The organism is Gilliamella sp. Bif1-4, from assembly GCF_001690535.1.
GTDB lineage: Bacteria > Pseudomonadota > Gammaproteobacteria > Enterobacterales > Orbaceae > Gilliamella > Gilliamella bombi.
This window is the reverse complement of the sequence record NZ_LZHC01000065.1, coordinates 1-53128: the sequence shown is the minus strand read 5'-3', so window position 1 is coordinate 53128 and position 53128 is coordinate 1. Positions and strand designations below refer to the sequence as shown.

Genomic DNA, 53128 nt, shown 5'->3' with positions numbered 1-53128 from the left:
GTTGTTGGTTGTTGGTTGTTGGTTGTTGGTTGTTGGTTGTTGGTTGTTGGTTGTTGGTTGTTGGTTGTTGGTTGTTGGTTGTTGGTTGTTGGTTGTTGGTTGTTGGCAATCATTTTATCACTACCCATTCCATATTTCAATATATTTGCTAACAATTCAATTTGTTAGTTTTTTTTTGCTCGTTTTTCGAGTTTTTTACACTGCTTAATTTCTTTAAATTATCTAATTGAAGAATAATATAATATAAACAACTAATTGTCTATAGTCTGTTTGTAGGATTTACTAGCATTGTTTACAGTAATTTGAGAAACTACGGTAATGAATATACACAAAAAAACAAAACTAACGCCTTATCACAGACAAGATAGTTAGCCCAGTATCCTTATACCATTGAATGTGTTTATTCCGATAATGGACGTGAATATCAAGGCACAAGTGAACACCTATTTGTTAAAACGTGTAATAACCATCGTATTAATCAAAAATTCACCAAAACCGCATGCCAAGAAACAAATGGGAAAGCCGAAAAGGGTAATACGAACTTTGAATTGAGATGTGGCATAATCAGCAAATATTTAGCGATTCAAAAGAGAGAAAACAAAAACTTAAACGCTTTATTAATTTTTATAATACGGTTAAACCGCATAAAGCGATTTCAGGGAAAACGGCTTATGAGTTTTTAGAGGATTATTGTAGTCATGAAGTGTAAAAACTCGGCGTTTTCCTACACATAAGCTATAAACGCCCTTCTTCCTAAATTTTGTGTATTTTAAAATTAAAGGTAACGGATGCTCGGTAAATTCTTTATTTAATACGGTTTCAATTACCAGTTTATTTATAATAACCCGTTAATTTACATAAACATTTCTGCATTTTTATGCTTTTAGCCAGCCTGCTGCCATTTTTCTTAGTTTTTGTTCATCCATTTTATATTTACCTTGTTTTTACTCATTAGAGTAGTTCGAAAATAAGTAAATACACAAATTTATTTACAGGTTCTCTTGTAGAATCTAACATGTTTTTTAGTATCTAAATGGATTATTATAAATTTCTGTTAATGATGTTTTGAAAGGTGGTAATGGTCGGCGAGAGAGGATTCGAACCTCCGACCCACTGGTCCCAAACCAGTTGCGCTACCAAGCTGCGCTACTCGCCGTTGGAAGCGCATAATACTGCGCTTCCTAAAAAGTGTCAATACTTATGATGAAAATTTATATCTGCTATGTCCTTATTTCGATAAAGGTGCTGGTGTTTTACCAATTTGTTGATAAAATTCAATGACAAAATCTTCGTAACGTTTGTTCGCAACGGCTTCACGAATTTCAGCCATTAAACGTTGATAATAACGTAAATTGTGAATGGTATTTAAGCGTGCACCTAAAATCTCACCGCACTTATCTAAGTGATGAAGATATGATTTAGTATAATTTTTGCAAGTATAACAGTCACAATGAGGATCAAGTGGAGTAGTATCGTCTTTATATTTAGCATTACGAATTTTAATCACTCCATTTGTGACAAATAAGTGACCATTACGTGCATTACGGGTTGGCATCACACAGTCAAACATATCAATGCCTCGACGTACACCTTCAACTAAATCTTCAGGTTTACCCACTCCCATTAGGTAACGAGGTTTATCAGCTGGTAATTGTGGGCAAGTACCCTCCAAAATGCGATGCATATCAGCTTTGGGTTCTCCAACAGCTAATCCACCAACAGCGTAGCCATCAAAGCCAATTTCGGTCAATCCTTTAATTGAGATATCACGTAATTCTTGATGTATTCCGCCTTGCACAATACCAAAGAGTGCATTTTTGTTGCCTAATTCATCAAAACGCTTTCGGCTACGTTTGGCCCAACGTAAAGACATTTCCATTGATTTTTTGACATAATCCCAATCAGCAGGAAAGGGGGCGCATTCATCAAAAATCATCACAATATCAGAACCAAGATCATATTGAATTTCCATTGAAACTTCAGGTGATAAGAAAATCGAATCACCATTAATTGGATTACGGAAATAAACACCTTCCTCTTTGATTTTGCGGATATCACCTAAACTAAAGACTTGAAACCCTCCCGAATCGGTCAAAATTGGACCATGCCACTGCATAAAATCATGTAAATCACCATGTTTTCGCATGATTTCTTGTCCAGGCCTTAACCATAAATGGAATGTATTACCTAGTAATATTTGAGCTCCAGTTGCAATAACCTCTTCTGGGGTCATGCCTTTTACCGTGCCATAAGTACCAACAGGCATAAAAGCAGGTGTTTCAACAGTATATTCAACACCACGACGATCGAATTTCATACGTCCTCGACGAGCAAGCCCATCGGTATTATCTAGTTCAAATTTCATTTTTTTGTTAACCTCTTGCGACCAAATAAACAGTTTGGCGCGAATTATTGTTATAATACGTCACCGTATCATTAATTTTCAGTGTTAGTTTATCGTGCTAGGCGTCAATAAACAATATTTGAAAGGATTTAAGACATTTGAAGCATATTAATTTATTTTTAATGTTATGTTTTTCAATTAGTTTATTAGTTGGTTGTCAAAACTTCAATAATGAAGTTGCGCTAATTATTACATCAGACAAAATTAAACATTTATCTGAACAAGACATCAAGGCTATTGGAGCAAAAGCGTGTGCTGACTCAGATAAACGATCTGTTATTGCTAATGAAAATAGTTGGCTTACCCAAAAACTTGAAGGGCTGACTCAAACGTTGCCTAAAAAGATTAATAATATTGAAGTAAATTACAAAGTTTATTTAAATACTGATCCTAATGCATGGGCAACTGCTAATGGTTGTATTCGCATAAACAGTGGGTTAATAAAATTATTAAACGATAATGAATTACAGGCAGTTTTAGCTCATGAACAAGCTCACATTGCTCTTAAGCATGCTATAAAATCATTTAAGCTAGCCCCTTATGTTGGGATAACCAATAAAGAGGTAGTCGTTATTGTTAAAGAAGATATTGCTCAACAATATGAGTTTGAAGCCGATAATTATGCCTTGGAATTATTAATGAGCAATAATATTAACCCAATGGGGCTTGTAACTATGTTAAAAAAAATGCCGATTCATTCAAAAACAAAAACATCGCATCCATCAAATACAAAACGTATTGATCGTATTTTAGATAGATTAGGCAATAAATAAGTATTTATATAGATAAGCTTAATATAGCCAATAAAGTTTGAACTTAGCTCAATTCCATTGGCTATTTATTTGATATTTTTTTAATATTTATTACTCTGTGCTGTAATAAACATTGCATCACCATAACTAAAAAATCGATAGTTTTCTTTAACAGCATGTTGGTAAGCTTTCATAGTGTTTTCGTAACCAGCAAAGGCAGAAACAAGCATAATCAAAGTTGATTCAGGTAAATGAAAATTAGTTATGAGCGAATCAATGACCTTAAATTGATAACCCGGATAAATAAAAATTTGGGTATCGGCAAAAAAAGGGGCTATTTTCCCTGTTTTTTGTGCTGCACTTTCTAAAGCTCGAACAGAAGTGGTTCCCACGGCGATAACTTTTTTGTTTCGTGCTTTACATGCTAATACCGCCTCCACAACAGTTTCCGGCACTTCAGCATATTCAGAGTGCATAATATGGGTTTCAATGTTTTCAACCCTAACTGGTTGGAATGTTCCTGCTCCAACGTGTAGAGTGACAAATGCCATTTCGACGCCTTTATGTTTTAGTTTTTCTAATAAAGATTTATCGAAATGAAGACCAGCCGTGGGCGCAGCAACGGCTCCTGGCACTTTACTATACACTGTTTGATAAACTTCGCGATCTTGTTCATTATCTGGACGATCAATATATGGCGGTAATGGAATATGACCTATCTTATTTAAAATACTAAGTACATCGTCCGGAAATTGCAATTCAAATAAAGCATCGTGGCGTGTTAGCATGGTAACCTTAATAGGGTCATTTTCACCTAATATTAGTTCAGCACCTGCTTTGGGTGATTTTGATGCTCTAATATGCGCAAGGGCTCGGTTATTATCTAATATTCTTTCAATTAATATTTCAATTTTTCCACCTGAAGCTTTTTTTCCATATAAGCGAGCAGGAATAACTTTAGTATTGTTAAAAATAAGTAAATCACCCGGATTGATTTTATCGATAATATCAGTAAATACATTATCTTCAACTTTACCTGTATGGCTATCAAGAGATAAAAGTCGGCATGCACTTCTATTTTTTGAAGGATGTTTGGCAATTAGCTCTTTAGGAAGATAAAAATCAAAATCGGATAGTTGCATAATCGTGTTCCTCAAAAATTAGGCATTAGTCTAAAGCCCTGATAATGTCTAATCAAGCAATTATTTGTTGATTATTATTAAAGTTACGTTAAAATTTAAATTGTCTAAAGAAATTAGACATTTGACATTTATATTAATATAAGGAAAAGAGTATGAATAAACATCAAAAAACATTGTTAGTTGCACTGCCTTTAGTTGCTGCAATGTCTCTCGCTGGTTGTAAAAATATGAGCGCAGATGACTTAACAAGTCTTGGCATGAAAAGTTTGCAAGCTGCTACTCTAAGTGATAATGATGTTAAAGCATTAAGTCAACAATCATGTGCTGAAATGGATGCTCAATCAAGAATTGCTCCAGCAAAAAGCGCTTATACTAAACGATTAAATAAAATTGCAAAAACACTTGGTAATAATCTAAACGGTACACCAATCAACTATAAAGTATACATTACAAAAGATGTTAATGCATGGGCAATGGCTAATGGCTGTGTTCGTGTATATAGTGGTCTAATGGATATGATGACTGATAACGAAATTCAAGGCGTTTTAGGTCACGAATTAGGTCACGTTGCTTTAGGTCATAGTAAAAAAGCAATGCAAGTTGCTTATGCAACTGAAATAGCACATGATGCTGCAGCAGCATCTGGTAATGCAAAAATTGCCGCTCTATCTAAATCTAGTTTAGGCGCTTTAGCATCAGCAGTGATTAATTCTCAATTTTCACAAAAACAAGAACAAGATGCGGATAATTACTCTTTCGATTTCTTAGTTAAGAAAAAAATTAACCCAGCAGGTCTTGCAACTGCATTTGATAAATTAGGTGGTGGTGACGCTTCAATCTTAAGTAGCCATCCATCTTCAACAGAGCGTGCTAACAATATTCGTAAAAAAATCGCTGAGCTTAAAAAATAAGCACAGTAATTTTTAGTTAAAAGCGCTATTAATAGCGCTTTTTTTATTTGTTACCAAATCAAATGAAGAAATTAGACAAATTAAGTGTAACTATCCCATAAAATAGTCAAATGGTAGTAATGCTTTAAATAAAATTTGAAGACAATGCTAAGATCTAAAAATTTCAAGACAATTATTGATAATACATTGATTGTTAACCATTTCAAATGAAACCAAAATCCCTTCCAAATTAATACCTAGAGTAATCAAAATTTTATCGAAAACACAATAATAACGCATGTGATCTTCATAGATATGATCTTTAAATCTATAATTATGATTAAACTGATTGGTTAACTCAAACGGCTGACCAATTTTAAAGCCAAAACCAAGAAAATTTAAAATTTGATTTGCTTTATCACATAAGAAAGTGTTATCCATAACTTCATCAATTGATAATGCCTCAACATGATCCGAAAGAATTTGATAACCACAGACTTTTCCTGTTCCTAAAATATCAGCATAACCGAAGTTTTCGATAATACGATACTCATCTAAATTGAGAAAAATCGATATCAAGTGTGGTGAATCTTGTTCTCTGATACATACCGGCTAACTTACTATTAAATTTTTAGTTTCGAATGTTACTGAAAAAAGTTATTAACCCTTTACAAAGTTGCAAGTGACTTTCTTTTTAAAATAAGTCGAAGATCATCACCCACCATAGCAACCGATTCAAATCGAAATTGTGGCGCTAATGAAAGCTTTTGCAGATTTGGTAATATACACATATCTAACGCATTATGACCAAGTAATTTTGGTGCATAATAAATAATTAATTCATCCACTAAATCTTGTTCTATTAGAGCTCCAGCTAAATGAGCGCCAGCTTCAACCCAAATCGAATTTATTTGTTTTTCGGCTAATAATGCAAACAATTTAGATAAATCTATTTGTTTACAACTAGATGATTCTATAATTAATTTGGTATTTTGTTTTGCAATAAGGTTATCTTTTTTTCGTACTACCCATGTTTCACCTAGCTGATTGAAAATATTTTCAGTACCCGTTAGCTGATCTTGGCTGTCAATAATTACACGAATAGGTTGCCGGATTTTTTCTGGTAGGTAGATTTTTTTTATTTCATCAGGTAATTCATTATATCTAACTGTTAAACTTGCATTATCAGCCTGCACAGTCGCACGAGTACTTAAAATACAGCTTGCTTGAGCTCGGAACTGTTGCACATCTTTTCTTGCCTTATTTGATGTTATCCATTTGCTTTCACCTGATGCCATGGCAATTTTACCATCTAATGAGGCGGCTAGTTTAAGTTGAACATAAGGCATACCCGTTCTCATGAGTTTTAAAAAGCCTTTATTAATAGCTTCTGCTTGCTCAGTTAAAACGCCAATGGTGACATCTATTCCTGCTTCTTTTAAGCGTTTAATACCATTACCTGCAACATTAGGGTTAGGATCTTGCATCGCAATAACTACACGAATGATGCCAGCTTTAATAAGCGCATCAGCACAAGGTGGGGTTCGACCAAAATGACTACAAGGCTCTAATGTCACATAAGCAGTTGCGCCGATTGCTTCATCACCAGCCTTTTTTAGTGCATGAACTTCGGCATGAGGCTCACCAGCTTTTTGGTGATAACCTTTGCCAATTATTTGATCATCTTTAACAATGACACAGCCCACATTAGGATTTGGTGTTGTTGTAAAACGACCAAGTTTAGCCAAATCAATGGCTTGTTGCATGTAGAAGTGATCTTTATTGCAAATTGCAGTCATATTGTTAATTACTTTTGTTGTAACTTAGCAATTTCATTACTAAATTGTTCAATATCATCAAAACTAAAATAAACCGAAGCAAAACGAATATAAGCAATTTTATCTAGGTTTTTAAGTTCTTCAATCACATAGTCACCAATTAATTTTGCTGGGACTTCACGTTCACCTGTTGCTCTTAGTTTAGATTTTATACGTGTAATCGCATCTTCAATGGCATCAAAACTAACTGGACGTTTTTCAAGAGCCCTTTTCATACCATTACGTAATTTATCTTCATTGAATGGTTCACGAACTTTATTGCTTTTAATGACATTAGGCATAATTAATTCAGCAACTTCAAATGTAGTAAATCTTTCATTACATTCAACACATTGCCGCCTACGACGGACTTGAAATCCTTCACCAACAAGACGTGAGTCGATCACCTTTGTATCATCTGTATTACAAAAAGGACAGTGCATAAAAGTATCCTTACGGCAACAAAATAATCATTACAATATCTGAAAATTTTGATTTAAACAAGGGTTTAATTGTTGTAACGTTAATCACTATACTAGAAAAGGATGTATGGCTTATTCACCTTAAATGTTAGTTTCACCATCGATAGTATTAAAATATATGATGATGAAGATTCACCAAACATTCAAAAATTAGCCACCTATTTGGTGGCATAAAACACTTACCAATTTAATTTAATGAGAAAATCTCTTAATTTAGCAAAATCATCAGGCATACAATGAGAAAGCAATGTCATATCAGCTCGCTCTGCTAACTCTTTAGGCAATGGAACTGATTTACCTAAAATATCTTCAACGACCTCTTTAAATTTAGCTGGATGTGCCGTACCTAAAAATAGTCCATATTCACCCTCTTGTAACTGATCACGCAGTGCTCGATAAGCAATTGCACCATGAGGTTCAGATAAGTAACCTTTTTGATCAAGTTCACAAACAGTTTGCTTTGCAACTTCATCAGAAACAGTAGCATGACCGAGTGATTTAAGGGCCCATCCCTCACGCTTATAAATCTCTTCAATACGAGGCCAGTTATTTGGCTGGCTTACATCCATTGCATTCGATAATGTCGCAATGGTTGTGTGAGGTTCCCACTTACCGGTTTCTAAATAACGAGGTACTGTATCATTGGCATTCGTTGCAGCAATAAAGCGTTTAATAGGTAATCCCATTGTTTTCGCAAGTAAACCTGCTGTTAAGTCACCAAAATTTCCACTCGGCACAGAAATAACTAACTGTTCACGTTGGGTTGATGTGAGTTGTGCAAAAGCTTCAAAATAGTAACAGATTTGTGCTAATAATCGGCTAATATTAATTGAGTTAGCGGAGTTTAAACCTATTGTTTTTTTCAAATCATCATCATCAAATGCCTTTTTAACTAAGGCTTGACACGCATCAAAGTCACTTTGAATAGCAATTGTATGTATATTATCACCCAAAGTACAAAATAACTTTTCTTGTAATGGACTAATTTTACCTTCTGGATATAAAATCACGACGCGAATATTTGGTAAATGATAAAACGCATGAGCAACAGCCGCACCAGTATCGCCAGAAGTAGCAGTCAAAATAGTAATTTTTTTGTCAGCGGCAACTTGCACTAACGCTTGCGCCATAAAGCGTCCACCAAAATCTTTAAATGCCAATGTTGGTCCATGATATAGCTCTAATGAACCAATATCTGCTTCCACTGAAGTTACTGGAGCAGGAAATTGAAATGCATTTTTAACAAGTCTATGCATATCATCACGGCTAATCTCATCATCAATAAAAGCAGATAAGATCTTGGCACTTCGAGTAATAAAATCAAGTTTTAATAACGACTCAATTTCAGCTAATGAAAATTTAGGTAATTCTTGAGGAAAGAATAAACCTTGTCCTCTTCCTAATCCTTGTTGAACTGCTTGCGCAAAGCTAACTTGCTGGGAATGATCTTTTAAGTTATATAATTTCATAATATTTTCCGGGTATCTTTATGCTGTAATATTTCACTCTTTTTAATATCAACTTGTTCAATAATAATTGGCATTTTTGTTATATTTAACTCTACTTTTTATAGTAATCATTAAATAACTCTTGTTCCTTGAGTATCAATTTTACAAATATGAGTAAAACCTTCATCATTTTGTAAATAATATTTTTTAAGTAATAATTCAATTTGCTGAGCTGTTTCAAGTTTATCGGCAATCACAAACATTGTTGGTCCTGAACCTGAAATACCCGATGACAAAGCACCAAGCTGCTTAACCCTTTTTTGAGTTTCATCAAAATTAGGTAATAACTGTTTACGATAAGGTTCAGCAATATTATCAAAAAGCATTGTGGCAGCCAGCTTAGGTTGTTTGGTATAACAAGCATGCAAAAATCCCCCCACATAGCGACCATGTGCTACACAATCAGATCTTTGATACTGAGCAGGTAAAATTGCACGTGCCTCAGCCGTTGATACCTTGATACCTGGATATGCCATCACCCAATACCAATCATCAAAGTGCGGAATCAACTCACTAATTATACCCATCTCATTGAGAATAAGTTGCATCCCTCCTAAATAGCAGGGCGCAACATTATCATAATGCACACTGCCCGAAATACGGCCTTCAAGTTCTCCCATCATGGATAACATCTCAAATTCATTAAACGGTTTACCAAAAAACTCATTTAATGCAACCAATGCACCAACTACTGAGCACGCACTTGAACCTAAACCTGAGCCAATTGGCATATTTTTTTCAAGAGTCATACTAACAGGTAAAGTTTTACCCATTGCTTGACAAAATCGCTGCCAACATTGAAATACAATGTTACATTTTGGATCACGTGGTAGCTTCCTGACAAATTGACCTTTGCTAGTAAGGGAAAATTCTTTAGCAGATTTAACTGTAATACAGTCACCAAGCATAGTACCATCAATCGGGCTAATTGCAGCGCCTAATATATCAAAACCAACACTAATATTGGCCATTGATGCAGGCGCATAAACAGTTAAAGATTTATGAGTCATTTAACCTCCGATTTTACCTGATGTTGTACGTAAAATATCAGCAAAAACGCCTGCTGCAGTAACATCATTACCAGCACCATAACCACGTAATACAAGAGGAATAGGTTGATAATAACGAGTATAAAAAGCTAAGGCATTTTCGCCATTTTTGACTTTATAAAGAGGATCTTCGCTATCGACAGCTTCAATTCTAACACTGCATTGATGCTTTTCTATACTACCCACATAACGTAGAACTTTACCTTCTTTTGCTGCTTGTTCAGATTTTGCTTTAAACTGTGCATCTAACTGCGGTAATTTAGCCATGAAATCATCAATGCTACCTTGTGCATATTCAAGAGGTAATACGGACTCGACATTGATTTGATCCAATTCTAATTGTAAACCTGATTCTCTAGCTAAAATAAGTAACTTTCTAGCTACATCGGTTCCAGATAGATCGTCTCGAGGATCGGGTTCAGTAAAACCTTTATCTTTAGCCAATTTAGTTGCTTCAGACAGTGACATGCCTTCATCAAGTTTACCAAATATAAAAGAAAGTGATCCCGATAGAATTCCCGAAAACTTGATTAACTCATCACCTGCATTAAGTAGATTTTGAAGATTTTCAATTACCGGTAACCCAGCCCCTACATTGGTATCATATTGGAATTTACGCTTACTTTTTGCAGCTTCTTGGCGTAAGCGTAAATAGTAGGCCATTGAGCTAGTATTTGCTTTTTTATTTGGTGTAACGACGTGAAAGCCATTAGCTAAAAAATCAGCGTATTTGTCAGATACTTCGCTACTAGAAGTACAATCAACAAGAATCGGATTAAGTAATCGATTAGATTTGGCAAACTCAATAATACTATCTAATGAATATTTAGTATCACTCTGTTTGATTTGATCACGCCAATTACTAAGATCAATACCGTCTCTATTGGTTATGCTGTGTTTAGAATTAAACAAACCACATACTCGCAAATCAATCTGTTTGTTTTTAAGCCATTTCTGTTGACGTCCGATTTGGTCGACAAGCGCACCACCAACCCCACCAACACCAATAACAAAGACATCAAGCATTTTATCAGTACCAAATAACATCTGATGCGCAACACGAACGCCCATTACAGCAACATCATTATCAACTACAACTGAAATTGAGCGTTCAGATGAACCTTGTGCTATAGCAACAATATTAATATTAGCTCTGGCTAATGCTGTAAAGAAATTAGCTGATAAACCACGTAAGGTACGCATGCCATCACCTACTACAGAGATAATAGCAAGCCTTTCAATCACCTCGATCGGTTCAAGTAATCCATCTTTTAATTCTAAGAAAAATTCATCACTTAAAGCTTCTTCCGCACGATAAAGTTCTGTTTGTGGCACACAAAAACTAATGCTGTATTCAGATGATGATTGAGTAATAAGTACAACTGAAATGCCAGCATAAGACATCGCAGAAAAAACACGTGCCGACATACCAACCATACCTTTTAATCCAGGACCTGAAACATTGATCATTGCCATGTTATTTAAATTGGTAATACCTTTCACAGGTGTGGTTGAGTCAACAATATTAGCACCAATTAATGTGCCTGGCGCATCAGGGTTATTTGTATTTTTGATTAAACAAGGAATCTGAAATTGGGCAATAGGTAAAATAGTTCTTGGATGAAGCACTTTTGCTCCAAAATATGAAAGTTCCATCGCCTCTTGATAAGACATTGTTTTTAGTAATTTGGCATCTGGTACAATACGGGGATCACAAGTATAAACTCCATCAACATCGGTCCATATTTCACAGCTATTTGCTCTTAAACAAGCTGCTAATACGGCTGCAGAATAATCAGAACCATTTCGTCCAAGCACAACTAATTCACCTTTTTCATTACCGGCAGTAAAACCAGGCATTAGAATAAAATTGTCTTGTGGAATGTGCATTTCAGCAATTCGATGAGTTGACTGTGGTATATCAACAGTCGATTCTAAATAATCACCTTCTGCAATAAGCATAGCAACAGGATCTATTACCGTGATCGTATGTCCTCTTGCTTTGAGAAGTTCTTGCATAATAGCAATTGATAGCTTTTCTCCACGACAAATAATTGATGCATTAATACTATCAGGACATTGACCGAGTAAACGGATACCCTCAAGTAATTGCTTAACATGATTTAATTCATTAAGAGCAAAATGCTTCATCTCTTCATAAGCAAAATTAGGTTGAGCTTTTGCAAGACCTGCTAATAGATCTGCAAATATCTTTTCAGCATCATAAATGTTACTTTTGATATCTTGCCCAGCAACCGTTTTTTCAACCATGGCTACTAAATGGTTGGTAATTTTAGCAGGTGCCGATAAAACAGTAGCGATTTGCTCTTGTTTAGCATTATTTTCAATAATTTCTGCAACTCGCAAAAAGCGTTCTGCGTTAGCAACAGATGTTCCTCCAAATTTTAAAACTTTCATATCACACCTTACTTATTATCTTAGTTTATGCCCATTACTATCTATAATTATAGTTTTTAGAACTTATTTATAGGTATCGAAAATCTTGTAGTCTTATTCATGCTAATTCCATTTTTAATTTTTTTGCACAGGTTAACTACTTTATTTCCATGCAAAATAAAAACCCGCCTTTAGGGGGCGGGTTTTTTAATATTTATTGAAAAAATCAACCCGCCCTAGATCGCATAATAGTACCTAAGGTGCTAATAATTCCTGTCATATTAACTAAAATTATCATGATCTTTCCTAAGAAATATTTAATTAAACTAAAAACAAAACAGCCCGACATTTTTATGTCAGGCTGTAATTTTAAAAAACCTTTTTGCTATTTTCGTATTCATTAACAACTTTATTCAATGCTTGATATAGGCACTTTTCATCTTGTTTTTTTAATGCTTCATCTAAAATATTAAGATACGATAACATTAGCTTTTGATTATCTTCGGCAAATTGTGGTGATACTTCTTGATCTTCATATAACATAACATATGTACGAGCAAATCCAAAAATCAAAAAATAAACCGATGCATTTTTTGGATCATCTTGAATTAGTGCTCTCATTGCCTTTCTTAGCTTTACATAACTATCAGTGCCAGGCAAACTTGTCGCAAATGTTTTCGTTACTTCAGAAAATGTCATTGCCATAAACCTCAATCAAAATCATAAGGAGAAAGAATAACAACCCATTAGCATAAGTGCAAGTCTATTTTGTTTGCTAAACAAATTTTTTTAATTTTCACTAAAAATCAATAGAAAAAACTTAATAATAAAAGTTATATTATTTGATTTCTTTACAAACAGACAATCCTGCCGATGCTTGTGCAACAGGCATTATTTCAATTGAATTAACATTAAAATGATTCGGTGTATTAATTAACCAAGAGACAGTATTGGCTATATCTTCAGGAGTAATAAATTCAACACCTTGATAAACCTCTGCCGCCTTTTGGTTATCGCCATGAAAGCGAACATTTGAAAACTCTGTACCGCCGCATAATCCTGGTTCGATATTAGTAACTCTAACCTTTTTTCCTAATAAATCGGTACGCAAATTAGCACTAAATTGTTTAACAAAAGCTTTAGATGCACCATAAACATTTCCGCCTTTATAAGCATAAGTACCAGCCACAGATCCAAGATTAATAATATAACCAAAATTGCGCTCAACCATTTCGGGTAAAATTTGTCGAGTTAGATTTACTAGCCCAATAATATTAGTTTCAATCATTGTTTCCCAATCATTATAATCTGCTTCATAAGCAGGTTCTAGACCTAATGCTAAACCTGCATTATTTATTAAAATATCTATGGGTTTAAATTCATTTGGTAGTTGCAATAAAATAGTGTTTACTGCATCTTTTTTAGTTATATCTAATGGTAATGAAAAGAAATTAGCACCTAATTCATCTGCAAGGTTTTGTAGTTTATCTGCACGTCTAGCTAAGCCTACAACTTTATAACCATCTGCTATAAGTTTACGGCAAATAGCTTGCCCAAATCCAGAGGATGCACCAGTAACCAAAGCTATATTCATATTAAATCCCCTTATAAACTAAGTTAAAATTGGAGTATATTTCGATAAACGACTATATGCACAAACAAAAAGTAGTAAATAAAAATATACTGAAACACATAATTACCTGAAAGTTTTTTACAAAAATAACTATCTAATATCTATAAAAAACCCGCTAATTAAGCGGGTTGATATTTAATAATTTATTTAGCAGGTTCTTCCGCTGGTTCTTCATCTTTTAGTGGAACAATCAAGGTATCAATATGTGTATTATTGATAAGTTGGCGAGCAGAAGACATTAACTTACTCCAAAAGTCCTGATGGTGACCACACACGACAAGATCAGCGCCGTATTCATGAATTGCTTCGATTAATACTTGGTCAAATTCGCCATTCCCAGAAAGAGTATGAGCAATAGGGTATCCCGCATCATTGGCCAGTTTATTTAATGCAATATGTGCATCTTCAGTAATTCGGTCTTTCATATCATTCATATTAATATCAACTAAACCAGTATAAAGATCAGAATAATTAATACCAACATGAATCAAGGATATTTGAGCATTATATGGCCTAGCCATAGAAACTGCTTTTTCGACAAGAACTTCACTTTCAGGTGATAAATCCACTGCAACTAATATGTGTTTATAAGCCATAATACATTACTCCTTCCAATTTAACGGTCAGGTAAAACTACAAAATTGATACTCTCTTTTTACTACTAAATCAATTTTTGAGCAAGCCAAAAAAGTGCCCCAGATAACAAAATTGAAATTGGAAGTGTTAAAATCCAAGTTAACGCAATATTTTTAATGGTTTTACTTTGAACGCCACCACCATCAACAATCATTGTACCTGCCACAGATGAAGAAAGAACTTGAGTTGTTGATACTGGCATACCAGTATAACTTGCAATCCCAATTGATAAAGCCGTAGTGATTTGTGCAGACACACCCTGTGCGTAAGTCATTCCTTTTTTACCAATTTTTTCACCAATAGTAATAGCTACACGACGCCACCCTATCATTGTTCCAATTGCTAGCGCTGAAGCTACCGAAATAATGATCCAAATCGGCGCATATTCAACAGTTTTAAGTAAATCGTTATTCAAAGATTTCAGATATTGTTTTTCCTCTGCTGTCACGTTAGCTTGTTTAGCAACATGCGAAACAGTATCCGATAAACATAATAATATGCGTCTAGCTTGTGAACGTTGTTCAACAGTGAGTGATTCATAATTATTCATTTTATTAAATAAATTATGAGCAATACCCAGTGTGATAAATGAATGTGAATAATCACAATGATACTTATTCAAATCGCCTTCTGGAATACTTGTGTCTAATGCAGGTTGTTTACCTATTATCGTAGTTAGATCATCATTGTGAGTAACAAAATACTCCTGAATATTATCAATAGCATTACGAGTGTTAGTAATATCATAGGTAGACGCATTCATATTAACAATAAAGCCAGCAGGAGCGATACCCATTAATACTAACATTAATAAACCAATACCTTTTTGTCCATCATTAGCACCATGAGAAAAACTCACACCTGCAGCAGAAATAATAAGCATTATTCGGATCCAAAAAGGTGGCTTTTTCTTACCATAAAGTTTTTCTCGCTGCTCTGGAGTCATAAAGATACGTTCTCTTTTTTTACTGCTCTTTTTACTTTGTCCTTTACGTGTCCAATACTTACGCAGACAAAAGATCATTAATCCAGCAATAACAAGACCAACTATTGGTGAAACAATCAAGGATAAAAAGATTTGAATCATCTTAGGAATATTAAGTGCGTCAATAATTGATGTATCCATAACCAATGCATTTGCAAGTGCTACGCCAATAATAGAACCAATTAAAGTATGTGAACTTGATGCAGGAATACCAACAAACCAAGTACCTAAATTCCAAATGATTGCTGCAAATAAAATAGAAAATACCATAGCAAGCCCATGAGCAGAGCTTACATTAAGTAATAAATCAGTTGGTAACAAATGCACAATGGCATAAGCCACACTAAGCCCACCAAGTAGTACGCCAAAGAAATTAAATACTCCGGCCATAAAAACGGCAAGTTGTTCTTTCAATGCCCTTGTATAAATAACAGTGGCAACAGCATTAGCAGTATCATGAAATCCATTAATAGCCTCATAAAAGAGTACAAAAAGTAAAGCTAAGACTAATAATATAATGGTTGAAAATTCTAAATCAGCAAATAGATGAAACATAATATATCTTTCTGTTGTTAATTAGCGCCACTATTATCCTTGAGAATAAGCTAATGAGCAAAACAATTTTTATATTTTTCTTTTAGCATAACGAGCAGCTAAAAAAGCACAAATCATTAATTGGATTTGATGAAAGATCATTAAAGGTAGGATCAAAATACCCATCATCGACATGGGGAAGATAACACTTGCCATTGGAATGCCACTTGCTAGGCTCTTTTTTGAACCACAAAATACAATTGTGATTTCATCTTGTTTGCTAAAACCAAAAAATCTTGCACTATAAGTGGTAATAAATAAAACTATAACCAACAGAATAATTGAGAAAAATATAATATTCAACAACGATAAAAAACCAACTTGCGACCATATACCATTAACAACTGCATCACTAAACGCGACATAAACCACTAATAAAATCGACAAACGATCTGTTTTAGAAATAATATTTTTATATTTATCTATCCATTTACCAATAAAACGTCTAGATAAATGCCCGACAACAAAAGGCAACATCAGTTTCAGCATAATAGAGGTAATGGCATCAATTATGTTCATTGATGCCGAGGTTTGAGTATGTATTAACAATCCAACTAAAAGCGGGGTAATAAACACCCCCAATAACGTTGATGCTGAGGCACTGCAAATAGCTGCTGCCACATTACCTTTAGCTATTGAAGTAAATGCTATTGCTGACTGCACTGTTGCTGGTAAAACACAAAGATAAACAAAACCTAAATAAATATCGTGCGATAAAAAAGTGGGCACTAGTAACTGCATCATCATGCCTAAAACTGGGAATATTACAAATGTAGTTGTAAATATTAACAAATGTAATCGCCAATTTTTAATACCAGAGACAATTGCTTGAAAAGAAAGTTTTGCACCATGCATAAAAAATAGCAAGCCAATAGCAAAAGTTGTAAGGTATTCAAAAACTGTTTTAGCCTGCCCTTCACAAGGAAAAAAGCTAGCTGTAATCACAACACAAATTAGAATCAATAAGAATGAATCAATCTTAACACGTTGAAATATATTCATGATTTTTAGTATCTTTGATTAACAAAAATAAAAAAATCGCCACAAAAGTGGCGATATACAAGAAAGATAAAATTTATTCTAAGAAACTGCGAAGCACATCAGATCGACTTGGATGCCGTAATTTTCTCAGCGCCTTAGCCTCAATTTGACGAATACGTTCACGAGTTACATCAAATTGCTTACCAACTTCTTCTAGCGTATGATCTGTATTCATATCAATACCAAATCGCATACGTAACACTTTCGCCTCTCTAGGCGTTAATCCTGATAAAATATCGCGCGTTGCGCTACGTAAACTCTCAGAAGTCGCCGCATCTAGCGGTTGCTCAAGCGCAGTATCTTCAATAAAATCACCTAAATGCGAATCTTCATCATCACCAACTGGTGTTTCCATCGAAATTGGCTCTTTAGCAATTTTAAGCACTTTACGAATTTTATCTTCAGGCATTTGCATGCGTTCCGATAACTCTTCAGGTGTTGGTTCACGACCGATTTCCTGTAACATTTGGCGAGAAATACGATTTAACTTATTAATTGTTTCAATCATATGTACCGGAATACGGATTGTCCTTGCTTGGTCAGCTATAGAACGAGTAATAGCTTGTCTGATCCACCAAGTTGCATAAGTTGAGAATTTATAACCACGACGATATTCAAATTTATCAACTGCTTTCATCAAGCCAATATTACCTTCTTGGATAAGATCTAAGAATTGTAATCCTCGGTTGGTGTATTTCTTCGCAATAGAAATAACTAGTCGTAAGTTAGCTTCTACCATTTCTTTCTTAGCTCGACGCGCTTTAGCTTCGCCAATAGACATACGTCGATTAATATCTTTGATTTGCTCAATAGAAAGGCTTGTTTCAGTTTCGATTTGTTGTAACAAATCAACTTGAACAGCAATTTGAGTTTCAAAATCTTTTAAATTAGCCGCAAACGCACCTTTCGATGATAAAGCTTTCTTAAACCAATCCATGCTATTTTCATTGCCAGTAAAATAAGACATAAATAGTTTTTTCGGCATTTTGCATTTTTCAACGCAAATCCTCATAATAACACGTTCATGAGTTCTAACACGCTCCATCATGCTTCTCATGTTATTAACAAGAATATCAAACTGCTTAGCAACTAAACGGAATTGTTTAAATATTTCTGATAGATTTTCGATCTCTTTTTGTGCTTTTTTATGAGCACGACCATATTTTTTAATAGCATCAGACGTTTTATCATGTTGATCTTTTAATTCGGCAAATTTAGCTTTTGCAACTTCGGGATCGATAGAAACATCATCATCAGTTGATGCCTCGTTTTCATCATCCTCACTATCATCATCGCTATCATCAATTTCAATTTCGGTTTCACTAACTTCTAAATCTTCAGGTAACTCTTCAACGACTTCTTCAGCATTTGGATCAACAAAACCTGTAATCAAATCAGATAGACGAACTTGTCCACTTTCGATTAAATTATATTGCTCTAATAGATAAGTTATAGCTTCTGGATATTCGGATACTGAAGTTTGAACCTGATTAATGCCATCTTCGATACGCTTAGCAATATCGATTTCGCCTTCACGCGTTAACAGTTCAACTGCCCCCATTTCACGCATATACATACGAACAGGATCGGTTGTTCTACCAATTTCTGACTCAACATTAGATAATACTAATGCTGTTGCTGCTTCAACGGCCTCTTCATCAGGGACATTATCTGAAAGCAATAACTCATCAGAATCAGGGGCTTCTTCAAGAACTTGAATCCCCATATCATTAATCATTTGGATAATATCTTCAATCTGATCTGAATCAATAATCTCTTCAGGCAAGTGGTCGTTGACATCAGCATAGGTCAGGTATCCTAGCTCCTTACCTCGAATGATTAGGAGTTTTAACTGTGATTGAGAATTTTGCTCCATAAAGGTATCCATTTTAGTTATTTGGTCATTTATATTATATATGTAGAACAATATCAGGAATCTACATGTACTCTATATATTTAGTCTTTTTTTGATAAAACAAGTATTAAAGTCGCCAATTCTTTTTTCTCTGCGATGCTTAAGCCGGAGACTCTCTCTTTTGCGATTAGTTCATCTTGCCTTTGGGCAAGTATATTATCATATAACTCTTTTAAAGTATGTGAAAAAATTGAGCCTATTTCACCATCTTGATAATGACACTCCCATGTGGATAAACGATTCAACTGCTTATAAAACGGTCTATCCATACACTCTATTAATATTTGTGCAGTAGTTATATTGGGATAACGTTGACATAGTTCAAGTAATTCAACAAAAATCTCGATCCCAGCCATTTTAACCTGACGAATCACATTTATATCAGAAACTTGCTCAGCAAGATTAGGATATTGAAGTAATAAACCAATTAAAACTCGCATCGTTGTTAATTTCATTTGTGATGTAGGAGCTTTTTCATTTTCCTTTTCATCACGTTGGGAACGATTTTCTTGAATTAATTTTTCTAATTGAGATACATCAAGTAAACCTAAATAATTACCGAGCTTCTGCAATAAATTTAATCTAAAGGCTTTTGCCTTAATTTGATCAAGTAGCGGTAAAGCTAGCGAGCTCAATTTCGCTTTTCCTTCAGCCGTTTTTAAATCAACTTGTTTCAACAGTTCATCAAATAAAAATTTCGATAAATTTGAAGATTCATTTAAATATTTTTCAAAATTATCCTTACCGACTTTACGCACGAAACTATCTGGATCTTCATCTTGAGGTAAAAAAGCAAAAGTAATTTTCTTACCATCGATTAAGCAAGGTAATAAAACATTAAGTGCTCGCCAAGCAGCGCTTCGCCCAGCATTATCGCCGTCATAACAAAATATTACCGAATCGGTTGCTCTAAATAATAATTTAATATGCTCCTCTGATGTAGCCGTACCTAAAGCAGCAACAGCATAATCAATGCCATATTGAGCAAGCGAAACCACATCCATATAGCCTTCAACCACCATCAGTTGCTGAGGATTACGATTGACTTCTAGCGTTTCATAAAGTCCGTAAAGTTGAAAGCCTTTATGAAAAATGGGGGTTTCTGGCGAATTAATATATTTTGCAGAATCATTAATGATAGTTCGTCCACCAAACGCTATAATATTTCCTTGTCTATTGCGAATAGGAAACATGATTCTTCCACGAAAACGGTCATATTGATTACCCCTATCGTGGCTGACTTGCATGCCGGCTTGTTCATAAAGTGCTTCTTCAGCTTTTGTTTTAACCACACTTTGTGAAGTTAACCGCCAGTCATTAGGCGCAAAACCAATTCTATACCGTGCTATAATTTCTGCGTTGAGTCCCCGTTGCTCAAGATATTTTTGAGCATCAGTAGATGTAGATAATGCTAATTGTTGCTGATAAAAATCGGTGATTTTGCCCATCAAAGTATATAGATCTCGACGTACATTTCTAGATTCAATGTGCTTTGATTGATCAATTTGATTTTTATCGTTATCAATATAAGGGACACGAATTCCTTGCAAGCTAGCTAATTCTTCAATAGCTTCAGGAAAAGATAGCCGCTCATATTGCATTAGAAAATTAACAACAGATCCAGATGCTCCACATCCAAAACAATAAAAGATCTGTTTTTTCTCATTAAGAGAAAACGAAGCTGTTTTTTCATCATGAAAAGGACAACAACCAAAATAATTATTCCCCTTTTTTTTCATTTTAACCCGCTTACCAATCACATCAAGGATGTTGGTTCGAGCAGTTAGATCCAAGATAAAATCGCGAGGAATAAGACCTTTCATGATAAAACTTTAACCAATTATAGTATTATAAAAAGACAACAAGCCGTATCAAAATACGGCTTGTTAGAATTCTTTATATCAAAAAGATAATAAATTGATTTTTAATATCAATCCTAGTTTTCAGTATAAATAATCTTAAAATATTAATATAAGCGAGTACGACGAGCGTTTTCTCTTTCTAACTTTTTAGCATGGCGTTTAACAGCCGCTGCTTTAGCTCTTTTACGAATAGTAGTTGGTTTTTCATAAAATTCACGATTACGAACTTCAGCTAAAACTCCTGCTTTCTCACAAGAACGTTTGAAACGACGTAACGCTACATCGAAAGGTTCATTTTCACGTACTTTAATTACTGGCATGTGCCTCTCACCTCAAATTTGTTTAATATCACAAAGGACTAAAATTAGTGCGCAATTTTACCCTCAATCAATATATGTTGTAAAGTAAAAAATAGAATTATTATAAGATAACAAATTAATTTGCTAATCAGCATATAGAGTCAGATAATAAATCAAATTAAGAATAAACAGGAGTATTTCATGCCATCATTAATTACTGGTCAATATCCAAAGCGCCGCCTACGCCGTAATCGTGCCCATGACTTTAGTCGTCGTATGGTTGCAGAACATAGTTTGACGGTCAACGATCTAATCTATCCAGTTTTTATTGTTGAAGGAAATAATATTACTGAATCAATTCCCTCGATGCCAAACGTTAATCGAATGAGTATTGACGTATTGTTAAAAGAAGCAGAACAAGTAGCTAAACTAGGAATTCCTGTTCTTTCACTATTTCCTGCTATTGAACCATCAAAAAAATCTTTATTAGCGCAAGAAGCATATAACAAAAATGGATTAGTACCAAAAGCTGTTCGAGCATTAAAAAAAGAAATTCCAGAGCTCGGTGTACTAACTGATGTCGCACTTGATCCATATACCACGCATGGGCAAGACGGCATTATTGATGAACGAGGGTATGTTCAAAATGATATCTCTGTTGAAACGCTTGTTAAACAAGCGTTAATGCAAGCTCAAGCAGGTGTAGACATTATTGCGCCAAGTGATATGATGGATGGGCGCATCGGCGCAATACGCAATGAACTCGAAAAGCACGGTTTTTTTAACACACAAATTATGGCTTATTCCGCAAAATACGCATCAAGTTTTTATGGACCTTTTCGTGATGCGGTCGGATCAGCGAAAAATATAAAAGGTGGCAATAAAAAAACTTATCAACTCGATCCAGCTAATACTAACGAAGCATTACAAGAAATCTATCAAGATTTAAGTGAAGGTGCGGATATGGTCATGGTTAAACCTGGTATGCCTTATCTTGATATCGTTCGAAGAGTAAAAGACACCTTTGCTGTCCCAACTTTTGCTTATCAAGTTTCTGGTGAATATGCTATGTTAACATCGGCAATTCAAAACGGCTGGTTAGATGAAAAATCAGCAATTATGGAATCTTTACTTTGCTTTAAACGTGCTGGTGCCGATGGCGTATTAACTTACTTTGCCAAACAAGTAGCCGAATGGTTGCATCAACAAAAATAATATTTTTTGAAATACTGCTCTTTCCAAATTGGAAGGAGCATTTAATTACTATCTAATATCTCATATTCATCAAATCACATTATCAATCATATTATTTAGTAACAATTTTTCACTTCTTTTTAATTCACCAGTATAAGAAAGCTATAAATAAACATTAATTATCATATTTATGCTTGGACAATTATTGTACTTTACTAGAAAATGTAAAAAAGTTTCAGGAAAGCTATATGTTTATGTAAAAATCTGATAATATTTACGGGGATAAGCGATAAGGGAATGAAAAATGATTTATGAACTCGTACCAAACGAATTACATGATGAATTTAAAGCTTTTCATCATGACCTAGAAAAAATAACATCGCAACATGTGCAATCTTGTCCCTTCTGTAAAAAAACTGAATTTTATATAATTCGTTCAAAACCCAATAAAACATATCGTTGTAAAGATTGTGATAAATATTTTACCGTTTCAACCAATACTCCTTTCAATCGTTTAATGCCCTATAATTGGTTAGAGTTTATTTTTACCAACCGAATAAATAAAATGGGTTATAAAGAAATTGCGGACAACCTCGAAACATCGCTCGAAAAAGTTATACGACGAGATCGAGCTATTATTAACTATCTTCAAAACTATTATCCATCATTACATAACTGGTATACACATCAAAAACAAACAAAACTAATGCCATCTTTAGCGAAACAATACAATACCATTAAAGCTAAAGTAACTGCCTTATTGAATGAACAAAATCCAACTTGTAAACACTGTGGATCTAAAGAAACAACCAAAATTGGTTCTCGCACTTGCTATCGCTGTAAACGATGTCGACATAGCTTTAGTCTTTTAAGCAACACTAGTTTAAACCGTATACCAAAACCTGAATTATGGTTACAATTCATTGAGTTACTTGTTTCTGGGGCTAGTAACTCACAAATAGGAAAAGCTTTAAATTTACACAATGATACAGTACGTAAATGGCGATCTGCTTGGTACTATATGATGAAAGATTGGCAATGTGAAGCACTTGCAGTCTGGTGCAAAAATAAATAAGAAAACAGGATAAAAGGAAAATAGAACTATGAGAAAAAATAATTTATTTTTATATACGTGCATAATTAGCAGTACATTACTAATTAACGGTTGCGATGATAAAAAAACATCTAACGAAAAATCCTTATCACAACTACCAACAGCAGTTATTAATAGCTATCTTTTCCATACTGAGCCAGAGCTATTACCATTTAGTAAAATGATTAAACAGCAGCATATTCAAGGCTCATCAACTAAGATAATTAACTACAATGACAAAGGCTTTGTTGCTAATTACGATTTAGAAGGGCTACATGGCGAAATTAATTACGATACAGCTAAATATAACTACGGCATGGGCGATACCAGAAACGTTTACGATATTACTTTTGATTCATCCCAAAATATACTAGGTATGAAAAACAATGAAAATGATATCGTCGCAAGTTCAGAGTTCGATGAACAAGATCGTTTAGTTGAAACAACTCTATCGCATTTTGCAGAAAATAATATCATTTTTAACAGCAAAATTATTTATGACAACAATCTTGTAGAACTCGTATTATATAATGCCTATATTCCTGTAGATGAAAAAACAAAATTCCCTGTGTTGGCTCAAGAAAAAGCATTTGTATATAACGCAAACAATCAATTAGAAAAAACTATTATCAAAACATTTAAATTATCATCAAATGGAGACATCATCATTAATGATAAAAACGAACAAGAAGTAGAACTAATAGAGACTTGTACTTATTCAGATTATAATCCAAACAGTGATTGGACTAAAGCTGTGTGTATTACAACAGGTGACGAATCAAAAACAGTTAATCTAACAAGAACAATTCAATATAATTAGTCATTGCCATATTCATCATATTCGCGGCAAACTATAATTGTATCCTCAATTAAGCGTCTAGCAATGGTGCCATACTCAGGAATTTTAGGTAACTCTGTATAATGGTACCAATTTGCTTCAATGAGTTCGTTTTTATCTACCACTATTTCACCGCTATCATAATCAGCTAAATAAGCCATCATTAATGAATTTGGAAATGGCCAAGGTTGCGATCCAACATAACGAATATTTTTAATTTTTATTTTTGATTCTTCAAATACTTCTCGTTCAACGGCGGTTTCCATTGTTTCACCGATTTCAGTAAAACCAGCTAAAACGGTATATAAGTTATCTTGATTATGCCTAACATGTTTTGCTAATAAAATTTTATTATTATGACGAATAGCCACAATAATAGATGGTGAAATTTGTGGATAATAGCGCTCTTTGCAGTGATCGCATAGACAACACCATTCCGTGCTACTGATATACATCTCATGCCCACAATATCCACAATATTTGTGGGAACGATAGAACTCAGAAAGTTGCACTGCTCGACCAGCTAAATTAAATAATGATTGATCTGTTCTATCAAGTAATGAACGAACTGAACTCATCGCATTTTTCATTTCATCACAAATCAGCCAAGCTGTTTGCCCATTCCATTCACCTATTGGTTGAGCAAGTTTATTAGTAAAACCAAATTTATCAGCACTCCCAACAGGAACTTCACCATTAGGTAGCCATAATCGTCCATTAGCACTTACAAACCAATAACCTTTTTCATTACCTATTAAATTAAATTGTTGCTGTATATTCATATTATTAACACCAAAAATAAAAACAAAAAAGGAGGATTACTCCTCCTTTTAATCGATACTATTTCTTTTTCTTCTCGTGAAGTCCCTTTTTCTCAAGTTCCCAATAGATAATGCGTTGCTGAGCAATCGTGAATAAGTTACTAATAATATAATATAAAACTAGACCTGATGGGAACCATAAGAAGAACAACATAAAGATTAATGGCATATAAGTCATTAACTTTTGTTGTAGTGGATCGGTAACAGGTGTTGGAGACATTTTCTGAATTAAAAACATACTGACACCCATTAATAAAGGCAAAATATAGTAAGGATCTTGCGCTGATAAGTCATAAATCCAAAGTGCAAATGGCGCATGTCTTAGTTCAACTGTACTACTTAACATATAGAACAATGATAAAAAAATCGGCATTTGGATAATTAATGGCAAACAACCACCTAATGGATTCACTTTTTCTTGCTTATAAAGTGCCATTGTTTCTATACTAATTTTTTGCCTATTATCGCCATAGCGCTCTTTTAAAGCTTGTATGCGAGGCTGTAATAACTTCATTTTCGCCATTGAACGATACTGAGCACGAGTTAATGGAAATAAAATACCTCGAACAATAAATGTGATAACAATAATTGAGAAGCCCCAGTTACCAACAAAACTCTGAATAAACTTTAACAAATAAAACAACGGTTGTGATAAGAACCATAACCATCCATAATCAACAATTAAGTCAAGATGATTGGCTGTTTCTTTCAATTGGCTTTGAATTTCTGGTCCTAACCATAATTTTGCGCCAATAATTTGTGAACTCCCAGCAGGAATAACTGCCGATTCACTTTTGAAACCAATTGTTGCTTGAGAATTATTAGCCGTTGCACGAGAATAAAATAAATTATTTTTATCCTGTGCTGGTACCCATGCGGAAGCAAAATAGTGTTGCAACATCGCAATCCAACCCGTTTGAGTCTCAACCGATAAAGCTTTATCTTTGATATCATCAAAACTGTATTTACTATAATTAGAACTAGAACTAGAGTAAGCTGTACCACGGAATGCGCTTTGCCCTAATCCACTACCACCTTCGGTTGGAATATCATCAGGTAATTTAATTGTTTGTTTTAATTGACCATACATGGCAACATCAACAGGTGCACTGCTTTGGTTATTAATATCATACTGAACATCAATAGAATAACTACCACGGTGTAATATATAGTATTTAGTATAACTTACACCATTAACTTGATAATTAAGAGGAACACGCAATTCATCTTGCCCATCAGCTAAAACATATTCTGACTTTTCAGTTTGATAGACTGGACGTTTTGATCCTTGAGTTGCATTATCAGGACCATCCTTACCTGTTAACCCGCTTTCAGCAACATAAACAAAATCTGGACGAGATGTTAATAATTGGAAAGGCGTACCAGAATGAAGCGTTTGCTCATATTTCAATAATTGTGCAGCCTGAACATCCCCACCATAAGTATTAATAGTGAGTGACAGCACATCTGATTTTACAGTAATTGTTTTACCTACTGCACCAGCTATTGAGCCATCATCACTTTGTTGTGTTAATTGGTTTTCGATCGGAGGTTTAGGTGTGTGATCTTCTTCCCACGCTTTCCAAATAAAAAAAGATACAAAAAGTAAAGCAATGACTAAAATATTACGTTGAGATCCCATTAGTGTTTTTCTCTATTGGTTTTAATTTTTGGAGGAACAAAATCTTCTCCTCCTTCATGTAAAGGATGACATTTTAATACACGTTTAACGGTTAGCCAACCACCTTTTATTAATCCAAAGCGTCTCAGCGCAATTATTGCATACTGTGAACATGTCGGTGTAAAGCGACATTTAGGACCTAATAAAGGACTAATAAAACGTTGATAAACACGAACAAAAAACACAAAAACATTAACTATCATATAGTTAAATGCATAAATATGCTGTTTAATAATCAATTTAAATTTATTCAAGCCTCGTATTTGGCTATGATTCGTTGGCATAATTTATTCAGTGTTTCAACGAGTTGCTGATTATCTAAGTCGATAACTGGCTGTTTTGCCATCACAATAAAATCAATATTAGGAAATTGATGTTGATGAAGCCGAAAATACTCTTTAGCCAGTCGCCTTATACGATTACGCTCATGAGCTCGTTTCACTTGTTTTTTAGCTATAGCAAACCCTAACCGCATATGATTGTAGTTATTTTTTCGTGCAACTAAAGTTAAAAACGGAGAACCAGCCCGAATGGACTCTTGAAAGACATGATTGAAATCAAAGGGAGTTAACAACCGCAACTCCCGAGGAAAAGTGAACTTAATCACCCAACTTTAAATCAGCTAGCAACAGTTAAACGAACACGGCCTTTAGCACGACGGCGAGCAAGAACTTGACGACCGTTTTTAGTTGCCATACGAGCACGGAAACCGTGAGTTCTATTGCGTTTTAATACTGATGGTTGAAATGTGCGTTTCATGACGATTTATATCCAAATCTAATTATCAACAGGTTGCAGAGTAAAAACTCCACAGCATTAATTAAAGAGGTCGGAATTATAGTGCCTATTTTATTTTTCGTCAATGAGATTTTTACAGATAAATCCCATTAACACCTAATTACCACACGATAAAAGAAAATAGAATAAATAGATTATAAAATAATAATTTATAACTAAAAAAACAATCAACTAATTCCAAAAAGTAAGTACTTGTTTACTTTTCTCTCCACCGATTTCGCGCGCTAATTTAGGCACTAAATAACCAGATACTTGCTCGGCAAGCTGTTTCATTATTAATTTAGCAGAGTTATCATCAACTAAAAAATGAGCTGCACCTTGAACTTTATCTAATAAATGAATGTAATAAGGCAAAATGCCAATATCAAAAAGTTTATTACTTAACTGAGCCAAAATATTTGCATTATCATTAATATTTTTCAACAATACACTTTGATTTAGCACTGTCACATCGCTCTTTTTTAAAAGCCCAATTGCGCCAGCAACAGAATTATCAATTTCATTTGGATGATTAATGTGAGTAATTACTACAATTTGCAACCTACTTTCAATAAATAACCGGCAAAGTTCAGGCGTTACTCGTGAAGGAATAACAACGGCCAAACGCGTATGAATCCGTAAACACTTAACATGAGGGATTTTTTCAAGTGCATTAATCAAAAAAGCCATTTCATGATCTTTTGCCATCAACGGATCACCTCCTGATAAAATAATTTCATTAAGTTCAGGATGATTTGTAATATATTCAAGCGCAATAGCAAGATTCTTTTTAGAACCTTGATTATCATGATAAGGGAAATGCCGTCTAAAACAGTAACGGCAGTTAATTGCACAAGCAGTCTTAGTGATCAATAATGCCCGATTGTGATACTTATGCAATAATCCGGGAATGGCATTATCTTGCTCTTGTAATGGGTCATGACTATACCCTTCAACTTTAAATAACTCCCTATCATCACAAAGCACCTGTAACAAGAGTGGGTCATTACTATCACCCTTTTTCATTCGATTAATAAAAGCCCTAGGAACCCGAAGCGGAAACGCCTTTTTTGCTTGTTGCATGCGGATTGAAATGGTATTGGGATCTAGTTCTAAATAGGAGTATAAAACGTTGATATCTGTCACAACATTGGCCAGATCAAAAACCCACTCATCTTTATTATTTGGTAGTTCAACTTTTTGCTGTATAATATGACTCATTTTTTGTAATTCAGAATTTTAGTTGGAGCTTTTATGGCATCTTATAGTACTAATGAGTTTAAAGCTGGTCTTAAAATAATGCAAGATGGCGAACCGTGTGTCATTGTTGAAAATGAGTTTTATAAACCAGGTAAAGGTCAATCTATTAATCGTGTAAAAATTAAAAAATTACTTTCAGGCAAAACTGTCGACAAAACATTTAAATCAGGCGAATCAGTTGAAGCCGCTGACGTCGTTGATATGAATTTAACTTATCTTTATACCGACGGTGAATTTTGGCATTTTATGAATAACGATACATTTGAGCAACTTTCGGCTGACGCCAAAGCGGTTGGCGACAATGCAAAATGGTTAGTTGATCAAGCGGAATGTATTTTAACATTATGGAACGGCCAACCGATTGCAGTAACACCACCAAATTTTGTTGAACTTGAAGTGGTTGAAACCGATCCAGGATTAAAAGGCGACACAGCAGGAACAGGCGGTAAACCAGCGACATTATCAACTGGTGCAGTTGTTCGTGTGCCTTTATTTGTACAAATTGGCGAAATCCTTAAAGTAGATACCCGTTCAGGCGAATACGTATCACGCGTTAAATAAATTAGCATTTATTGTGAACAAGAGAGGTTACTCTAACCTCTCTTGCTTATCTAAACAGCATAAATTTAATCTTACTGTTTTACACCAATCCAATGATTAAAACCCTTTAAAATCTATCCAAATTTAATTATCAACACAATTTTTACATACCCCATAAAAAGTATCTAACCGTATTTATAGAATATGAGTTTAACTACCAAGACACAAAGTTAGCTAAAATAAGGCAAGTATAAAAATTACTTGAAAATAGATTATATATTTTTACTTATCGAGAAATGATGAATGTACGAATTCTTGGCTCTATTCACATTAAACAGAGCCAAGAGACACTAATCAACAATCACTCGCCCATTCAAAGGTTGAGTTGGGCGATTATTGTTGTGATGCATGATTGAGTGGAATTTTTCGATTTGTTCAGCAGATGCACTACTTTCTTGTTCTAACACAATCCATCGAACGCCTTCAGTACAAGGTGGAGTTGTTAGTGAACCGCTAAAGCGATAAAAATCCAATCTATTTGGCAATAAAGCCTTAATATTGACTGATTGAGATAATGTGGCGGTACTGCCTTCATCTTCTGGCATTTGTTGCCAAGCTTTCGCTAATTCAGGATTAGGTTTTCCTTTATTAAACATCAAGGCAACAACCGTTAAGTCGCCATTTTTGTTTTTATAAACAAAATGAGCTTCCATCGGGAAGTATTTGCCTTTGATTTTATTTTCACTTGGCGTATGAAAATGGAATTGTTGTAACGTAAACAGCTCGTTGTCAATTTCAAGCGTATTGCCATCATTAACATTAACTTGAATTGTATGACCGTTATTGATGATTTCCTGCTTGCTTAGCTTAAACGTCAGTTTAAGTTTATCGTGGTGCGTTTTAAAAACATGTTCAATGTTGATTGGCGATTGATTCTTTCCTGTTTCGCAGGTTGAAAACTCTGACGAAAGGTGTCCCCAATTTTCTGGATTATTTTCGCCTTCATAGCCCCAATGGAGGGCAGGTTCTGTTGCAGCACAAGATAGGCTGGTAACCATTAAAGCTGCAATTATTGCATTTAATTTCATTTTGTTTTTACGCTGGAAAGTGATTAGTGGAACCCAATTATACGCCACAAAAAATTACCTTACTAGAATCGTATATCATCACTTTTTGATATTTTTATCAAAAAAATTGTTTGACATTTAAACAAAAAAGTAAGCTGAAAAATAACCTTTTTTGTTTGTTGCTAATTTTACTCAATATTTATTATGATAATATTTAATTAGTTATATTAAGCAATCATCGCTTGGGTATCATCAATCGAAAGCTTTTTTGACTTTCAGTCATTAAAATACTAGGCTCGCAGGCTTTGCCTGCTCAGCGCCCCAACTTTCGCTGGGGATTTATTCTTGTCTACATTGTCCTCTCAAGCACTATAACCGCCTTCCGCGCCCTAAGGGTTAAGGACTAAACGCTAAAAACTAAGGTATGGTGCAAACAGAATAGTAGCCGTTGCAGTCCTCACGGCCGCCGTAGACGTGCCCGTTGTTCGGGATGATATGAAACTGTCTGCTACTTGCCGCATCACTCGTCCAATAGCAGCAGTAGGAGCAAAAGCCCGTATCAGGTTTGTAAGAGTGTAGGGGTCCCCACTCCGTAAAAAGTCCAGCGCCTATTTGTCGCTGATAATTATTTTTAGATGACAATGGCGTGGCACCCGAAATAGGAGGATTATCTGTTCTTACTGCGTTGGTTAAATCCCTTACCCTCGGCATGCGATAACCTAAACTATTACACCATGCTAATTGGTCACTATAAGGTTCATATTGATTACCAGGCCGATTGACGAACCACTGCTTTAAAGAAAAGCCATATTTTACTATCTCATCACCGGTATTAATATCTCTACCCACTAACTCAAACGTCTGAGGTAACCTTGGTACAGTAATTCGAATAGGATTCGGATTGTTTTGTTGATTTCTTGCCTCTGGACCTGTTAGCGTTACGCGAGCTACAACTTTCCCCCAATTCTCAAAAGGAATCCAACCATCATAAGGTGCAACATTTGTCACTGTTGCAGTAATTCCCTCATGCGTGACAGGTGCCCATGTCAATTCTTCTGGTTCTATTCCTGTTATGAGTAAATCAAAATATAAATTATGCGCACCCGTGGTCGGAAAATTGAGGTTATATAATTCAGGATTGATAGATTGAACTAAAAAGCCCTTACGAGGATCCCATATGTCAGCTGGGCCTACAAAGTCGCCACTACCCAAATATAGAGTCGGTCTTACATAATTGATAACTGGCGACGGTAGTATTATTGCATCACTACGATTACCCGCTCGAGCCTTTTTACCATTCGCCTGTACATCCCATGACGATGACAATAATAACAGTGCTAATACTAGCAAAGCTGTTTTAGGTGATTTGAGCGATAATTTCGATAATACGTTGAGATATAATTTCGAAGATATAAATAAGTTTCGTGTAAAGACTCGTCGAATAAGATTATTGATAAATTTAAGACATAGGTTTGCCAGTGCCTTATGCCTAAAATGGTACTGTACTGCATTTTGTTTCACCTATCAAGTAACGTTTTGTTTTGTTTTGTTTTGTTTTGTTTTGATTTTTATATTAACTTGCTTGTTTAATGATCTTTTTCACCTTAAACGGTTAAAGTGTATCCGTTTAAAAAATAGTTAGCTAGTTTTTTGACGGACTTTTTTGTAAAGAAATGTAAAGATGAAAATAATTCAACTTTAGGGATAGGGAATTTTTTTGCACATTATCGACTGTCGATAACTGAAACTGTTTAGTATTTCAATCAGGGAGGTGTCGCTAGGCGTTATGAAATTTTGCATAAAATAACCTAATTTGGACAATATCACTGATATTATTAACTTGCGTAAAAGACCAAAATGTTCTAAACCCTACCGTGTTTAAAATTACACTTCATGTTTGAATCCAGGTATAATTTACACATAATACAAAGGAGATATAGATGTTATTTTCAATTACAAGATTTATTGCTGGCGGATGTTTGCCACTTTTGGGAGCCTTTTCTTTTTGCAGTTTTTTATTCAAAAATTATTATATTGGACTCACATTTATCATTATTGGCGTTTTAGCTTACTATCTGGTATTTATTAAATACACAAATATTATTATTAATAAACATATTACAATTTTTAAAAGTGAGTTTAAAGATGAGTTTGTGCGTTCAAATTTTTATTGCGATAAAACCTACGAGAATTTTATGTATTTTGATCGAATGAACAAACAAATTTGTTTTACAGATAAAGATGCAAATAAAATTGTATCAAGGCTTAATTATGATGATTTATTCTCTGCTAAATTTAATTCTCATCATTATGTTATTATGAAATTTAAATTAATAAACCAAGAGATAAAAATTAAATTTCATTATTTTTCAAAAGATTACATTTCGTTAAGAACAAGATTTTCTCGATTAACAACTATTTATGAATAATTAAGTTATTTAGACAGTAATAACGTTGCTTTTAGTGTGCAAAGTATCTGTTTAGCCTCAAAGATTCTAGGCTATCACACGAGTAATTTAAAAATATCTTAGAATTTGTTAATTAACGGTGTAGACGATAAGGTTCATCCACCACAATAAAATCTTTTTCTTGCATTGCCTCACTTATCCATTCTGTAACACTATGAGTTTGACAAATAGTGTTAATGTAGTTGGTTAACGTTGCCGATGTTTTGATACCAAAATTTTTTAATCTTAAACACATTGGTGCATAGAAAGCATCAGCAATAGTAAATTCACCAAATAAGTAGTTAGATTGAGGTAAATTAGAATTTAAGAAAGAAGATAATAATTCATCAACAAGAGAAATTTCATTTTTGACATCAGCATGATCACGTAAAATAATTTGCCCAATTTCGAAAAACTCAGCTTCAATATTCATTGGTAAATGTTTTCTAATAGCAGAAAATCCTGAATGCATTTTAGCCACTAAACTGCGAGCATTAGCCTTTTTTTTAGTATCTATCGGCCATAAAGCTAAGTTGGGATGTTTTTCAGCCAAGTATTCACAAATAGCCAAAGAATCAGATATAACCACATCATTATCAACTAAAATTGGTACTGTACCATATTTCGATATTGAGGATACTGTTGCTTTAAAAGCAGATTTATCGTCAAGGTTATCAAATCTAACAAACTTTTCATAAAAAAGAATACCAAGGTGTTTCATTACAACTCAAGGGCGCATAGACCACGTTGAATAGTTTTTATTACCTATATAAAGTTTGTAATTCAATTTCAATCTTCATCTAATTCAATAATATAACGTAAAGTTTGTTAATATTTATCTGCTTTCTTAGTTTTATTGGTAAATGACTTTAAAAATAATTATTTTTATTACAAATAAACTACATGAGTGCCTTTTTCGGGTTGAAAAGTAGCTTTGCCAAATTCATCTAAGAAATAGGCAATATGATCGGCTTTATCCCCTACTAATCGTCCTTTTACTTTGTTCCATGTCATGAGGACTATCATGGCATCAGGTTCACAGCAAATTAACATGGGTTGTTCAAATTCTTCGTTCCAATAAAATTCACCTCCGTATATTTTATGGGCGGTGAGCAATAAATAACATCCGTATTCTTGCGATATCATGTTGAGTTGTTCTTCTGGAATGCTAAAGTTTTTTTCAGCCAGTTCACTGATGATCATTTCAACAACAGTAATACTTTTTTCAGAGTAATCGAGCTGATTAATGCTCCATTTTGGACTATTTAATATCGCATTTTGTGCCCATGCTTCGATCTCTTGATATAATTCATTTTTTTGTTCAGTCATTTTTATTCACTTCGCTATTGAGTTTAATCTGTTCTAGTTGCTTAACACTTTGCCACGCGTCTTCCATTTGTTCAAGCGTTGCATCAATTAAAGATAAGTTTTTTTGTTTGAATATCGATTCTACTTGTTGAAATCGCCGGATAAATTTTTTATTAGCTTGCTGTAAACAGCGTTCTGATTTAATCTTTAAATGCCTAGCTAAATTGACGGTCGCAAACAATAAATCACCGAGTTCTTCCTCAATTTTTTGTGGATCTTGTTTAGTGTGTTCTAATTCTTGCTCGACTTCGCCAATTTCTTCTTTTACTTTATCAAGTACAGAGTTTATTTCATGCCAATCAAAACCAACCGAGGCACAACGCTTTTGAATTTTTTCTGCTTGCATTAAGGCAGGTATTGCTTGGGGTATATCGTCAAGCAATGAGTATTGCGCTTTTTGGTCTCGTTCTTTTTGTTTAAGTTGTTCCCAATTAGTTTTTTCAGTCTTATTTTCTGTAAAAATATGAGGATGACGATAAACTAATTTATCTACAACCGATAAACAAATCTCATCAAAATTAAAGCTTCCTTGTTCTTGGGCTAAATCAGCATAAAAGACAATGTGAAATAGTAGATCACCAAGTTCTTTTTTTAGTTCATCCATGTCTTGCTTATCAATTGCATCCAAAACCTCATAGGTTTCTTCTAAAGTATACGATTTTAGTGATGCAAAAGTTTGTTGCCGATCCCATTGACAACCATTAACAGGATCACGAAGTTGTTTGGTTATGGCTTGTAAGCGTTGTAATGCGTTCAAAATATCTCTCATAAATTAATCATTGATTGAACTATTGTAAATGGTTTCATAGCAAAACGGTTATTCTTTTAAACATTGACGCTTATATATTTTGCTATTATTGGTAATTATTTCACCAAAAATAATTATATAAATTGTAAAAATAGCCCTAAATACGGAACTTCTAGCCGATAAATGTGAATTAAGTATATAATACCTGCTTATTAATTTAACGTTATTAAACAATATGAATAATTTACGCGAGCTTACTTTAAGAGGTACCATTCTCGGCGCTCTTATTACTGTTATTTTTACTGCATCGAATGTTTATCTTGGCTTAAAAGTTGGATTAACTTTTTCGTCAGCAATTCCAGCTGCAGTAATTTCAATGGCTATATTGAAACTGTTTTCAGGTTCAACTATTTTAGAGAATAATATGGTGCAAACTCAGGCATCAGCAGCTGGCACTTTATCTTCAATTATTTTTGTGCTACCTGGTTTGTTAATGATTGGTTATTGGCAACACTTTCCATTTTGGCTAACCTTTGCAATATGTGCCGCAGGCGGAATGCTTGGGGTTTTATTTTCAATTCCATTGCGACATGCCATGGTCGTTAAAAGCAATTTGCCTTATCCTGAGGGAGTGGCGGCTGCTGAAATTTTAAAGGCAGGCTCTAAAACCGATAATAAAGAAGCTAATGATGGTTTAAAGGATATTTTATTTGGTGGCATCGTTGCCTCCACAGTCAGCCTTTTTACTAATGGTTTTCGTGTGTTATCTGAAAGTACTGCTTATTGGTTTACTGCTGGCAAATCCATTTTTCAACTTCCTATGGGATTTTCGTTAGCGTTACTAAGTGCAGGTTATTTGATTGGGATTATGTCAGGAATTGCCATTTTAATTGGAACCATTATTGGTTGGGTATTTGGCGTTCCAATTTTAAGTGCAATTACCGATTATGATACTAGTCTGCCTTTATCTAAAGTTGCAATGGGATTTTGGGAAAAAGATATACGCTTTATTGGTGCGGGAGTCATTGCTATTGCAGCAGTTTGGACACTATTTACATTAATCAAACCAATGATTGAAGGTTTAAAAATATCATTTAAAAGTATGCGTTCAAATGCGTCTGACGATGATATTGCATCAACCGAGCGGGATTTATCACCTAAAGCTATTTTATTAATTATGGGTGGTATGTTAGTTATTTTATTAGTCACTTTTTATAGCTTTATTACAGATAGTGGACTATCGGCAGGCGTTGCTTGGTCATTAGTGTTTTGCGCTACATTGTTTGCTTTTATTATGGGCTTTTTAGTGGCTGCCGCTTGTGGTTATATGGCTGGACTTGTTGGTTCATCGGCTAGCCCAATATCAGGTATTGCCATTGTTGCTATCATTGTTATTTCATTAGTTCTATTAGGCTTAGGTGAAGCTAATGGTATGTTAGCTTCTGCCGAGGGCTCTAATTTTGCCACAGCTCTTACGCTGTTTACTACCAGTGCAGTGTTATCAATAGCCTGTATTTCAAACGATAATTTGCAAGATCTAAAAACAGGTTATTTAGTTCATGCTACACCATGGAAACAACAAGTGGCGTTATTAATTGGCTGTGTTGTTGGTGCGATTGTTATTGCGCCTATTTTAGAAATTTTATATAACGCTTACGGCTTTACTGGTGCGCTTCCACGCCCTGATATGGATCCAAAACAAGTTTTATCAGCACCTCAAGCAACATTGATGACAAAAATTGCCAAAGGAATAATTTCAAATAATCTTGATAAAACCATGATATATATCGGGCTAGGTATAGGTGCTATTATTATTATTATCGATTCAGTTTTAGCAGCTAATAAAGCTAAGTTTAGGTTGCCAGCGCTTGCTGTTGGTTTAGGTATTTACCTACCACCAAGTATTACCATGCCTATTTTCATTGGTACTTTCTTATCATGGATAATTAAACGCTATGCTTATAAAAAAGCACAATCACAAAATTTAGCTCCAGAACAGCAATTTAAGAAAGTTGATCGTAAAGCTGCATTGATTGCGTCAGGGCTAATTGTTGGCGAAAGTTTAGTGGGCGTATTATTGGCGGTTGTAATTGTTATTAGTATTACAAGTGGCGGAAATGATGCACCGCTTGCAATTTCGGCTGATTTAGGTATGTTACCTCAATTTTTAGGTCTCTTTGTTTTTGTTGGTATATGTACGCTCTTTATTCGTCGCGCTTTATCAGCAATTAAGAAATAGTCCTATTGAATAATTAAATTTAAGCCCTTTTCGTTTTAACAAAGGGCTTTTTTATTTAATTGATTGTTTTATAACATTCCTAATTTTGAATGATTAAAACAATCTTTTATTAACCTATTTTACTTTGAATAATAGACAAAAATATCATGATAATTTTTGATTCAATCCAAGTGCGCCGAGGCGTTAACTTGCTTTTAGATAATGCATCAGCAACCATTAATCCTCAACAAAAAGTGGGATTAGTGGGTAAAAATGGCTGCGGAAAATCCACCCTTTTTTCATTAATTAAAGGGGAAATCCAAGCTGATGCAGGCACATTGAGTGTTCCATCTCACTGGCAACTCGCTTGGGTCAATCAAGAAACACCAGCCTTGGATATTCCTGCGATTGAATATGCGATTGATGGCGATCGTGAATATCGTCAATTAGAAAAGCAGTTAGATATTGCCAATGAGCAAAATAATGGTCAGCAAATTGCGGTCATTCATGAAAAGCTTGATACCATAGATGCATGGACAATTCGTGCACGAGCTGCGACATTATTACATGGATTGGGGTTTAGTAATGAGCAATTAATGTCTCCCGTTAAATCTTATTCTGGTGGTTGGCGAATGCGATTGAATTTGGCACAAGCGTTAATGTGTCGTTCTGATTTATTATTGCTTGATGAACCAACCAATCACCTTGATTTAGATGCTGTGATTTGGCTTGAAAAATGGCTAAGCAACTATCAAGGAACTTTAATTTTAATTTCTCACGATCGTGATTTTTTAGATCCTTTAGTCAATAAAATTATTCATATTGAACAAAAAAGTTTATTTGAATACACTGGTAACTATTCCTCATTTGAGATTCAACGATCTACAAAGTTAGCACAACAACAGTCTCTTTATGAAAGCCAACAACTCAAAGTTGCACACTTACAAAATTATATCGATCGCTTTAGAGCCAAAGCAACAAAAGCTAAACAAGCGCAAAGCCGTATAAAAATGTTAGAAAGAATGGAACTGATTGCACCAGCGCATGTTGATAATCCATTTCATTTTAATTTTAAACCATCAGAATTCTTACCAAGCCCTTTGTTAATGATGGACAAAGTCGTAGCGGGTTATGATGATAAAATTATACTGGAAAAAATTAAGCTTAATTTAGTTCCTGGTTCACGTATTGGTCTATTAGGACGCAATGGTGCAGGTAAATCAACACTGATTAAATTGCTAGCTGGTGAACTTGCACCTAAAGAAGGCCATATTAATCTCGCTAAAGGTGTTCAATTAGGCTATTTTGCTCAACATCAATTAGAATATCTACGCCCTGATGAATCACCACTTTGGCACTTAACGCAACTTGCCGAACCGAAAAATACAGAACAAGAACTGCGTAATTATTTAGGTGGATTTGATTTTCAAGGTGATAAAGTTACCGAGCCAGTTAAAACTTTCTCGGGTGGTGAAAAAGCACGTCTTGTTTTAGCTTTAATTGTCTGGCAAAAACCGAACCTTCTTTTATTAGACGAGCCAACCAACCATTTAGACTTAGATATGCGACAAGCATTGACTGAGGCATTGATTGATTTTGATGGTGCATTAGTGGTGGTTTCGCATGATCGCCATTTACTACGTTCAACCACCGATGAATTCTATTTAGTCCATGATCATAAAGTGGAACCTTTTGATGGCGATCTTGATGATTACCAAAAGTGGTTAGCAGAAGTACAAAAAACTGAAAATCAATCCAATGATGAAATTCAGTCAATAAAAAAAGAAAATACCAATAATGTTTCAGCTCAGGATCGTAAAGAACAAAAACGCAAGCAAGCTGAATTACGTGCTCAAATGCAGCCCATAAAAAAACAGTTACAAAAAGAAGAGCAAATGCTTGATAAATTAACCAATCAATTAAAGCAAATTGAAGAACAATTGTCAGATCCTGCAATCTATGATGCGAGCAAAAAAACAGAACTCACAGCTTTATTACTAGAGCAAAGCCAACTTAAAAATCAATTAGAAGAAACGGAGTTACAGTGGCTAGAATTGCAACAACAGCTAGAAGCATTTAATTTGGATTAATAATAATTAATTTTGTTAAAAAGTTTCAGATAACACTACGTTTTAGTATAAAAGAATTATGAGGATCGTTTAGTATTAAATTATTTTCATAAATAGTTATTACATTTATTAAGCATCAATATAAAAAACCACAAGATAAAATCTTGTGGTTTCCTAAAACATACTACTAATTTACTAAAAATATATATTAAAAATTAGCTCTTTTCAACTTGACTAAAATCTAGCTCTACAGGAGTTGAACGTCCAAAAATAGAAACCGATACTTTTAAGCGACTTTTTTCGTAATCAACTTCTTCTACTACACCATTAAAGTCAGCAAATGGACCTTCGTTAACACGAACAAGCTCACCTGGTTCAAATAGTGTTTTAGGGCGTGGTTTATCGCCTATTTGTTGTAAACGATTCATGATAGCATCAACTTCACGTTGGCTAATAGGCGCTGGTCTATCTGAAGTACCACCAATGAATCCCATTGTTCTTGGTACACTTTTTACTAAATGCCAAGTCGCATCATTCATCATCATTTCAACTAGCACATAACCAGGAAAGAATTTACGTTCACTTTTACGACGTTGACCACTTTTCATTTCAACAACTTCTTCAGTGGGCACTAAAACTTCACCAAATGCATCTTCCATATTATGTAATTTGATGTATTCACGTAATGATTGTGCAACCCTCGCTTCATACCCAGAATAAGCTTGAATAACATACCATCGCTTTTGTTGTGTTTCGCTCATATTAACGCCCTATTGATGTTAAATAAAAGATGACTAAACGGAATACAGCATCCATCCCCCAAAGCGCTAAACCAACAAAAAGTGTAATAGCTGCAACAAGTAAAGTTGTTTGTGCTGTTTCTTTACGTGTTGGCCATACAACTTTTCTTAATTCTTTTCTAGATTCTTGTAAAAATAACAAAAACGACTTACCCATGTTTGTTGTAATCGCAATTAACAAAGTTAATAACGAAATTACAACAACTGCAATAATCCGAACGATTGTATTAGGTTGATATATATCATTTGGTTCAGCAAAATAAAAATTTCCCCAAACAACAAACGCAATCAATACTAAAACTAAACACCACTTAAATTTTTCTAGAATAGTATTTGAATCTTGACTCTCGTTACTTACTAGCATATAAAACCCATAATTATGTTATTTATAGTAATATCTATTTTCCAAAATGCTCTTTTATCAAAAACATTTTGCTAAACAGACTAGATAAGAAAGGGCATCTATTGATACCCTTTCTATTGGCTAACACTTAGATTATTTAATAACCCTAGCAACAACACCCGCACCAACAGTACGACCACCTTCACGAATCGCAAAACGTAAACCTTCTGCCATTGCGATTGGGTGAATTAATGATACTGTCATTTTGATGTTATCTCCAGGCATTACCATTTCTACACCTTCTGGTAATTCGATAGTACCAGTTACGTCAGTTGTACGGAAGTAGAACTGTGGACGGTAACCTTTAAAGAATGGAGTATGACGGCCACCTTCATCTTTGCTTAAGATATACACTTCTGATTCGAAATCAGTATGTGGAGTGATTGAACCAGGTTTTGCAAGTACTTGACCACGTTCGATTTCTTCACGTTTTGTACCGCGTAGTAATACACCAACGTTTTCACCTGCACGACCTTCGTCAAGTAATTTACGGAACATTTCAACACCAGTACAAGTTGTTTTAGTGGTTGGTTTGATACCAACGATTTCAACTTCTTCACCAACTTTGATAACACCGCGTTCAACACGACCTGTTACTACTGTACCACGTCCTGAGATTGAGAATACATCTTCGATTGGTAATAAGAATGGTTTATCAATGTCACGCTCTGGCTCTGGGATATAGCTGTCTAACGCTTCTGCTAATTCAACAATTTTGTCTTCCCACTCTGCAACGCCGTTTAACGCTTGTAATGCAGAGCCACGAATTACTGGTGTATCGTCACCTGGGAAGTCGTATTGAGATAGAAGTTCACGTACTTCCATTTCAACTAATTCTAATAACTCTTCATCATCAACCATATCACATTTGTTTAAGAATACGATGATGTAAGGAACGCCTACTTGACGACCTAAAAGAATGTGTTCACGAGTTTGTGGCATAGGACCATCTGTTGCTGCGACTACTAAGATAGCACCGTCCATTTGTGCCGCACCAGTGATCATGTTTTTAACATAGTCAGCATGGCCTGGGCAGTCTACGTGGGCATAGTGACGAGTTGGTGTATCGTATTCAACGTGTGAAGTGTTGATGGTGATACCACGTGCTTTTTCTTCTGGTGCGTTATCGATTTGATCGAATGCACGAGCTTGACCGCCGTATTTTTTAGCAAGTACAGAAGTAATTGCAGCAGTTAAAGTTGTTTTACCGTGGTCAACGTGGCCGATTGTACCAACGTTAACGTGGGGTTTTGTACGTTCAAATTTTTCTTTAGACATTTATCGTCCCTCAAATGTAATACAAATCGGTGGTGAATCACCACATTAACCAAGTATCATATTTAATATCAACATAATACTAACTTAAAATTAGCTCTGAATGATAACAGATAAAGTTACCTAGTGACAAGCTATAAAGCAGGCAAATTTGATATTTTTAGAAGTTTAGGAGATTAACAAGAATGGTGCTGATAGGCAGATTTGAACTGCCGACCTCACCCTTACCAAGGGTGCGCTCTACCAACTGAGCTATATCAGCAATTGGAGCGGGCAGCGGGAATCGAACCCGCATCATCAGCTTGGAAGGCTGAGGTAATAGCCATTATACGATGCCCGCATGTTCAAACTCGGCTACCTAAATGCTTCAATTAGCTATTGCTAATATTAGATGATGGTGGTGGGGGAAGGATTCGAACCTTCGAAGTGTGACACGGCAGATTTACAGTCTGCTCCCTTTGGCCGCTCGGGAACCCCACCCCGAATCTTTATAAATTTGTCTACTTAGGAAAATGGTGCCGGCTGCCGGAATCGAACTGGCGACCTACTGATTACAAGTCAGTTGCTCTACCTACTGAGCTAAGCCGGCCTAAGTGCTGCGCATTATGAACTAGAACATTTAACCTTGCAAGCAAAAAAAACAAATTTTATTTTGTTTGCTTAAAAATAAATCAAAAACATAAAAAAACCCGAAATTTATGCTTATTTCGGGTTTTATTTAGTTCAAAATAAACTTATGTTATTTCTTTTTAATTACATTTTTTTTGTTGTTCCTGTACCTTTAGCCGCTGTTTGTACCGCTACATCTTCGCTAATATCACCTTTGTCTTGATATGCACGACCATAATAAGTATCAAGAAGGATCTGTTTTAGCTCCGCAATTAGAGGATAACGAGGGTTTGCACCTGTACATTGGTCATCAAAGGCATCAACTGCAAGCTGATCGACTTGGGCCAAGAAAGTTTTTTCATCGACACCAAATTCTTTAATAGAAAATGGAATATCAAGATCTTTTCTAAGTTGATCTAACCAACCAATTAATTTCTCGACTTTCTTCTCATCATTATCCGTAGCTGCGGTTAGACCTAAATGATCAGCAATTTCGGCATAACGGCTAACTGCTTTAGGATAACCATATTGGCTAAACGTACCTTGTTTAGTTGGTTTGTCGGTTGCATTAAAACGCACAACATTACTAATTAACATCGCATTAGCAACACCATGAGGAATATGGAATGCTGCACCAATTTTATGAGCTATTGAGTGACAAACGCCAAGGAATGCTTGAGCAAAAGCAACACCTGCTAACGTTGCTGCACTATGCACTTTTTCTCGAGCAATAGGATTTTTAGCCCCTTCTCTATAACTTGCTGGTAAATAAGCTTTAAGTATGCTTAGCGCTTGTAGCGCTTGCCCATCAGAAAACTCACTTGCCATAACTGATACGTAAGCTTCTAAAGCATGCGTTACAGCATCATAGCCTCCAGCAGCACAAAGTGAGCGAGGCATATTCATCACTAAGTTTGCATCAACTATTGCCATATTAGGCGTAATAGCATAATCCGCTAATGGATATTTTTGACCTGTTGCATCATCAGTAACAACGGCAAATGGAGTTACTTCAGAGCCTGTACCTGATGTGGTTGTTACACAAATTAATTTTGCTTTTTGCCCCATATTTGGGAAGTGGCAAGCACGTTTACGAATATCCATAAAACGTAATGCTAGCTCTTCGAATTTAGTTTCAGGGTGCTCATATAAAACCCACATGATTTTTGCAGCATCCATTGGTGAACCACCACCTAACGCAATAATTGTATCTGGTTGGAATGCTTGCATTGAATCAGTACCCTTACGCACGACACTTAATGTTGGATCTGCTTCAACATCAAAGAAAGTTTCACAAATAACACCTTGTGCTTCTAATTGATCAGTGATTTGTTTTGAGTAACCGTTATTAAATAGGAATTTATCTGTTACCAAAAATACACGTTTTGCACCTTGCTCAACCACTTCACTTAAAGCTACTGGTAGTGAGCCACGTTTAAAATAGATAGAACTTGGTAGTTTGTGCCATAACATATTTTCTGCTCTCTTAGCGATTGTTTTCTTATTGATTAAGTGCTTCGGTCCAACATTTTCAGATACCGAGTTCCCCCCCCAAGAGCCACATCCTAATGTTAAAGATGGCGCTAAATCAAAATTATATAAATCACCAATACCACCATGAGCCGCTGGTTGATTTATTAAAATACGGCAAGTTTTCATTTTACTACCAAAATAAGCAATACGTTCACGATTGCTATCTTGATCAGTATAAAGGACTGAAGTGTGCCCCATTCCACCCATTTCAACCAATTTTTCTGCTTTATCAACAGCTTCAGAGAAATCTTTAGCCTTGAACATAGCAAGCGTTGGAGAAAGTTTTTCGTGGGCAAACGGTTCAGATAAATCAACTTTACTTACTTCGCCAACAAGTACTTTCGAACCAGCTGGAACTTTAAGACCAGCCATTTCAGCAATTTTAGTTGCTGGCTGACCAACAATATTGGCATTTAAGGCGCCTTTGTCGTTTAAAATAATACCTTGTACTGCTTTAGTTTCTTTAGCATTTAAGACATATGCACCATATTGAGTTAATAAACGACGTACTTCATCATAAACAGAATCAACAACAACAATTGCTTGTTCTGATGCACAGATCATCCCGTTATCAAATGTCTTAGACATAAGTACTGAGGCAACAGCACGTTTCAAATCAGCTGTTTCATCTATAACAACCGGTGTATTACCTGCACCAACACCTAACGCAGGTTTACCTGAACTATAAGCAGCTTTTACCATGCCTGGTCCACCGGTTGCTAAAATAGCAGACACATCATCGTGGTGCATTAATCCATTTGATAATTCGATAGATGGCTCATCAATCCAACCAATAATATCTTTTGGTGCGCCAGCTTTAATTGCGGCATCTAATACAATTTGAGCAGCTTCAATAGTTGATTTTTTAGCTCGAGGATGTGGAGAGAAGACAATTGCATTGCGAGTTTTTAAGCTAATTAATGATTTAAAAATCGCAGTTGAAGTTGGGTTAGTTGTTGGAACAATTCCACAAATAATACCAAGTGGCTCTGCTATAGTAATAGTACCGAATGGTTCATTTTCAGCAACGACTCCACAAGTCTTATCGTGACGATATTTATTTAAAATATACTCAGCGGCAAAAAGGTTTTTTATGACCTTATCTTCGACAATTCCCATTCCTGACTCTGCAACAGCTTGTTGCGCAAGTGGAATACGTGCCGCAGCGGCGGCTGTCGCAGCGGCTACAAAGATTTTGTCGACTTGTTCTTGAGTATAAGTTGAATAAGTCTCCTGTGCTTTTTTGACTCGAGCCATTAACTCATTTAACTCATTCATGTTAGTTACTGCCATAGATTTCTCCTTGAAATTAAAAAATAAATCTGGATCGTTTGGCGTCTTCCTTGAAACTATTTAATGCTTAAGCATAATGACAAAACGAAATTGACGTTATCGTAAATCAGATTTTTACTTTATACAATAATATATTGAATAAAAAAAAGCATGTTGCTAAAAGTGACTAATTTTTTTATGCATTTAATCAGTAAAAAAGAAATAGATATAAAACAAAAGGCAACCACTTCTACTCAAAAGTGGTTATCATTAATGGAATTTGTTATGGAAGAAAAAAGACTAGTTTTTAAAATTATGTGTTACACAATTTATTTAACACATAACTAACCGCCACAAACCCAAAAGTAGCTGTAACTGTTGTAATTGCGCCAAACCCTGACTCACAGTCCATTTTTTTTGGTCCATCTGCTTCGCTTTTTGTTAAACATACTTTTCCATTTTTAGAAGGATACGTTAATTGCTCAGTCGAAAACACACAAGGAATGCCGTATTTACCTTTACTATCTTTATTTAATTTATAATTATGTTTTAGTTTCTCTCGTAACTTCGCTACCAATGGATCTTGAATTGTCTTGGCTAAATCAGCAATTTTAATTTGGGTTGGATCTTTTTGCCCACCAGCTCCACCAATGGTAATGACTTTCAATTTTTGTCGCTTACAATATGCAAGCACAGCCGCTTTATCGTGTACACTATCAATTGATTCAATAATATAGTGATAACGTGGTGATTGCTTTGTTCCTAAATATTCGCCAACATTATCCACATTAATAAAATCATCAATTTCATTCACGATACATTCAGGATTAATTTGTAAAATACGTTCAGCCATAACCGAGGTTTTAGGTTTGCCAATATTGGATTTTAAAGCATGAATTTGGCGATTTGTATTTGTTACACAAACATCATCCATATCAATTAAGGTAATTTGACCTATACCGCTACGCACTAGCGATTCAGCAACCCAAGAACCTACACCACCGATACCAATTACACAAATATGCGCTTGCGAAAAACATTGCAAAGCCGACTCACCATAAAGCCTAGCTATACCACTAAAACGTTGAAAGTAAGATTCTTTATTCATCAATAATTAATAATAGTGTTTTATACTAAAACACCTACTCTCCTGAAATTTTTTTACAAATTATAACTGTAATATTCTTTATATAAAGAACTTATCAATAAGTATTAGAGATATTATACCTTTCACGAATAAAAAACCAACTTCCTAACTCTTATAAAAATCATCTGCATCATCCCGATGATGAACAATCATTAGGATATTATTTATCATTAATTGTATTAGTTTTAATTATTAGCTTTCCCTACAATTTGCCATTTTACACCAAGAAATTGTACCTTGTGCTTGAGCAAAGTAGATAAAGGGTCTAATAACCTGTATCAGGTCGTAATATCCTCGTGCTTAGTCAGCGTCGAACAAAATAAGGCTATATTAAAATGGTTAACAATTTAAAAAATAGATTGAACATACCTATTTTTTAGACTAAAACAAAATTGTTATACGCTAGATACTAAACTCTTAACAGTATATGATATTACAAATTTTCAATGTTAATTTAAATAAATTATTGGAGTTTTAATTTTTTATGAAAGAATATAAGGTAGTTATTTATCAAGAAAACGCTTTTTCTTCATTTCTTTTTGGAGCAGCTAATGTTAATCCTGTTAGATTTACCGAGTTGTTAAATAGAAATGCTGAAGCTGGCTGGCGCGTAGTAACTATGGAAAGAGAAATACGCCGCTTGTTCTTATTCTGGAATCGAGAAGCTCACATTGTTATCCTTGAGCGTGACCGTATTTAAACAATCCCAAAAGAATTTTTATTAAAATAATCCATTACAGCTAATAATATTTTAAATTAATAGTTGTAAGGTTGGAAATCAATATGCTCATTAGGGCATATTATTTCTACTAAATAAGATAAACTCAAACTGGCTAATTGCTAAATTCAGTAAATTAGAAGTATTAATTCTTTGTTAAAAAGTTTCAGGAAACACTATGTTTCAGTATAAAATAGGCAACTTTAGGATTTATGCTGTAATTTTTGCTCTGCTAGAGCCAAAAAAACAATACCTATAATGATAGATAATCCACCAAGTATGCGTGTCAATGTAATTTGCTCATCAAAAACAATAACCGAAACCAACATTACTGTAACCACCTGTAAATGAGAAGCGGCAAAAGCTGGACCCACTGGGGCTTTTTTTAATAATACCATCCAAGTGACAAATGCCCCTGTATAGCCAAGTATGACTAAATAAGCCCAACCATAAGAAAAAATACGAATTAACCAATCAATACTTATTTCAAATGGCATAGCTGATATTGCAGTTAATTTAAAGCTTGTTTGCCCAAAAGTGTCAAAAAATAATAGTAAAATAAATCCAATAATATACAATTTTTTCATTACGTAAGCCCCACTAAAACTACGCCAGTAGTAATAAAAAATATACCAATGATACGGAATAAAGTAAGGTGCTCTTGAAATAAAACACGCCCAGCTAACATAACAGTAATGATATTAAATGATCCGAGTAAAATACCTTGCGATAAAGGCACTTTACTTAAAAACGCTAGCCAAAAAATAAAGCCAATAAAATATGCACAAAACCCCAACCAAAGCCAAAAATTACTAAATAATTTTTGCCAATAACGTAAACCTTGCTTATTTTTTGAAGTAATTGCGGCATACTTAAATGCAATTTGCCCAACAGTATCGCAGGTAATATTAATTAACCAAAGAACAACAATTAAGGTTGACACTGCTGGCAAAATCCGTGTATTTCAAGCACACTATGTTTGATTAAAAAATCACTTTGTTGTGCTAACTGTTTAAATTGATGTTCAATATCTTGTGAATGCTTTTCAATGATTTGTTGACATTTATCGCAAATAAATAAAATTGAAATATGTTCAGGGTCTTGAAAATGTGGACAAATAATATAGCTATTAGAAGATTCTACTTTATGGATAAAACCTTGTTCAAGTAAGAATTCAAGTGCACGATAAATTGTTGGAGGTTTAGCTTGTGGTTCGCTTACTTTGAGAAGATCTAAAAGATCATATGCACTCATTGCTTTATTTGCCGTTAACATAATATCTAAAACTGTTCGACGTTGCGTTGTCAGTTTAATACCACGTTTTTTGCATAAAGTTTCAATCTTTTCAATTAATAGATTATGCATTTAATATCCTTTGCCTTTACCCATAATTTTTTTGTGCAGCTTTTCTTCGTCTTATTTCTTTAGGATCATTGATTAAAGGTCGATATATTTCAATACGATCGCCATTTTTAACCAACTCATTAAGATCACAACGTTTTCCATAGATGCCAATTAAATGTTCATCTAGTTTAATCTGACATAACGATAAGATATTGGATTTTATAATTGCTTGCAAGACATTCGTTTGCTCATCAACATTACAATTAATTACTGTTGGATTATTCGGTAAAGCATAAACAACTTGGATATTGATCATTTTAATAAATCTGCCTTGCTCTTTTTGAAAACGCATTAACCATACTGGTCATGATTTCTTTAAATACAGGGGTAAAAGTCATATCTAATAATTTATTTTTGAACTCAAAATCTAAATTGAAACTAACTTTACTTTGGTTTTCAGTAATTGTAACAAATTGCCACCGACCCGATAATTGTTTAAATGGACCTTCTAAAAGAGTTATATCAATTGAGTTAGGTTCATTAACTCTATTTAATGTGGTAAAAGATTTTTTAAAACCGAACTTCTCAACCTTAATAAAGGCAGTCATAATATTATCTTGTTTTCTAATAATACCGGATGCGATACAATCGGGAATAAATTCTGGATATTTTTCTATATCATTAACTAAAGCAAACATTTGCTCAATTGAGTAGGGCTCAATAACTTCGTGAAAAACATGCGCCATAATAATAAAATAAAAAGTGAAAATTAGTAGCATATAGTATCATGTAACTCTATAATAACGCACATTATGACTAAGAAAAAATCACACAAGCCGGGATCGGCAACTATTGCATTAAATAAACGCGCACGTCATGAGTACTTTATTGAAGAGGAAATTGAGGCGGGATTATCCCTACAAGGTTGGGAAGTAAAATCACTCCGTGCAGGTAAAGCAAATATTAGTGATAGCTATGTTTTACTTAAAGATGGTGAAGCATGGTTATTTGGTGCAACTATTACACCGTTAAATGTTGCTTCAACGCATGTTATTTGTGAACCGATGCGCAATCGTAAGTTACTGCTAAATGAGCGTGAGCTTAACTCATTATTTGGTCAGATCAACCGCCAAGGCTATACGGTTGTTGCCCTTTCGTTATATTGGAAAAACGCATGGGCAAAAATAAAAATTGGTGTTGCCAAAGGTAAAAAAGAATACGATAAACGTACAGATATTAAAGAACGCCAATGGCAAGTTGATAAAGCACGTATTATGAAAAACGCAAATCGGTAATGTTTTGATTCACTCCGTAAAACATAACGCTAGCAGTGGGTACAGATTCAATTTTTGGTTCAATTAGATTTGCTAGCACTATCTTTTTTAGTACACTCTAAATCTACAATACGCTAACGTTGATCATCAACAGTTACGCCGGCTGGCGGGATAAATTTAAATTTGTCTAATGCGACTTTACCTAGTGTTTGTCGAGACAAGTCATAAAAACTACGTTGACCATCTTCTTCTATAATAGTAAAGTTAGAAATCATACCTGTAGCTAATACCGAAATAACAAAGTCTTGATTAGAACCATCTGTTGGTTTTAAGGTAAACGAATCTTGTTTTCGAGTCACATTATAAACATTCCAAATGGGGTTATGACTGTCAGTTATCAGTAGCATTAATCGGTTATCAATCGCTTTTTTCAAGTCCATTACACTAACTTGTTGAACTGCTGGTGTGTATACCCACATATTCTTTCCATCAGAAATAATTGAGGTTTCATCTGGTTCATTCATCGTCCAATTAAAATAGTAAGGTCTACTAACCCATAAGTCGCCTTTACCTTCTTGTACTTGTTGATTATCGGCCGTTTTCACATCTTGCGAAAACCTTGCATAAAATCCGTCAATTTTATCTAAACGTTGTTGTAATACTTCTTTATCGCTAGCCCATACTGATAAACTAACTAATGCTCCAATTAAAAGTAAAAACTTTTTCATAACTAATCCTTATGTATTTATTCTATAAAAATATGTTAAATATATTTTGATTACTATATAAGATCGAAATATTACCGTTTTTATTCTACTGGGGAAAGATATTTTCTTTTCTTTTTTCACTTAGTGAACAACAAGTATATAATAGATTTTATTTATAAATGCGGATAAATACCTGCCATGCCGAGTATGTCTTTTGAATTTACTACTGATGAATTTAAACCATTAGCAGCTAGAATGCGCCCACGTAATCTAACTGAATATATAGGTCAATCTCATCTATTAGGTAAAGATAAACCACTGCCCAAAGCGATTGAAACAGGGAATTTACACTCAATGATCCTTTGGGGGCCGCCAGGCACGGGCAAAACAACTTTAGCTGAAATTATTGCTCATCATGCTAATGCTAAAGTTGAACGAGTTTCTGCCGTTACATCTGGCATAAAAGATATTCGTGAAGCAATTGAACGATCTAAAATTAATCAGCAAGCTGGGATCCGCACTATATTATTTGTTGACGAAGTTCATCGTTTTAATAAAAGTCAACAAGATGCGTTTTTGCCTTATGTCGAAAGTGGTACTGTTACGTTTATTGGAGCAACAACTGAAAATCCATCATTTGAATTAAATTCTGCGTTATTATCTCGTGCAAGAGTTTATTTGCTCAAATCACTAACCAACCATGACATTGAGCAAATTTTACAGCAGGCAATGGACGATCCTAACCGTGGTTATGGTAATAAAAACATCAATCTACCTGAAGAAACGAAAAAACAAATTGCAGAATTCGTCGGTGGCGATGCAAGGCGAGCACTCAATACTCTTGAACTATTAATTGACATGTCAGATGGGCATGAACTTACACCTGATTTACTCAAAGAAGTTATGGGAGAACGTAGCGCTAGATTCGATAATCAAGGCGATCGTTTTTATGATTTAATTTCCGCGGTACACAAATCAATACGCGGTTCCGCACCTGATGCCGCTCTTTATTGGTATGCAAGAATTATCTCAGCTGGGGGGGATCCACTTTATGTTGCACGTCGATTATTAGCCATTGCCTCGGAAGATGTTGGTAATGCCGATCCTAGAGCTATGCAAGTAGCGCTTGCTGCATGGGACTGCTTTACAAGAGTTGGTCCTGCTGAAGGTGAACGTGCAATTGCACAAGCAATCATCTATCTTGCTTGTGCGCCAAAAAGTAATGCGGTTTACCTTGCATTTAAACAAGCAATAACCGATGCTGAATCAAAACCTGATTACGATGTTCCTGAGCATTTACGCAACGCTCCAACAAGCTTAATGAAAAAATTAGGTTATGGAGCTGAGTATCGTTACGCCCACAATGAACCCAACGCTTTGGCAGCAGGTGAAAATTACTTTCCACCAGAAATGGCTAATACAAAATATTACCACCCAACAACTCGTGGTACTGAAAAAAATTATGCTGAAAAATTAGCATGGATAGAAGAACAAAACCTCTCAAGCTCTATTCAACGTTATAAGTCTAAAAAATAGGGCTGTGGTTATTTTTATAAAATATTTTATTTGTTAAAACGTATAATAAACATCGGATAAACTAGAAATACACTGCAAATAATTTTCTGTAGAAAGCAAAAAGCCCAGCATTACTGCTGGGCTCTATATATAAAAGTCTGGCGGCACCCTACTCTCACATGGGTAATACCCACACTACCATCGGCACTACGGCGTTTCACTTCTGAGTTCGGCATGGGGTCAGGTGGGACCACCGCGCTATTACCGCCAGACATATTCTGTTCTCTCTTTCTTAATTGCTGTCCATTATCTCATATCAACAACAATCACTCAATTCGGAACAAACTGTTTTTTCAATCTCTATTCTCTTTTCGATGATTTTCTCATCTAGGAATAACTTCTGCGTAACCCAAAACAACTCCGAGTTGTAAGGTTAAGACTCTCGGTTCATTAGTATCAGTTAGCTCAATGTATCACTACACTTACACACCTGACCTATCTACGTCTTAGTCTCAAACGGACCTTACTGAATCTCTTCAGGGAAAACTCATCTCGAGGCTAGTTTCGTGCTTAGATGCTTTCAGCACTTATCTATTCCGCACGTAGCTACCGGGCAATGCAATTGGCATCACAACCCGAACACCAGCGGTGCGTTCACTTCGGTCCTCTCGTACTAGAAGCAAACCCTCTCAATTTTCCTACGCCCATGGCAGATAGGGACCGAACTGTCTCACGACGTTCTAAACCCAGCTCGCGTACCACTTTAAACGGCGAACAGCCGTACCCTTGGGACCTACTTCAGCCCCAGGATGTGATGAGCCGACATCGAGGTGCCAAACACCGCCGTCGATATGAACTCTTGGGCGGTATCAGCCTGTTATCCCCGGAGTACCTTTTATCCGTTGAGCGATGGCCCTTCCATTCAGAACCACCGGATCACTATGACCTACTTTCGTACCTGCTCGAGCCGTCACTCTCGCAGTCAAGCTAGCTTTTGCCATTGC

At 34.9% G+C, this 53128-nt stretch carries 51 protein-coding genes, 5 tRNA genes and 2 rRNA genes; 13 read left to right on the top strand and 45 right to left on the bottom strand.

The window, feature by feature from the left end:
• Nucleotides 1-553 precede the first annotated feature (553 nt).
• On the top strand, nucleotides 554-709 hold the full coding sequence (locus A9G25_RS12455; RefSeq protein ID WP_081297253.1) for an integrase core domain-containing protein: 156 nt from the start codon (nucleotides 554-556) through the stop codon (nucleotides 707-709).
• 370 nt (nucleotides 710-1079) lie between these two features.
• Here A9G25_RS12455 and A9G25_RS11315 read toward each other — a convergent pair.
• Together A9G25_RS11315 and tgt are read right to left on the bottom strand one after the other, a co-directional pair.
• A tRNA-Pro gene (locus A9G25_RS11315) sits at nucleotides 1080-1156 on the bottom strand.
• Between the two features lie 72 nt (nucleotides 1157-1228).
• Nucleotides 1229-2365 carry a tRNA guanosine(34) transglycosylase Tgt gene (gene tgt, locus A9G25_RS11310; RefSeq protein ID WP_065627005.1) on the bottom strand — a complete coding sequence of 379 codons (1137 nt, stop codon included), beginning with the start codon at nucleotides 2363-2365 and terminating at the stop codon, nucleotides 1229-1231.
• A 137-nt stretch (nucleotides 2366-2502) separates the two neighbouring features.
• Between tgt and A9G25_RS11305 the strand changes: the two genes are divergently transcribed.
• On the top strand, nucleotides 2503-3177 hold the full coding sequence (locus A9G25_RS11305) for a M48 family metalloprotease (RefSeq protein ID WP_065627004.1): 675 nt from the start codon (nucleotides 2503-2505) through the stop codon (nucleotides 3175-3177).
• Nucleotides 3178-3257: 80 nt separating this feature from the next.
• Here A9G25_RS11305 and queA read toward each other — a convergent pair whose 3' ends face one another.
• Entirely contained in the window at nucleotides 3258-4298 is a 1041-nt protein-coding gene (gene queA / locus A9G25_RS11300; RefSeq protein ID WP_065627003.1) for a tRNA preQ1(34) S-adenosylmethionine ribosyltransferase-isomerase QueA, read from the bottom strand.
• Nucleotides 4299-4450: 152 nt separating this feature from the next.
• Here queA and A9G25_RS11295 point away from each other — a divergent pair, with 152 nt between their 5' ends.
• Nucleotides 4451-5209, top strand: a complete 759-nt coding sequence (locus tag A9G25_RS11295; protein WP_065627002.1) for a M48 family metallopeptidase — start codon at nucleotides 4451-4453, stop codon at nucleotides 5207-5209.
• 147 nt (nucleotides 5210-5356) lie between these two features.
• Here A9G25_RS11295 and A9G25_RS11290 read toward each other — a convergent pair whose 3' ends face one another.
• From A9G25_RS11290 to rpsU, 14 genes are all read right to left on the bottom strand, one after another.
• A complete protein-coding gene (locus tag A9G25_RS11290) occupies nucleotides 5357-5767 on the bottom strand; it encodes a hypothetical protein (RefSeq protein WP_065627001.1) in 411 nt (136 codons plus the stop codon).
• A gap of 89 nt (nucleotides 5768-5856) precedes the next feature.
• On the bottom strand, nucleotides 5857-6987 hold the full coding sequence (gene ribD, locus A9G25_RS11285; RefSeq protein WP_065627000.1) for a bifunctional diaminohydroxyphosphoribosylaminopyrimidine deaminase/5-amino-6-(5-phosphoribosylamino)uracil reductase RibD: 1131 nt from the start codon (nucleotides 6985-6987) through the stop codon (nucleotides 5857-5859).
• Nucleotides 6988-6995: 8 nt separating this feature from the next.
• Complete coding sequence (nrdR, locus tag A9G25_RS11280) at nucleotides 6996-7448, bottom strand: transcriptional regulator NrdR (RefSeq protein WP_065626999.1); 453 nt, start codon at nucleotides 7446-7448, stop codon at nucleotides 6996-6998.
• Nucleotides 7449-7666: 218 nt separating this feature from the next.
• Nucleotides 7667-8956, bottom strand: a complete 1290-nt coding sequence (thrC, locus tag A9G25_RS11275; RefSeq protein ID WP_065626998.1) for a threonine synthase — start codon at nucleotides 8954-8956, stop codon at nucleotides 7667-7669.
• 110 nt (nucleotides 8957-9066) lie between these two features.
• Nucleotides 9067-10005, bottom strand: coding sequence for a homoserine kinase (thrB, locus tag A9G25_RS11270; protein ID WP_065626997.1), 939 nt, complete (start codon nucleotides 10003-10005; stop codon nucleotides 9067-9069).
• Nucleotides 10006-12462, bottom strand: a complete 2457-nt coding sequence (thrA, locus tag A9G25_RS11265; protein ID WP_065626996.1) for a bifunctional aspartate kinase/homoserine dehydrogenase I — start codon at nucleotides 12460-12462, stop codon at nucleotides 10006-10008.
• Between the two features lie 348 nt (nucleotides 12463-12810).
• The gene (locus A9G25_RS11260; RefSeq protein WP_065626995.1) at nucleotides 12811-13140 is read right to left on the bottom strand and encodes a hypothetical protein; all 330 of its coding nucleotides are present in this window, start codon (nucleotides 13138-13140) and stop codon (nucleotides 12811-12813) included.
• A 139-nt stretch (nucleotides 13141-13279) separates the two neighbouring features.
• The gene (locus tag A9G25_RS11255; RefSeq protein WP_065626994.1) at nucleotides 13280-14035 is read right to left on the bottom strand and encodes an SDR family oxidoreductase; all 756 of its coding nucleotides are present in this window, start codon (nucleotides 14033-14035) and stop codon (nucleotides 13280-13282) included.
• Nucleotides 14036-14217: 182 nt separating this feature from the next.
• Nucleotides 14218-14670 carry a universal stress protein UspA gene (uspA, locus tag A9G25_RS11250; RefSeq protein ID WP_065589863.1) on the bottom strand — a complete coding sequence of 151 codons (453 nt, stop codon included), beginning with the start codon at nucleotides 14668-14670 and terminating at the stop codon, nucleotides 14218-14220.
• Between the two features lie 65 nt (nucleotides 14671-14735).
• Entirely contained in the window at nucleotides 14736-16250 is a 1515-nt protein-coding gene (gene pitA / locus A9G25_RS11245) for an inorganic phosphate transporter PitA (RefSeq protein ID WP_065626993.1), read from the bottom strand.
• Between the two features lie 69 nt (nucleotides 16251-16319).
• The gene (locus tag A9G25_RS11240; RefSeq protein WP_065607701.1) at nucleotides 16320-17291 is read right to left on the bottom strand and encodes a bile acid:sodium symporter family protein; all 972 of its coding nucleotides are present in this window, start codon (nucleotides 17289-17291) and stop codon (nucleotides 16320-16322) included.
• A 73-nt stretch (nucleotides 17292-17364) separates the two neighbouring features.
• Nucleotides 17365-19206: an RNA polymerase sigma factor RpoD gene (rpoD, locus tag A9G25_RS11235; protein WP_065626992.1), complete on the bottom strand. Its 1842-nt coding sequence runs from the start codon at nucleotides 19204-19206 to the stop codon at nucleotides 17365-17367.
• An 80-nt stretch (nucleotides 19207-19286) separates the two neighbouring features.
• The gene (dnaG, locus tag A9G25_RS11230; RefSeq protein WP_065626991.1) at nucleotides 19287-21068 is read right to left on the bottom strand and encodes a DNA primase; all 1782 of its coding nucleotides are present in this window, start codon (nucleotides 21066-21068) and stop codon (nucleotides 19287-19289) included.
• Between the two features lie 143 nt (nucleotides 21069-21211).
• Complete coding sequence (gene rpsU / locus A9G25_RS11225) at nucleotides 21212-21427, bottom strand: 30S ribosomal protein S21 (protein ID WP_034882800.1); 216 nt, start codon at nucleotides 21425-21427, stop codon at nucleotides 21212-21214.
• Between the two features lie 180 nt (nucleotides 21428-21607).
• Between rpsU and hemB the strand changes: the two genes are divergently transcribed.
• From hemB to A9G25_RS11210, 3 genes are all read left to right on the top strand, one after another.
• Nucleotides 21608-22621: a porphobilinogen synthase gene (hemB, locus tag A9G25_RS11220; RefSeq protein WP_065626990.1), complete on the top strand. Its 1014-nt coding sequence runs from the start codon at nucleotides 21608-21610 to the stop codon at nucleotides 22619-22621.
• Between the two features lie 283 nt (nucleotides 22622-22904).
• On the top strand, nucleotides 22905-23675 hold the full coding sequence (locus A9G25_RS11215) for a hypothetical protein (RefSeq protein ID WP_065626989.1): 771 nt from the start codon (nucleotides 22905-22907) through the stop codon (nucleotides 23673-23675).
• A 28-nt stretch (nucleotides 23676-23703) separates the two neighbouring features.
• On the top strand, nucleotides 23704-24513 hold the full coding sequence (locus A9G25_RS11210) for a hypothetical protein (protein ID WP_065626988.1): 810 nt from the start codon (nucleotides 23704-23706) through the stop codon (nucleotides 24511-24513).
• Here the strand turns inward: A9G25_RS11210 and nudC are convergent.
• The 6 genes from nudC to epmB all read right to left on the bottom strand — a co-directional run bounded on the left by nudC (nucleotide 24510) and on the right by epmB (nucleotide 29031).
• Complete coding sequence (gene nudC, locus A9G25_RS11205) at nucleotides 24510-25313, bottom strand: NAD(+) diphosphatase (protein WP_065626987.1); 804 nt, start codon at nucleotides 25311-25313, stop codon at nucleotides 24510-24512. The genes A9G25_RS11210 and nudC overlap by 4 nt on opposite strands.
• A 58-nt stretch (nucleotides 25314-25371) precedes the next feature.
• Nucleotides 25372-26994, bottom strand: coding sequence for a membrane protein insertase YidC (yidC, locus tag A9G25_RS11200; protein ID WP_065626986.1), 1623 nt, complete (start codon nucleotides 26992-26994; stop codon nucleotides 25372-25374).
• Nucleotides 26994-27236 carry a membrane protein insertion efficiency factor YidD gene (yidD, locus tag A9G25_RS11195; protein WP_034914994.1) on the bottom strand — a complete coding sequence of 81 codons (243 nt, stop codon included), beginning with the start codon at nucleotides 27234-27236 and terminating at the stop codon, nucleotides 26994-26996. The genes yidC and yidD overlap by 1 nt, the downstream gene beginning before the upstream one ends.
• Nucleotides 27237-27283: 47 nt before the next feature.
• Nucleotides 27284-27640, bottom strand: a complete 357-nt coding sequence (gene rnpA, locus A9G25_RS11190; RefSeq protein ID WP_080702383.1) for a ribonuclease P protein component — start codon at nucleotides 27638-27640, stop codon at nucleotides 27284-27286.
• A gap of 11 nt (nucleotides 27641-27651) precedes the next feature.
• The gene (gene rpmH, locus A9G25_RS11185; protein WP_025314679.1) at nucleotides 27652-27792 is read right to left on the bottom strand and encodes a 50S ribosomal protein L34; all 141 of its coding nucleotides are present in this window, start codon (nucleotides 27790-27792) and stop codon (nucleotides 27652-27654) included.
• Nucleotides 27793-28002: 210 nt separating this feature from the next.
• Entirely contained in the window at nucleotides 28003-29031 is a 1029-nt protein-coding gene (epmB, locus tag A9G25_RS11180) for an EF-P beta-lysylation protein EpmB (protein WP_065626985.1), read from the bottom strand.
• 33 nt (nucleotides 29032-29064) lie between these two features.
• On the opposite strand from epmB, the gene efp reads away from it, so the two are divergent.
• Complete coding sequence (efp, locus tag A9G25_RS11175) at nucleotides 29065-29631, top strand: elongation factor P (RefSeq protein WP_065626984.1); 567 nt, start codon at nucleotides 29065-29067, stop codon at nucleotides 29629-29631.
• Nucleotides 29632-29960: 329 nt separating this feature from the next.
• On the opposite strand, the gene A9G25_RS11170 is transcribed toward efp, so the two are convergent.
• Nucleotides 29961-30698, bottom strand: coding sequence for a carbonic anhydrase (locus tag A9G25_RS11170; RefSeq protein WP_065627007.1), 738 nt, complete (start codon nucleotides 30696-30698; stop codon nucleotides 29961-29963).
• A gap of 396 nt (nucleotides 30699-31094) precedes the next feature.
• The gene (locus A9G25_RS11165; RefSeq protein WP_065626983.1) at nucleotides 31095-32198 is read right to left on the bottom strand and encodes a hypothetical protein; all 1104 of its coding nucleotides are present in this window, start codon (nucleotides 32196-32198) and stop codon (nucleotides 31095-31097) included.
• A 419-nt stretch (nucleotides 32199-32617) separates the two neighbouring features.
• On the opposite strand from A9G25_RS11165, the gene A9G25_RS11160 reads away from it, so the two are divergent.
• Nucleotides 32618-33106, top strand: a complete 489-nt coding sequence (locus A9G25_RS11160) for a hypothetical protein (RefSeq protein ID WP_065626982.1) — start codon at nucleotides 32618-32620, stop codon at nucleotides 33104-33106.
• Between the two features lie 112 nt (nucleotides 33107-33218).
• Here the strand turns inward: A9G25_RS11160 and A9G25_RS11155 are convergent, their stop codons facing one another.
• From A9G25_RS11155 to mazG, 3 genes are all read right to left on the bottom strand, one after another.
• Nucleotides 33219-33845: a glutathione S-transferase N-terminal domain-containing protein gene (locus A9G25_RS11155; protein WP_081297251.1), complete on the bottom strand. Its 627-nt coding sequence runs from the start codon at nucleotides 33843-33845 to the stop codon at nucleotides 33219-33221.
• 167 nt (nucleotides 33846-34012) lie between these two features.
• Entirely contained in the window at nucleotides 34013-34453 is a 441-nt protein-coding gene (locus A9G25_RS11150; RefSeq protein ID WP_065607682.1) for a hypothetical protein, read from the bottom strand.
• Nucleotides 34446-35261 carry a nucleoside triphosphate pyrophosphohydrolase gene (gene mazG / locus A9G25_RS11145; protein WP_065626981.1) on the bottom strand — a complete coding sequence of 272 codons (816 nt, stop codon included), beginning with the start codon at nucleotides 35259-35261 and terminating at the stop codon, nucleotides 34446-34448. Before mazG ends, A9G25_RS11150 begins: the two co-directional genes overlap by 8 nt.
• Before the next feature lie 214 nt (nucleotides 35262-35475).
• Between mazG and A9G25_RS11140 the strand changes: the two genes are divergently transcribed.
• Both A9G25_RS11140 and A9G25_RS11135 read left to right on the top strand, forming a co-directional pair.
• A complete protein-coding gene (locus tag A9G25_RS11140) occupies nucleotides 35476-37479 on the top strand; it encodes an OPT family oligopeptide transporter (RefSeq protein ID WP_065626980.1) in 2004 nt (667 codons plus the stop codon).
• A 146-nt stretch (nucleotides 37480-37625) separates the two neighbouring features.
• Nucleotides 37626-39548: an ABC transporter ATP-binding protein gene (locus A9G25_RS11135; RefSeq protein ID WP_065626979.1), complete on the top strand. Its 1923-nt coding sequence runs from the start codon at nucleotides 37626-37628 to the stop codon at nucleotides 39546-39548.
• Between the two features lie 194 nt (nucleotides 39549-39742).
• Here A9G25_RS11135 and nusG read toward each other — a convergent pair whose 3' ends face one another.
• From nusG to tcdA, 9 genes are all read right to left on the bottom strand, one after another.
• Nucleotides 39743-40288 (bottom strand): transcription termination/antitermination protein NusG, encoded by a 546-nt coding sequence (gene nusG / locus A9G25_RS11130; protein WP_034913625.1) that lies wholly within the window; start codon nucleotides 40286-40288, stop codon nucleotides 39743-39745.
• A gap of 1 nt (nucleotide 40289) precedes the next feature.
• Nucleotides 40290-40691, bottom strand: a complete 402-nt coding sequence (gene secE, locus A9G25_RS11125) for a preprotein translocase subunit SecE (RefSeq protein ID WP_065626978.1) — start codon at nucleotides 40689-40691, stop codon at nucleotides 40290-40292.
• 132 nt (nucleotides 40692-40823) lie between these two features.
• A complete protein-coding gene (gene tuf, locus A9G25_RS11120; protein ID WP_065626385.1) occupies nucleotides 40824-42008 on the bottom strand; it encodes an elongation factor Tu in 1185 nt (394 codons plus the stop codon).
• A gap of 183 nt (nucleotides 42009-42191) precedes the next feature.
• Nucleotides 42192-42267, bottom strand: a tRNA-Thr gene (locus tag A9G25_RS11115).
• Between the two features lie 3 nt (nucleotides 42268-42270).
• A tRNA-Gly gene (locus A9G25_RS11110) sits at nucleotides 42271-42345 on the bottom strand.
• A gap of 55 nt (nucleotides 42346-42400) precedes the next feature.
• Nucleotides 42401-42485, bottom strand: a tRNA-Tyr gene (locus tag A9G25_RS11105).
• 33 nt (nucleotides 42486-42518) lie between these two features.
• A tRNA-Thr gene (locus A9G25_RS11100) sits at nucleotides 42519-42594 on the bottom strand.
• A gap of 164 nt (nucleotides 42595-42758) precedes the next feature.
• Nucleotides 42759-45440 (bottom strand): bifunctional acetaldehyde-CoA/alcohol dehydrogenase, encoded by a 2682-nt coding sequence (adhE, locus tag A9G25_RS11095; RefSeq protein ID WP_065626977.1) that lies wholly within the window; start codon nucleotides 45438-45440, stop codon nucleotides 42759-42761.
• 292 nt (nucleotides 45441-45732) lie between these two features.
• Nucleotides 45733-46527, bottom strand: a complete 795-nt coding sequence (gene tcdA, locus A9G25_RS11090; protein ID WP_065626976.1) for a tRNA cyclic N6-threonylcarbamoyladenosine(37) synthase TcdA — start codon at nucleotides 46525-46527, stop codon at nucleotides 45733-45735.
• 523 nt (nucleotides 46528-47050) lie between these two features.
• Here tcdA and A9G25_RS11085 point away from each other — a divergent pair.
• A complete protein-coding gene (locus A9G25_RS11085; RefSeq protein ID WP_065626975.1) occupies nucleotides 47051-47266 on the top strand; it encodes a DUF4177 domain-containing protein in 216 nt (71 codons plus the stop codon).
• A gap of 221 nt (nucleotides 47267-47487) precedes the next feature.
• On the opposite strand, the gene A9G25_RS11080 is transcribed toward A9G25_RS11085, so the two are convergent.
• The 5 genes from A9G25_RS11080 to A9G25_RS11060 are packed head-to-tail and all read right to left on the bottom strand — an operon-like array spanning nucleotide 47488 to nucleotide 49407.
• Nucleotides 47488-47871 carry a DMT family transporter gene (locus A9G25_RS11080; protein WP_065626974.1) on the bottom strand — a complete coding sequence of 128 codons (384 nt, stop codon included), beginning with the start codon at nucleotides 47869-47871 and terminating at the stop codon, nucleotides 47488-47490.
• Nucleotides 47871-48227: an EamA family transporter gene (locus A9G25_RS11075; protein ID WP_065626973.1), complete on the bottom strand. Its 357-nt coding sequence runs from the start codon at nucleotides 48225-48227 to the stop codon at nucleotides 47871-47873. The genes A9G25_RS11080 and A9G25_RS11075 overlap by 1 nt, the downstream gene beginning before the upstream one ends.
• Complete coding sequence (gene zur / locus A9G25_RS11070; RefSeq protein ID WP_065590506.1) at nucleotides 48215-48649, bottom strand: zinc uptake transcriptional repressor Zur; 435 nt, start codon at nucleotides 48647-48649, stop codon at nucleotides 48215-48217. Before zur ends, A9G25_RS11075 begins: the two co-directional genes overlap by 13 nt.
• A gap of 16 nt (nucleotides 48650-48665) precedes the next feature.
• Nucleotides 48666-48944, bottom strand: a complete 279-nt coding sequence (locus tag A9G25_RS11065; protein ID WP_065626972.1) for an RnfH family protein — start codon at nucleotides 48942-48944, stop codon at nucleotides 48666-48668.
• Between the two features lies 1 nt (nucleotide 48945).
• Nucleotides 48946-49407, bottom strand: a complete 462-nt coding sequence (locus A9G25_RS11060) for a type II toxin-antitoxin system RatA family toxin (protein WP_081297249.1) — start codon at nucleotides 49405-49407, stop codon at nucleotides 48946-48948.
• Between the two features lie 33 nt (nucleotides 49408-49440).
• On the opposite strand from A9G25_RS11060, the gene smpB reads away from it, so the two are divergent.
• Entirely contained in the window at nucleotides 49441-49923 is a 483-nt protein-coding gene (smpB, locus tag A9G25_RS11055; protein ID WP_065626971.1) for an SsrA-binding protein SmpB, read from the top strand.
• 113 nt (nucleotides 49924-50036) lie between these two features.
• Here smpB and lolA read toward each other — a convergent pair whose 3' ends face one another.
• Nucleotides 50037-50630 (bottom strand): outer membrane lipoprotein chaperone LolA, encoded by a 594-nt coding sequence (lolA, locus tag A9G25_RS11050; protein WP_065626970.1) that lies wholly within the window; start codon nucleotides 50628-50630, stop codon nucleotides 50037-50039.
• Nucleotides 50631-50807: 177 nt separating this feature from the next.
• Here lolA and A9G25_RS11045 point away from each other — a divergent pair, with 177 nt between their 5' ends.
• Entirely contained in the window at nucleotides 50808-52145 is a 1338-nt protein-coding gene (locus A9G25_RS11045) for a replication-associated recombination protein A (protein ID WP_065626969.1), read from the top strand.
• Between the two features lie 135 nt (nucleotides 52146-52280).
• Here A9G25_RS11045 and rrf read toward each other — a convergent pair.
• Both rrf and A9G25_RS11035 read right to left on the bottom strand, forming a co-directional pair.
• Nucleotides 52281-52396, bottom strand: a 5S ribosomal RNA gene (gene rrf / locus A9G25_RS11040).
• Nucleotides 52397-52553: 157 nt separating this feature from the next.
• Nucleotides 52554-53128, bottom strand: a 23S ribosomal RNA gene (locus A9G25_RS11035); the annotation flags it as partial.

Coding starts and splice junctions, on each gene's coding strand:
- efp (WP_065626984.1), top strand. CDS start 29,065: ATGGCATCTTATAGTACTAATGAGTTTAAAGCTGGTCTTAAAATAATG.
- A9G25_RS11140 (WP_065626980.1), top strand. CDS start 35,476: ATGAATAATTTACGCGAGCTTACTTTAAGAGGTACCATTCTCGGCGCT.
- dnaG (WP_065626991.1), bottom strand. CDS start 21,068: ATGAAAGGTCTTATTCCTCGCGATTTTATCTTGGATCTAACTGCTCGA.
- thrA (WP_065626996.1), bottom strand. CDS start 12,462: ATGAAAGTTTTAAAATTTGGAGGAACATCTGTTGCTAACGCAGAACGC.
- thrB (WP_065626997.1), bottom strand. CDS start 10,005: ATGACTCATAAATCTTTAACTGTTTATGCGCCTGCATCAATGGCCAAT.
- queA (WP_065627003.1), bottom strand. CDS start 4,298: ATGCAACTATCCGATTTTGATTTTTATCTTCCTAAAGAGCTAATTGCC.
- lolA (WP_065626970.1), bottom strand. CDS start 50,630: ATGAAAAAGTTTTTACTTTTAATTGGAGCATTAGTTAGTTTATCAGTA.
- tuf (WP_065626385.1), bottom strand. CDS start 42,008: ATGTCTAAAGAAAAATTTGAACGTACAAAACCCCACGTTAACGTTGGT.
- zur (WP_065590506.1), bottom strand. CDS start 48,649: ATGCATAATCTATTAATTGAAAAGATTGAAACTTTATGCAAAAAACGT.
- yidC (WP_065626986.1), bottom strand. CDS start 26,994: ATGGGATCTCAACGTAATATTTTAGTCATTGCTTTACTTTTTGTATCT.
- epmB (WP_065626985.1), bottom strand. CDS start 29,031: ATGAGTCATATTATACAGCAAAAAGTTGAACTACCAAATAATAAAGAT.
- nrdR (WP_065626999.1), bottom strand. CDS start 7,448: ATGCACTGTCCTTTTTGTAATACAGATGATACAAAGGTGATCGACTCA.
- smpB (WP_065626971.1), top strand. CDS start 49,441: ATGACTAAGAAAAAATCACACAAGCCGGGATCGGCAACTATTGCATTA.
- A9G25_RS11295 (WP_065627002.1), top strand. CDS start 4,451: ATGAATAAACATCAAAAAACATTGTTAGTTGCACTGCCTTTAGTTGCT.
- A9G25_RS11085 (WP_065626975.1), top strand. CDS start 47,051: ATGAAAGAATATAAGGTAGTTATTTATCAAGAAAACGCTTTTTCTTCA.
- secE (WP_065626978.1), bottom strand. CDS start 40,691: ATGCTAGTAAGTAACGAGAGTCAAGATTCAAATACTATTCTAGAAAAA.
- rpoD (WP_065626992.1), bottom strand. CDS start 19,206: ATGGAGCAAAATTCTCAATCACAGTTAAAACTCCTAATCATTCGAGGT.
- A9G25_RS11135 (WP_065626979.1), top strand. CDS start 37,626: ATGATAATTTTTGATTCAATCCAAGTGCGCCGAGGCGTTAACTTGCTT.
- rpmH (WP_025314679.1), bottom strand. CDS start 27,792: ATGAAACGCACATTTCAACCATCAGTATTAAAACGCAATAGAACTCAC.
- yidD (WP_034914994.1), bottom strand. CDS start 27,236: ATGATAGTTAATGTTTTTGTGTTTTTTGTTCGTGTTTATCAACGTTTT.
- ribD (WP_065627000.1), bottom strand. CDS start 6,987: ATGACTGCAATTTGCAATAAAGATCACTTCTACATGCAACAAGCCATT.
- A9G25_RS11065 (WP_065626972.1), bottom strand. CDS start 48,944: ATGATCAATATCCAAGTTGTTTATGCTTTACCGAATAATCCAACAGTA.
- A9G25_RS11260 (WP_065626995.1), bottom strand. CDS start 13,140: ATGACATTTTCTGAAGTAACGAAAACATTTGCGACAAGTTTGCCTGGC.
- tcdA (WP_065626976.1), bottom strand. CDS start 46,527: ATGAATAAAGAATCTTACTTTCAACGTTTTAGTGGTATAGCTAGGCTT.
- A9G25_RS11215 (WP_065626989.1), top strand. CDS start 22,905: ATGATTTATGAACTCGTACCAAACGAATTACATGATGAATTTAAAGCT.
- A9G25_RS11170 (WP_065627007.1), bottom strand. CDS start 30,698: ATGAAATTAAATGCAATAATTGCAGCTTTAATGGTTACCAGCCTATCT.
- A9G25_RS11155 (WP_081297251.1), bottom strand. CDS start 33,845: ATGAAACACCTTGGTATTCTTTTTTATGAAAAGTTTGTTAGATTTGAT.
- thrC (WP_065626998.1), bottom strand. CDS start 8,956: ATGAAATTATATAACTTAAAAGATCATTCCCAGCAAGTTAGCTTTGCG.
- A9G25_RS11045 (WP_065626969.1), top strand. CDS start 50,808: ATGCCGAGTATGTCTTTTGAATTTACTACTGATGAATTTAAACCATTA.
- hemB (WP_065626990.1), top strand. CDS start 21,608: ATGCCATCATTAATTACTGGTCAATATCCAAAGCGCCGCCTACGCCGT.
- nudC (WP_065626987.1), bottom strand. CDS start 25,313: ATGAATATACAGCAACAATTTAATTTAATAGGTAATGAAAAAGGTTAT.
- uspA (WP_065589863.1), bottom strand. CDS start 14,670: ATGGCTTATAAACACATATTAGTTGCAGTGGATTTATCACCTGAAAGT.
- pitA (WP_065626993.1), bottom strand. CDS start 16,250: ATGTTTCATCTATTTGCTGATTTAGAATTTTCAACCATTATATTATTA.
- mazG (WP_065626981.1), bottom strand. CDS start 35,261: ATGAGAGATATTTTGAACGCATTACAACGCTTACAAGCCATAACCAAA.
- tgt (WP_065627005.1), bottom strand. CDS start 2,365: ATGAAATTTGAACTAGATAATACCGATGGGCTTGCTCGTCGAGGACGT.
- A9G25_RS11150 (WP_065607682.1), bottom strand. CDS start 34,453: ATGACTGAACAAAAAAATGAATTATATCAAGAGATCGAAGCATGGGCA.
- A9G25_RS11160 (WP_065626982.1), top strand. CDS start 32,618: ATGTTATTTTCAATTACAAGATTTATTGCTGGCGGATGTTTGCCACTT.
- A9G25_RS11240 (WP_065607701.1), bottom strand. CDS start 17,291: ATGAATATATTTCAACGTGTTAAGATTGATTCATTCTTATTGATTCTA.
- A9G25_RS11255 (WP_065626994.1), bottom strand. CDS start 14,035: ATGAATATAGCTTTGGTTACTGGTGCATCCTCTGGATTTGGGCAAGCT.
- A9G25_RS12455 (WP_081297253.1), top strand. CDS start 554: ATGTGGCATAATCAGCAAATATTTAGCGATTCAAAAGAGAGAAAACAA.
- A9G25_RS11210 (WP_065626988.1), top strand. CDS start 23,704: ATGAGAAAAAATAATTTATTTTTATATACGTGCATAATTAGCAGTACA.
- nusG (WP_034913625.1), bottom strand. CDS start 40,288: ATGAGCGAAACACAACAAAAGCGATGGTATGTTATTCAAGCTTATTCT.
- rpsU (WP_034882800.1), bottom strand. CDS start 21,427: ATGCCAGTAATTAAAGTACGTGAAAATGAACCTTTCGATGTAGCGTTA.
- adhE (WP_065626977.1), bottom strand. CDS start 45,440: ATGGCAGTAACTAACATGAATGAGTTAAATGAGTTAATGGCTCGAGTC.
- A9G25_RS11080 (WP_065626974.1), bottom strand. CDS start 47,871: ATGAAAAAATTGTATATTATTGGATTTATTTTACTATTATTTTTTGAC.
- A9G25_RS11060 (WP_081297249.1), bottom strand. CDS start 49,407: ATGCTACTAATTTTCACTTTTTATTTTATTATTATGGCGCATGTTTTT.